This window comes from Streptomyces sp. NBRC 110035 (assembly GCF_000829695.1).
Classification (GTDB): domain Bacteria; phylum Actinomycetota; class Actinomycetes; order Streptomycetales; family Streptomycetaceae; genus Streptomyces.
In genome coordinates this window covers 168,109-216,370 of record NZ_BBNN01000024.1, presented here as the reverse complement: position 1 = coordinate 216,370, position 48,262 = coordinate 168,109, and the positions used below count along the sequence as shown (strand labels likewise).

Here is a 48,262-nt window from a genome sequence, read left to right as displayed (position 1 = left end):
CGTACGGCGTCCAGCAGCTGGCACCACGAGGTGCGCCCGGTCTCCAGCGCGGCGACGAAGGAGTACGGCCAGCCCGGCACGAACTGATCCGAAGCGCGTCCGTTCCGGCCGTAGACATGACAGAACAGACGGTCCGCGCTGGTCGGGGCATCCGAGCGCAGCCAGTTGCTCACATCGACAGCCAGGACCAGGCGGTTGTCGGCGGCCTTGGGCTGCGGCAGCACCGCCAGCGCCCGACGTAGCCGGCTCTCCTCGATCCGGCCGCAGTTCAGCGCGTCGTACAACGCGCCGTGCCCCCGCCTGTGCTCGGCCACCAGCGTCAGATCGACCGGCGAGGTCACCGGCCCGTTCTCGCACAGCATCGCGTCCGTGAGCTCGAACAGGGTGTCACCGCGCCGGGTCAGGCACGCGTAGAAGTCCTCCCGGAAGTGTGACGTGAAGTCGAACGCGTCCCACCGGGCATCGTCGTGCAGCACACTCACCCCTGCGGCCTTCGTATGAGTCTGATTCCTTGGCGGAACGCAGGATCATGCGAGGGCCGTCCGCCTGTCTGGCGAATCCCCAGGTGAGTGACGGTGTCCTACTCGACGTTCGAGGACCGAGGTTAAAGAACAAGCTCAGATTCCTGGCTGTCGGGTGCTGTCTCGGTTGATCTGGTCCGTCCCCGACGCCCCGACTCCCGACGCGTGCAGACCCGAGGCCAAGTCGGCTTGGGGAAAGTCGCCGTAGCTGGTGACGTCAGGCTTGGCGGGCAGAGGTCGTGAGCCGGTCGGCGAGCGCGATGACAAGGTCCCGGAGTTCCTCCGGCCGCTCGATGACGAAGGGCCGGTCCAGCGAAGCCAGCACAGGGGGCAACCAGTCGAGCCGCTCCGCTCGCAGTTCGATGCGCAGCCAGCGCTCGGTGTGGGGATCCGCGCCTTCCGCGGGCACGGGTTCCAGCACGTTGGCGACGCTGGCGGGAAGTCGGGCGCGGATCTGCTCGACCGTCCCGTGGATACGAAGGCTCACTTCGTGCCGGTACACGGCCTTGGCGAGCCCGGACAGAAAGCGCTGCGCCGGATCGAGTCCAGCGGGCGGCTCGAAGGAGCCTGGCAGGGTCCTGGCGTCCGCGATGCGATCGAGCCGGAACGTCCGGTCCTGGCCGATCTGGGGATCGGCACCCGTGACGTACCAGCGGCCCGCATGGGCCACAATCCCGTACGGGTGCAATGTGCGTTCGCTGCGTTGGCCCTCTCGGGCGGTGTACCTGATCGAGATCGGGCGGCGATGGCGCACCGCATCGGCGACGGCGAGCAGGACACCGGTCTCCGGGGTGGCCGCCTCCCGGGGCGGAGCGGTGAAGGCGAGGGCGTCCAGGACGGCGTCGAGCCGACGGGCGAGACGCTCGGGCAGTACTCGGCGGATCTTGGCCGTTGCGGTCTCGCTCGCGGCGCCGGTGGCCGTCAGTAACCCCTGCCTGTGGCCGGCGACCAGGCCGAGCAGTACGGCAAGCGCCTCGTCGTCGTTGAGCATCAGCGGAGGCAGGCGGTACCCGGGGGCGAGCCGGTACCCGCCGTAACGGCCACGGACCGACTCGACAGGGATGTCGAGGTCGCCCAAGTGGTCCACGTACCGCCGCACCGTACGGCCGTCGACGCCGAGCCGGTCGGCGAGTTCGGCCACCGTTCTGATACCACCCGACTGCAGGAGTTCCAGGAGGGTGAGCACGCGGCTGGTAGGTCGAGCCATGCCCACAACCCTAGCGCTGATACCGGACCGATTCTGTCCACTATTTGCTCTAGCGTTCGAAGCGCGCCTGCTGCACCGACCAAGGAGAGCACCATGGACTTCGTTTCGATCCGGATCATCACAGACAACGTCGCGCGCATGGTCGACTTTTATGAGCGAGCGACCGAAGTGCGGGCGGTCTGGTCCACCGAGGACTTCGCCGAACTACAGACCACCAGCGGGACCCTCGCGATCGGTAGCACCCGGACCGTGACACTGTTCGCGCCCGGCTCTGCCCGTCCGGCCGACAACAACACCGTCATCCTCGAATTCCTGGTAGCCGACGTGGACGGCGTCTACCGGAACCTGGCCGAATTCGTCGACGAGTTCGTCACCGAGCCCACCACATTGCCCTGGGGCAACCGGTCACTTCTGCTCCGCGACCCCGACGGCAACCTCATAAACTTCTTCACCCCCGTCACGCCGGCGGCCATCGAGAAGTTCGCTGATCGACGCGTTGTTGTCGCCGCCGATGGTGACTGACCCCTCACCCGGACCCGCGCCCGGCTCGTAGGGCTCGGGGACTGTCGGGTCACAGCCCGGGTCAGAGGGCGGGCCGGTCGCGCTCATCGCGCATTCCGGATCGGGGAATGGTCACCGGTGGTGATCGGCGCGTTGTTGTTCCCAGGGATGGTGACCGACCTGGTACCGGCCGCGTTTGCCTGCGCGGCGGGCGGCGGCCGCCGCGCAGTCGGCGCGCAGGTCGAAGGCCCGGGCCGGCTCGCGCAGGATCGGGGCTCTGTCCTGGACCACCTCCAGGTCCCGCATCCACTGGCTCGGGGGCGAATTTCGCCGCGGCCCGCGAGGTCGGGTGGCGCTCCAGGAAGTCCAGGACGATGTCGCTGTAGAGGTCGGCGAACAGCGCCTTCCGCCACGGCCAGAGCCTGACTCTCAGGCGCCCGCGCCGCCGTCGACCGGCACGATCGCACCGGTCACCATCGACGCCCGGTCGCTGAGTAGCCACGCGGCCGCCTCGGCGACCTCGTGGGGCTCGGCCATCCGTCCGAGCGGGATCGATGCCTTGATGTGCTCGACGATGCCGGGGGTCGCCGCCTCCCATGCGTCGATCATCTCCGTGGCGGTGCCGCCGGGGGTGATGCCGTTGACCCGGATGCCGTCACGGGCCCAGCTCACCGCGGCGGTCTCTGTGATGCTGTTGAGTGCGCGCTTCATCGCGCCGTATGCGGGCAGGGCGGGGTTCGCGCGGCGGCTGCCGATGCTCGAGGTGTTGACGATCGCCCCACCCCCGTTCCTTCGCATGAGTGCGGCCTCGGCGTTCATGGCGGTCCAGTGCGAGCGGAAGTTCACGTTGAACTGCTCGTCGATGTCCTCGTCGGTCGTGGCGTCGAGCGGGCCGGGCTGCTGCTGTCCGGCCGCACCGTTGTTGAAAGCGCCGTCGAGCCGTCCGTGCAGTTCCTCGACACGGTCGACGGCGGCGCGGACGCTGGCACGGTCGGCGAGGTCCAGGGCGACGGCGTCGGCGATGCCCCCGTCAGCGCGGACCTCGGTGACGATGCGGTCGAGGGCGTCGGTGCTGCGGGCGGCGAGCACGACGGCGGCGCCCTCCCGTGCGAAGAGCCGGGCCGCGGCCGCGCCGATGCCGCGGCTGGCGCCGGTGATGAAGACGACCTTGCCGGTGAGCAGGCCGATGGGTGCGGTGTCGATGGTGTTCGTCATGCCGCCAGTCTCATCCGGTCTCCGGAACGCATTCAGGCACAGGCGGTACCAGGATCCGTCGCCGCGCGGCGTGCACACTTGGGGTATGGACAAGCATGAGCTCGGGGCGTTCCTCCGCACCCGCCGCGAGCGGCTCCGGCCGGAGGACACCGGCCTCCCCTCGGGCCCGCGACGCCGGACACCGGGTCTTCGCCGCGAGGAGGTGGCGGTCCTCGCGCACATCTCCACGGAGTACTACGTCCGGCTCGAGCAGGGCCGGGCACCGCGGCCGTCGGGCGAGGTCCTGGCCAGCATCGCGGGCGCGCTGCGGCTCACGGACGCCGAGTCGGACCACCTCCACGTCCTCGCGGGCACCGCGCCGAGCCGGACCGGACTGCACCGGCGCGACGTCCGCCCGAGCATCCTCGCGCTGCTGGAGCGGCTGCCGCAGACGGCCGCCTTCGTGACCTCCGCCGTGTTCGAGGTGCTCGCGTGGAACGACCTCGCGGCGGCGCTCATGGAGGACTTCGGCGAGCTCGCCTCGGAGAACCGCAATCTCGCACGCCGGGCATTCCTCCGGCCGGCCCGCGACGATGCGCCGCTGTACGGGGTCTCCGACGCCGCGGAGTTCCGGCACCACGTCGTCATGGGGCTCCGGTCCACCCTCGCCCGATACCCTTCCGACCCCGCGGTGACCGCACTCGTCGACGAACTCCGGGACTCCAGCCCCGAATTCGCCCGACTCTGGGAGCGGCACGACGTACAGGCCGCGCCGATGCTCACCAAGACCTTCCGGCACCCGGTCGTCGGGGAGATCACCGTCGACTGCGACTCACTCACGCTTACGGACCGCGACCAGCACCTCGTGCTCTACAGCACGCCGCAGGGATCCCGAAGCGCCGAGGCCCTGGCTCTGCTGAACGTCCTCGGAGCCGAGGCCAGCGACTATCTGCGATAACGCAACGGTCCCGAAGAAGGGACGGGCTGGGATGAGGGCGACGGGTAGGGCGATCCGGATGATCCAGGGTTCCCTGGCCCTGCCGACGCCGCCGGCAGGGCCAGCTGCTGCATCGTTATCTTGGGCGGCTCTGCCCTGACCGGCTCAGTACTCATCGTCCTCGGCCAGCCCGGCAGCAGTGGGGGCCGCTGGTCACAGCATCCGACCACGACCGCTGTACTCCCCGGTGAGCGGCGGGGAGGGTGAATCGCCGAGATCACCCGCCCGGGGCAGCCGCGCTGAATACACAGGACAGGTCACCTGTGGGCGGCCCCGCGGCTGCCCCGGCGGCGCCCTTCCCCCGAGGGCGCCGCCGGGGCAGCATCGTCTGCACCGCGTCGTGGACCACCTGTCAACCCGCCGGCAGCGGGTCCGCGTCCAACCGGTCCAGACTGATCCGCCCGTCCACGATGTCGACGGCCGCGTTGTCGGGCAGCGACTCGGCGACGTGCTCGTACATCTCGTCCAGCAGCACCTGATGTTCGGTGAGGTGTTCCTCAGCGGTGCCGGACAGGTTCTGGCACAGATCTTGGGGAGCGGTCGCGGAGCGTCACTGAAGCAGGATCATCTTGCGGAGCAGGTCGAATCCGGCATGCCCGTACAGCTGTCTCTTGATCTTCTTGCGGTTCACAGCACCTTCGGCACCGCCGGAACTCCAGAAGGGCGTCCGCCGGAGCGGACGCCCTTCTGGCTGCGCGGCGGCAGCGAGGCTGACTCAGGATGAGCTGACCGGCACCTCACCCGTTTTGTCCGCGACGCCAATTCCCAGGAGTGCGCTCTTGGTTGTTCCAAGGTAGACGAGACTCGACGAGTCGAAGACCCAGGCGTAGCCCTTTGAGGAGCCCTGGAACGTAAGGCCGACGCCCTCCCGCCCTGCGGCGTCCTTGACATGACTCACGACGCGCACGTCGGGGAGCTTGGCCATGGCACGGTAGATCGCGGCGCCGAGGTCGGGCAGCAGAGTGGCGTCGTCGATGATGGCCCCGAGGTTCTCGACGACCACTTCCGTGAGGCGGCTCGCTTCCACATTCTTCGCATCGCCGGAGAGCTTCTTCAGCAGCGCGTCGGGATCGGTGGGCAGAGCCTGAAGCTGCCGGAAGGTCAGGTATCCGACGCCGCTCATGTCCATGACCATCTTCTTGGACGGGTCGTTGAGCGCGACGCCCTTCCTCAAACCGTTCCGCTTGCCGTCTACCGAATCCCATTGCTCCCGTCGGACGGACCCCTTGTACTCCTCCACCTTGAAGGTCCCCTTGCGCTTCGCGAGCTCTTCGAAATCGCGGAAGTCAACGCCCAACTCACCTGCCGACCCTTGGGACTTGGTGTAGATGTACTGGCTGCCGCGTACCGTGACCGCCGGGCGGTCGGCCGCCGCCAGGGCGATCCGGTCCAGCAACTGCGTGGCTTTCCGGTGCTCGTCCGCGGTGACACCTGCGGCAGCTGCGTCGCGCCGGCCGTCCTGTGCGCCGTCGACCGCCACTACGCCCAGGCTCACGACGGCGGCCAGTGCCAGCGGGGCCGCGACGAGAACGAGGCGCCGCCCGGGGCGTCGGCGTGCGGGGGGCACAGGTGATGCGCTCGGTGATGGGTTCGTCGCACCCGAGTGCTCGTGGGTGGTCTCGTGAGTGATCTGCTCCATCAGGTGTTCCCTCAGTACGCGGTGGCGGTCCTGCGCGAGCACCGGACGGCCCGGCGCGGGCAGCAACTCGGCCAGATCCTGGTAGTCGACCGGCTGATCCCGTCGTCGCGGGTTGGTGTTCATCGCTTCTTCTCCTGCGTGGACCGAGCCGCCTGATGGCGGCTAACCGGTAACTGTCCGACCGCGGCCGGGCGTTGCATTCGGTTCTGCCCGGTGGCGTCTTCCGCGCCGTTATTGCCGCCTGTGCCTCCGTCGAGTTCGAGCTCAGTGAGCTTGCGCAGGCGTTTCCTCGCGCGCGAGAGCCGGGCCCGTACGGTGCCGACGGCCACGCCCAGAGCCGCAGCCGCTGTGGCGGCGTCCAGGCCCTCCCACACGCAGAGCGTGAACACCTCGCGCTCCCCGCGGCGCATCTTGCTCAATGCCTTCTGCGCGGCGGCCAGTTCATCGGTGTCGGCCAGGCTCTGTGTCACCTCGTCGGCGAAGTCCGGCACAGGATCGGGGGGCGGGACCCTGATGAGCGCGGCCTGGTGTCTTCGCGCCGCCCACGCGGTGTTGCGTGTGACGTTCGTCGCGATCCCCAGCAGCCACGGGCGCAGGCTGTCGTCACCCGGAAGCACCCGCTCACGCAGCCGCCACGCCTCCAGGAACGTCAGCGACACGATGTCGTCGGCCACGACCCAGTTGCCGGTCATCCGCACGGCGTGCCGGTGGACCACCGAAGCGTGCTCGTCGAAGAGTTGCCTGAACGCATCCGGATCCCCGGCCCGCACGCGGGCCCGCAGTGAAATCTCCACACTCCTTCCTGTCCTCTGCGAGGACCACGCTGCGGTGATCCGCATCACACCATGGCCGGACCAACTCCGCAGTGCACATCACCGGACCGCTGCAACCATTCCGGCTTCTCGGACCATTCGCCAGTGATGAGCCTGGAGCCCTTGCCGGGCAGACTCCGCCACGTTACTGAGGGCACGGCCGCCCTCGCCCCGGGCTGTCGACGGATGGAGGCCACGGCTGGGGGCTTGCGGTCAGAATATGGACATGCCCTGTGGGATGAGGCTGCGATGGCGCCACATCTTGGGGAGCGGTCGCGGAAGGTCACTGAAGCAGGATCATCTTGCGGAGCAGGTCGAATCCGGCACGACCGTACAGCTGTCTCTTGATCTTCTTGATGCGGTTCACCGCACCTTCGGTGCCCACGGAGCTCCAGTGCACGGTCAGCCCGGCGATCACGCTTCGAAGTCGGCGATCAGTCCGCGGGCGAAGCCGGTGATCCCGGGCAGTTGCGCGTCGCGGGCGGAGCTGATCCAGTCCGGCAGGTGAGCACCCGTGCGCTGGGCGAGTATCCGCGCGAAGTCGCGGACGAGTTCGTGAGTTTGCCCCAGTTCTGGGCAGGCGTTGAGCACCGCCTTGAGCTGCTTGCCTTCGTCCTGGGTGAGCGTGTCGGGGTGACGGGTGATCCAGCCGGCGACGGCGCCGCGGCAGCGGGCGTGGGTGCATCAGACCACTGAAGGCGGCTGGCGTCCTGCCGCGCCGGTGGGTGGTGAACGGTCCTGGTCGTGGATCATGCGGGCGCGGCGTCACTGCCGGGACCACGAACGGCTTCCCGAGATGAGCGAATCATTGACCAACTGGGCGGCGATTACGCTGATGAGCCGCCGACTCACCCGCCGCAAGGCCCAGCCCGCCGCCCGCCGCGACGTCGTCAGCCCGTACTACCTGGCACAGGCAGCCTGACAAGCCCGAGGATCTCCTGATCCGGGGTGAACAACTCCGCTGCCGCACGGCGGTCGTTCTCGCAGGTGTCGCATTCCTCTTCCTGGCCATGGCGAGCATGAGCAGGTGCAGGAACTATCCGTGACCTCAGCGTTCGCCGACCGCGCTGCGGACACAGCACCCAGTCTCGTCCGTCCAACTCGCCATCATGGCCGAGCTGACCGAAGGGGACGGCGTCGTCGCCCGGTTCGTAACGACCCGCGAAGCACGAGGAAGTATATCTGCTACGTCATATCGCCATATATAACTAGCTGTTTCTCAACCGTCGGGTGTTCGATGGCGTCCCGTACGGTGTCCTGGATCAGGTGACGGAGTCCGGGAGTGGGCATGAGGACGGGGCCCTGTTCATAGCGTGTCGGTTGTCTAAGCCAGCCACGCGAGGAACAAAGCCCCGTCATGCAGAACGCTACCGTCGTCCTGTCCGATCGTCCGTTGCCCGACCTGCGGTTCGCCGCGGAGTGTGACTGCCTCGCTCACTTGTACGGCAATGCCGGGGACCGGCCGCTGCGGGCCCGCGTCTACGCGACCGATCTGACGGACGAGGAATGGCAGATCGTCCGGCGGGTGATGCCTGTGCCGGGCTGGCTATGTGGCCGCGGGGGCAACCCGGAGGGTTTCTGCCACCGCGAAATGATCGATGCGGTGCGGTACTTCGTCGACAACGGCATCAAGTGGAGGGCGATGCCGGCCGACTTCCCGCCCTGGTCGGCCGTCTACGCATTCCAGCATCGCTGGCACACGGACGAGCTCCTGGACGTACTGCACGAGAGGCTGCGGGAGCAGGTACGCATCGTGGAAGGGCGGGACGATCCCGAGCCGAGTGCGGCGATCGTCGATTCCCAGTCCCTGCGCGGCGCCTCCACCCTGACCGGGGAGCGGCGCGGGTACGACGGGGCGAAGAAGGTGTCGGGTTCCAAGCGTCACATCGCCGTGGACTGTCTGGGTCTGCTGCTGGTGGTGATGGTCACCGCCGCGGACCTGCAGGACCGCGACGCGGGTGTGGCCCTCCTGGAACGGGTGCGTTCCCTTTTCACGCGGGTGCGTCTGGTGTGGGCCGACAGCGGCTATGCGGGCGCCCTGGTGGATTGGGCCCTGCACGCCCTCGGCATGAAGGTCGAGGTGTCCCGCCGCGACGACAGAGCTGGCTTCGTGGTGATCCCGAGACGTTGGGTGGTCGAGCGCACGTTCGCCTGGCTGGTGAACTGCCGTCGCCTGGTGCGTGATTACGAGCGCACCGCCGCCGCCGCCCACGAGAGCTACGTGAAGTGGGCCATGGTCACCCTCATGACCCGCCGCCTGGCCGCCGCGGACCACGAGGCGGCCGCCGGACGGGCCCGGCCGGTGTGAGCGCCCGTCATCCTGCCGCGGTGAACTCCCGGCCGTCGGCGCTGGTCAGCCAGTCCCGCTGGACGAGCCGCTTGAGCTGACAGGGCACACCCTCCTGCCGACTGCGGCCGGCCCCCTCACCTAACAATGCCTGGGCCACCTCCCGAGCCCGCACCGGTTCCCGCGCTTCCCTCACGAACTCGACGATCTTCGAGTAGAGGCCGGGCAGCCTGCTGGGATCGGAGTCCTCCTGCCGTTGCGGCACATACCGCGACTCACCTCCGGCTCCGGTTCCGGCGTCGGCACCTGCGCCGGCAGGGCTCTCCACCTCCGCGTCGGCCGGCGCCTCCCTGTTGTCGGACGGGCTGCGGGAAACAGCAGCCTCACCGGCATCACCGCGCAGTTCCTGTTCGACCTCGTCCCAGATCTCGCTGCCGATACGCCAGCGGGCGATCTCCCTGTCCACCTGGGCCGCTTCCTCCTCCAGAGCGGTGATCCGCTGCCGGAGCCCGACGGCACGGGCTTCGAAGGCGCGCAGTCGGCGCGTCATGACAGCGGCGGGCGTGGGCACAGCAGAACCTCCGGGCTCGGCAACGAAGACACCACCACCCTGCACACCCGCCCACGAAGATCACAAACCGCAAACATGCAGCTCAGACACCTGATCGGTTGAGAAACAGCTAGTAAGTGCGCGCCCCGTCTCGACGATCGACCGGCTGTGAGTTCGGGTCTGACTCAAGCATCAAGGAAGGCTGAGATCTGGCATCGGACCGCGTCCGGAGGTCGAGTCTGGCGCACGTACTCTGCGGCCTCCACTAGACTTCCGAATACGTTCCGAATGCTATGGATCCATGACCATCGCAGCAGACCTCCCCGTGGCGACTCGGCGCTCCTCGGACCTGAGCAAGCACTCCGCCGAGGTCTTCGCCGAGGCCGAGGACCACCCCGTGACGGTGACCCGGCGCGACGGCGAGGCTCTGGTCCTGATGTCGCAGCGCGAGGCCGAGGGCCGTGCCCGCTTGCTGAACTTTGCCGCGCAGCTCATCACCGTCACCCTCGACGACCGCGGCTCGCTCGCCGAGCGGATGTCCAAGGCCTTCCCCTGGATGCTCGCGCTGTCGCCGGCCGACCGGGAGTCCTGCGCGCAGGACCTCGTCGATGCGGCGCGCGCGTCGTTCGCCACCGACCAGCCGCACCTCGCGATCGCAGAGCTGACCTCCTGGAAGGAAACGGCCACCGCCATTGCGGCCGGGCTCAGCAGCGGCAGCGCCGGTCTGGAGTGGTTCGACGACGATGAGACCGTGGAGCGTCCGTAGCCGTGGCGGCCGCCAGGAAGGGCGAGCTGGTTCCTCGCTCTCCGAAGAAGATCGAGTACGAGATCCGCTTCGCCACAGCCGACGCGCAGAAGGGATGGCGCGACCGCGTCGCGACGATCCGCAACTCCATGACGGAGACCTGGGACTTCCTCGCGCGGACGCCACTGTCCACGACGCCGACGAATGATCGGCTCAAAGGTGAGCTCGGTGTCATCGGGCGTGGCGGCGCGACCCATGAGAGGTGGCAACACAAACCGACTGCGAAGGGCGCCGCGCGCGTCTGGTTCTACGTCCACGAGCGCACGGTCTTCCTGGAGCAGGTGCACACGAGCTACCCGAACGAGACGAAGTAGGCCAGCTTCGTAGCGTTGCGCATCGTCGGTGAGCGCGCATCTGAGTGGGATGATCGCTGTGTGACTGCCGCGACCGGGCACTTTGAATTCACCCGAGGGTGGCGCGGCCTTGGGAAGGGGCGACTCGACCTCCCGATCACTCCGCGGATGGGAAGCCTCTGCGTGAAGCGGCTTCGCCAGCTTGAGATCTTGAGATACGGAGCGGGCGAGAACAGCGCCAGCCTGTGCCGTTCGGAAAGCCGTCGTCGCAGGTGGCATCGGTGACGGGTCATCGGCTGGCAGCATGTCCGGGTGATCATGTCCTTGCTGTACAAGGTGACCCGAAAGTTGCTCTGCTTCCCCTCGATGCTGCTCCGCGGGGATGCGGCGAGATGGGCGCTTGGGGGCGACGACCGGTTGGCCGCGACTCCCAGCGTGTCTCGGAGCCCTGTGTCAACATCCGCTTGGTTGGTGGTGCCCGGCCCGTACGATGGCGGTATCTCGGGATGAGCAGGGAGGTGCGATGACCGCGATGTATCCGGAGTATGCGCAGTGGCTGCGCCAGGTGCGCAGCTCGATGAAGCTGCCCAAGGCGGTCAAGCTGCTGTTCGACCAGGGGCGCCTGTACATGTCGCCGGTGACGGAGGCGCACAGCGAGGCGGATGATTCGATCCGGTTGCAGCTGGCGGAGCAGTTGGGAGGGGAGTCCGGTCTGCACGTCACGCGGGACAAGGGCGTACTGCCGGAGAGGGACGGTTACACGCCCGAGCCCGATGTGCTGGTGGTCGACGCAGGTGCGCTTGGTCCGGGTGATGCCTTCGTCGACCAGAAGCATGTTCACTTCGTGGCCGAGAGCGTGTCCCGCTCGACGGTCGGGCGGGACTATGGGCGCAAGCTCAACCAGTATGCGGCGCGCGGGATTCCCACGTACCTGATCGTCGATGTGTTGACCGGGGAGTGTGTGCTCTACCAGGCGCCGAAGGGCGACGAGTACACCTCGGCGGTGCCCTACCGGTTCGGTGAGGAGATCGATTTTTCCCTCGCGGGAGTTGCGGTGACAGTGCGCACCGACTTCAAGAAGATCCGCTGAAGCCGCTTCTTCCCGGCCTTGATCCGGTGCGGTGAGGTTCCCCCCGCTGGCCGGACAGCTTGATACTGGGACGGATGGTCCCGGAGGAAGCAGTCACAGGTAGTGAGTAGCAAGAGCAACATGAGTAAGCGGTACACGGCCGAGTTCAAGCGGGACGCGGTCGCCTTGGCGTTGTCCTCGGAGAAGACGGTCACCGAGGGTTGAGGTTCCCCCGCCGACCGCCCAAAGGACGTACCTGGGGCCGGCGCGGCCGCACCCCGGTCGTGACCGTCAGCGGACGACTCTCAGGACGCCTGTCGCTGGCCGGACTGATCGCGATGCGGCCGGGCTCCCGCACGGCGGCTGTGCCACCGCCTGCGTACCCACCCCGCCGGCAAAGGCGCACGCCGCAGCATGGGCGAGCGCGACTTCGTCGCGCTGGTCGATGGCACCCACCACCTCGTCCAGGCGCCGATCGTGCTGGTCTGGGACCGCCTGAACACCCACGTCTCCCACGCCATGCGTGAGGTGATCGCCCAGCGCGAATGGCTGACGGTGTTCCTGCTCCCCGCCTACTCACCCGATCTCAACCCCGTGGAATGGGTATGGGCACACGTCAAACGCAGCCTGGCCAACCTCGCAGTGGTCGCCCTCGACCGGCTCGAAACGCTGGTCCGCAACCGGCTCAAGCGCCTCCAGTACCGGTCCCACACCCTCGACGGCTTCATAGCCGGTACCGACCTGACCCTCGTCGATCCAGCGTCACCTTGACGAGCCGAAGTCAGTATGCCCTGGCCTCCGAGAGATCACCCGATCAGGAACCGTGCTCGACTGGTCAAGTCTGCCGAGCGGTAAGCGGATGGCTTCTCAGGGGCTGCCGGTCAGGGGTTGGCGCAGATCGCGTACACACTGATGCCGACGGTGGAGTAGCCGTCCTGGCGGCCGAGTGCGATCCAGCCGCGACCGTCGTCCGTGGGGAAACTGCCGACCAGGATTGCGCCGTTGCCCTGGGCTTCGGCGCCGCCGCCGATGACCTGCTTACCCGCCGGGCAGTAGACGGTCCGGCGCTGGAAGTTGGGCACGTCGGCGTTGGGGAGCCGGACGATCTGATAGCCGTCCACGGCCGCGGCCCGTGCCGGTGCCTTGGCCGCTGTGGCCTGGCCGGTGGCGGACTCACTGGGGGTGGCCTGGGCCGCCCACCCGGCTCCGGATACCAGGGCCAGCGTCAGAATGCCCGCACCGATCGCCTGCTTGCCTCGCATGCGTATGTCCTTTCGTCCATGGAGGACCCCAGGAAACGGGGTTCTCTCGTCGGACATCATCAGGGCACCAATCAGCAGATAGGTGGAGGAATCAACGTAAATAACTCGATGAGGTGAATAGAGGGCGCATATGGTCGGCGGGTTCTTGCAGGCGGACCGCCTCTACGGTGTGTCTCTCGTGGCTGCGGGCCGGACGTCGAGCAGACCTGTGGAGTCCAGCCCGGCCACAGCGGGCTGGACCGTCGTGGTGCCGGCCGACGTGCCTCTGCCGTCGCGGGTACGTGAACCGGTCGCGCAGACCGTTCACCGCCGGTCCGGTCCGGCTGGTCCGGGTAGCGATGACCGGGACGGTGCGGTCGCAGTGAGACTCCGCCAAGTTCGTTTTCGCAGTTCAGTGGGGTTGGCCTCGATTCTTCCGAGGACTGACGGCGGTGGTGTGAGCGGCTGTGAACCGCCCCGGGTTCGGTGGAGATCTCAGGTTATGGTGATGACCTGGGGTTTCGTGCGTTCGGTGTAGTGGTTGGCTTCGTATTCGACGAGTGGGATGTGGCCTACCTCACCGTGGAGTCGTCGGTGGTTGTATCAGTCGACCCACTCGGCGGTGGCGAGCTCGACATCGGGCAGCGTCTTCCATGGCCGTCGGGGCTTGATCAGCTCGGTCTTGAACAGGCCGATCGTGCTCTCCATCGGGGCGTTGACGCTCCTATAGTTGTCAACTCGCTGTGGGGACGGTCCGTGGTGCGGGTCGGATCAGGTGGTAGACCTCGCGGATGACGTAGCGTTTGAGGCATCGGATGATCTCGCGTTTCGTCTTGCCCTCGGCGGTGCGGCGGGTGACGTAGTCGATCGTCGGTTGGTGGAATCGCGTGCGGACGATGACGGTCCGGTAGATCGCGGCGTTGAGCTGGCGGTGGCCGCCGTGGTTGATGCGGTGCCTGCCGCTGGTCATGCCGGAGCCGGTGGGCACGGGAGCGATGCCCGCGAGCTTGGCGAGGGCGGCTTCGGACTTGATGCGTTCAGGGTTGTCGCCGGTCACGACGAGGATCTCCGCGGCGGTGTCCACACCGATGTCGAATGGTTCGAGTAGTTGCGGGGCGGCACGGTGGACCAGCTCAGCGATCATTTTCGTCAGTTCCTTGGCCTCGGCGTCGAGGTACTGCCACCGTTTGGCCAGTGTTCGAAGGACGTGACGCAGTGCGTCCTCGGGGCCCTCCAGCTGTCGAGGACGCAGGCCCGCCAGGTGCCGGGCCCAGTATCCCGCCTCCCCGGTGGGAGATGAGTGGGAGACAAGTGGGAGATGATCATGGCGTGGTGCTGCAATCAGGCGCTAGGAAATGCTCGATAGCGCTACTTGTGCGGCCCTGGTTCAGCCGCCGGATTCAGCCGCATGAGGACTCAGCGCACCCATGCTGACCAGCACAATGATGACGATGCCGAGCGCGATGCGGTACCAGACGAACGGCATGAAGCTCTTGGTGGTGATGAACTTCATGAACCACGCGATCACCGCGTAGCCGACCGCGAAGGCGACGACCGTCGCGAAGATCGTCGGGCCCCAGGTGACGTGACCGCCCTCGGTGGCGTCCTTCAGCTCGAAGAGACCGGAGGCGAGCACGGCGGGAATCGCGAGCAGGAACGAGTAGCGGGCCGCTGCCTCGCGCTTGTAGCCCATGAACAGACCGCCGCTGATGGTCGCACCGGAGCGGGAGACGCCCGGGATGAGCGCCAGGGCCTGGCAGAACCCGTAGACCAGGCCGTCCTTGACGGTCAGGTTGTCGAGCGACTTGAGCTGCTTGGGCGTGCGGTGCCGGCCACCCTGCTCGTCCCGCGCCGCAAGCCGGTCGGCGACACCGAGGACGATGCCCATGCCGATCAGCATCGCCGCGGTGAGCCGCAGGTCGCGGAACGGCCCCTCGATCTGGTCCTTCAGCGTCAGGCCGAGAATTCCGATCGGGAGCGAGCCGACGATGACGAGCCAGCCCATCCGCGCGTCGGGGTCCCGGCGCAGCTCCTTGTTGGTGAGCGAGCGGGTCCAGGCCGACAGGATCCGCGCGATGTCCTTGCGGAAGTAGATCAGCACGGCGGCTTCGGTACCGATCTGGGTGATCGCGGTGAACGCCGCGCCGGGGTCCTCCCAGCCGGAGAAGGCCGCGGTCAGCCGCAGGTGCGCGCTGGAGGAGACGGGGAGGAACTCGGTCAGCCCTTGGACGAGTCCGAGGATGAGAGATTCAAACCAAGACATGAGGCAGTGGTGTCCAAGTGCCGATCGCGGAAGAGGAGGAAGGGCACGCCGAAGTGCCGTGGGCAGTGATCGACGATCACGCGTACCGAGTGCGAACAGTAGCGCCCCAAGATGACGGCTTTGACGCCAGGGGCCGGGCACAGGGCCGGACCGGTGCCCGGCGCCGTCTCACCGTGCCCGCAGCCGGTGCCGCTTGCGCCACGCCACCACCGCGCCCAGCAGGCCCGGCACGGTGATGCAGGCCAGCGAGATCAGGAAGGCCGGGGACGTCGGTGTCGAGGCGCGGGCACCGGCGACGACGTAGGCGGCGGTGTTCGGGACCGAGCCGAGCCCCGTCGCCAGCAGGAACGGCAGCAGACCCATCCGGGAGACGGCGGCGCAGTAGTTCGACGCGGCGAACGGCACCCCCGGGAACAGCCGCGCCGCCAGCATCGAGCGGAAGCCGTGCCGGCTCAGCTGGTTGTCCGCCGCCTTCAGCCAGCGTCCTCGCAGCAGTGGACGCAGCGCGTCCTGGCCGAGGGCCCGCCCGAGGCAGAACGCGAGTCCGGCACCGAGCACCGTGCCGCCCAGCGCGGCGCCGAGCCCCCACTGGCTGCCGAACAGCGCGCCCGCCGCGAGGTTCAGGATCGGGCGCGGTACGAACGCCACCGTGCACACCCCGTAGGCCACCGCGTACGCCACGACCGCCGCGGCGCCGCCGAGCTGCGGCGGCAGGCCGTCGGTCAGCAGGTTCTGCGGTTCCAGCAGCAGCATGGTCGAGGCCGCGGAGGCGAGCAGCACGACCAGCAGGGACAGGCGCGACCAGGGGGACAGCAGGAATCTGGCGCAGCGGGCGGTGAGGCCCGCCGAGGACACCGCCGCGGGGACGACGGCGGTGAGCTGTGCGGCGGAGGCCCGGGGAGGGGCAGTAGCGGTGCCCCCAGAGCGGTTGGTGGCATCGAGCATCCGGCGACACTAACCGACGAATGCGACCGGACGCCGTAGCGTGCGTCTCATACGTGCCACCGCGGCCGGAACACCCGGCGCGCGACCACCGTGTGGGACGTCCCGCCCGCGTACCGCGGAAAACCGTTCGACGTCCGGCGCCGTGGTCGCCGGAACCGACGACATGTTCCGGCACGCCTTCCTCCTCGCAGCATCCGCGACCGCGGATGCCCCGAAGGCCGCCGTCCGCGTTCCCGCAGTTCCCGCAGCGCCCGCACCCGCACCGGCACGGGGCGGGCGCCCGGCCGCGCGACGGCACAATGGGACGATGAACGAGCCGATACCCGTCACCCGCGCCGTCGGTCACGGCACCGCGAAGCTGATGCCCGACGTCGACCGGGAACGGGCGTGGCTGCTGACGGTCGACGGGGCACCGCAGTCCTACGTCGACCTGGACGAGCCGGCCCATCTGGAGTTCGAGTACACCCGGCGGCTCGGGCACGTGCTGGACACCCTCGCCGAGCCGGGGCACCCGTTGGACGCACTGCACCTCGGCGGCGGCGCGCTCACCCTGCCCCGCTACCTGGCCGCGACCCGCCCCGGCTCCCGGCAGGACGTCGTCGAGTTCGACGGGGAACTGCTGGACTTGGTCGCCGGGCAGCTGCCGCTGCCCGAGGGCGCGGACATCACGCTGCACGCCGCGGAAGCCCGTGCCTGGCTGGAGAGCGCTCCCGACGCCTTTGCGGACGTCCTCGTCGCCGACGTCTTCGGCGGCTCACGCGTCCCGGCGCACCTGACCTCCGTCGCGTACGCCCGTGAGGCCGCCCGCGTCCTGCGGGCCGACGGCGTCTACCTCGGCAACCTCGCCGACGCGGCCCCCTTCGCCTTCCTGCGCTCCCAACTGGCCACACTGGCAACGGTGTTCGAGGAGCTGGTGCTGATCGCCGAGCCGGGAGTGCTGCGCGGGCGCCGTTTCGGCAACGCCGTCCTCGCCGCAGCGCACCGTCCCCTCGACCTCGTCGCCCTGGCCCGCCGTACCGCGGCCGACGCCTTCCCGGCCCGCGTCGAGCACGGCGCGGCCCTGCGGGACTTCACCGGCGGGGCGCGGCCGGTGCGGGACGAGGACGCCGTACCGTCACCCGAGCCCCCCGACGGGGCGTTCGGCATCGGCTGACCCCTTGCCGGCGACCGGGGCCGACCCGGTGACAGGCACCGTCCGGCGCCGCAGGCGGCGTACGTCCGGCACGCACAGCACCGCCGCCGTGACCACGACGACCAGCGCGGCACAGCCCCACAGCGCCTCCGTGCGGCCGAACGCGGTCTCGGCGGGGCCCGCCAGCGCCATCGTGGCCGGCACCAGGGCGACGGACCCGAACCAGTCGTAGGCCGACACCCGGGACAGTTTCTCCTCCGGGATCTCCTGGTGAAGCGCCGTCATCCAGGAGACCCCGAACACCTCGACGGTCACACCGGTCACGCACATCACCGCGCACAGCACCGCCACCGGTACCGGCACGGCCAGCGCGGCGGACGGCAGGGCCAGCGGGAACACACACAGGGTGCCGACGAACAGCAGGCGGCGCGGTTTCCAGCGGGTCATCAGCAGCGCGCCCAGCACCGTGCCGGCCCCGAAGAAGGCCAGGGCCACACCCCAGGGCGCCGCGCCGCCCAGATGGTCCCGGGCGACGAGCGGACCGTAGACCGCGTCGGCGGCGCCGACCACGGCGTTGGCGACGGAGAACTGGACGACGATGCCCCACAGCCAGGGCCGGCCGGAGAACTCCCGCCAGCCGTCCCGGAGGTCGGCGAGCAGACCGCCGCCCGGGGCGCGCGGGGGTATGTGCTTCACGTCGAGGAAGGCCCGCAGGGCCGCCGCGGCGGCGAAGGCCGCCGCGTCCGCCGCGAGCACCCAGCCCGGCCCCATCGCCGCGATCATCAGACCGCCGAGGGCGGCGCCGCCGAGTGTCGCGCCCTGCATCGCCATCCGGAACACCGCGAACGCCCGGCCGGCCTGCTCGCCCTCGACGGAGGAGAGCAGCATGCCCTCGGCGGCCGGCCCGAAGAACGCCTGGCCGACTCCGCCGAGTGCGCTGAGCAGCATCATCTGCCACATCCGGGCCTCGCCTGCCAGGACCAGTGCCGCGAACGCGGCCTGCGAGACACAGTTGAGGACATTGGCCGCGACCATCACACGGTGGCGCGGCAGCCGGTCCGCGACGGCGCCGCCGATCAGCAGGAACAGCACCAGCGGCAGGGTGCGGGCGGCGGCCACCAGGCCCACGTCGCCGCCGTCCCCGCCCGCGCCCAGCACCGCGAACGCGGAGGCGATCAGCGCACCGTGACTGCCCAGGCTCGTCACCACGGCGGACGCGGTCAGCAGCGTGTAGTTGCGGCCCGCCCGGACAGGACGCCGGGAGGAGGAGGCGGTGGTCGGCACCCCGTGACTATCGCCGGAGCGGGGCCGACTTGCCAAATGTGCCGCCCCACGCGCCGAGGGTTCCTCCGGCCGTTTCCCGCCCTCGGGGCGGCGGGAAACGGCCGGAGGAACCCTCGGCCTCCCCTGCCCGCTACGACTCGGTCGGTGCTTCCTCGGTGAGGCGTACCGTGCTGAGGATCTTCTGCACGGTCTCCTCCGGGATCTCGTCCTCGACGCCCTTGGCGCCGTACAGGTTCCAGGTGACGAAGTCCCCGGCACCGTTCTTGAACCCGAAGGTGATCGCCTTGCCCTCGCTGTCGCACGTGCCGTTCTGGGGCGTGTTCTCCGAGTGCGCCGTGACGACACTGCCCTTGATGCCCGAGGCGGTCGTGTACGCCTTCGGCTTCCCGGACTTCACGCTCTTCTTGTCGGGCTGCGTGTAGCCGCCGTAGATCCACCACGGCACACGGGTCTCCGCGGCCTGGTCCGAGGTCTTGGCGCCGTTCTCGCCACGGGTGCCGGCGGTCACGAGGGCGGTGTCGTCCTCGCGGCCGTCCTTGTCGTCGTCGCTCGTGCACCACTTGGACTTCAGATAGGCGGGGGCGGTGACGGTGGTGCGGTCCAGCTCACCGTCCTCCTCCTCCCATTCGAAGCCCACGCTGGTGCCGGGATCCTCGATCTCCCAGTCGGCGGGGACGTCGAACTTAGTGCCGAAGCGCGTGTTCGTGACGACCTGCCAGCCCGGAACCGTCGCCTTCTCGGCGTCCCCGCCCCGCGGGCTGTCGTCGGAGCCGGAGGAGCTCGGCTCCGTGGAGGGCTTCTCGGACGCGCTCACGGACGGCTGCGCGTCCCTCTTGTCGGCGGTGTCGTCCTTGTCACCGCCCAGCACCAGGAAGCCGGTGACACCGGCGGCCACGACCACGGCCGCCGCGGCCACGACGGCCACGATCTTCGTCTGTTTCCCGCCGCCCCCGCCCTGCGGCTGCTGGGGCATGCCCACGGTGTCCGGCGTCCCCCACTGCTGCGGCTGCGCGTAAGGGTTCGGCTGCTGGGCGCCGGGCTGCTGGTACGGATTCGGCTGTTGGTACCCCGGCTGCTGGTACGGATTGCCCGACTGCGGGTTCTGCTCGCCCCCGGGCGGCTGGTTTCCTGGCCACATGGTGAGCCACCCTAGCCCGGGCAGTGACACGATTCGGTCACTGCCCGTTGACAGGGACGTAGCAACCAGGAGCCGGAAGTGATCCGGAGGCAACCCCGAGCGGCCGCACGTCGTCGGGGCACCGGTGCGCTCGCGCATCCCCCGCGGTCCTTGCTGCTCCGGGTCCGGCCGCGCGGGCCGGGAAACCGCGCGGGGGAGGCCGCCGCACGGCCGGCCGTCGGCCCCGAGGCCTGGCCAGCCGCACCTGCCCGTGAGTAACGTGTGGTCATGAGCGACGACCGGACGACCGTCGGCGAGATGCTCGCCGCCACGGTGCCCATGGCCCGCACTCTCGACCTCCGGTTCCTGGAGACCACTTCGGAACGGGCCGTGGTGTCCCTGCCGGACCAGAGCGACTACCACAACCACGTGGGCGGCCCGCACGCCGGCGCGATGTTCACCCTGGGGGAGTCGGCGAGCGGGGCCATCGTGCTCGCCGCGTTCGGGGAGCAGCTGGCGCGGGCGGTGCCCCTCGCGGTCCGCGCCGAGATCGCCTACCGGAAGCTGGCGATGGGCCCCGTCACCGCCACCGCGACCCTGGGCCGGCCGCCCGCCGAGGTGGTGGCCGAGCTGGACGAGGGCCGGCGCCCCGAGTTCCCGGTGTCGATCGAGATCCGGCGCGAGGACGGTGCGGTGACCGGTGAGATGACGGTCGTCTGGACCCTGCGCCCGGGCGGCTGACACCTGCCGGCGGTGGCCTGCCGCACCGCCGCGGGCCCCGGTGTCCGGTTCAGACGCCGCTGCCCGCCCCGTAAGGGCCGTACAGGTCCAGCAGCCGGACCCGGGCGGAGTGCAGCCGGTGGGCGACCACATGGCCCACCCACAGGGCGAGGGTCCGCCCGAAGGCGGGCTCGTCCTCTCCCATCGCGCGGACGGCCGCGGCGTCGAACTCGTAGGCCCGTACCGGGGTGGCCGCCTCTGCGCCCAGATGCCAGACGTGCGGGCTGTACAGCCAGGACCAGCCGACGAGTTCGTTGTGCCCGAGACGCTCGATGACGGCGGCCCGGCGGCCGGGGACATGCATGTCGAGCTCGACGGTACCGGTACGGACGACCCAGAACCGGTCCGCGCGGCCACCCTCCTCGAACAGCCGGGTCCCTTGCGGGAAGGACACCTCGCGGGCGGTCTCCAGGAGCTTCGCCCGATGCTCGGCGGGCAGGGCGCGCGGCATGCCGGGGGACGGGGGAGCGAACATCGCGGCCTCCCTTACGGGACAGAGGGATACGGGGTGGGGCGGGCTGTCGGTGCGGCGTGCGGGTGATTCCGATGCGGTTCAGCCTCCTGCGGAACCGCCGCCGGTGCCATGGGCCGTACGGCCCCGATCGAAGGCATCCGGCCCCATCGAGCCGGTGTCCCCGGACCGGGGCGGGACCCTCGCCGGGTACCGGGAGGCGGCGCCGGTACTCCGGGGCGGGACCTTCGGCCCCCGTGGGGACCTGTGGCCCCTGTCGGCCGGTCGGCCGGCCCACTGATACTGGAGGTGATCCCGACGGCAGCGATACCGGTCCGTTCCGGCCGGCAGGTCCGACAACAGCCGGCAGGTCCGACAACAGGAGGTACACGTCATGCCCCGCACCATCACCATCGGTTTCGACGGTTCCGCGGAGAGCCGGGCCGCCGCCGAGTGGGCGGCCCGCGAGGCGAAGGTGCGGGGTCTGCCGCTCCGGCTGGTCGAGGTCCGGGAGTCCCTCCCGGAGCCTGTCGCCCGGGCGCCGTTCCCCGGCGCGCAGACCGGCCGGCAGGAGAAGGGGGGCGGCGAGGCGGAGTCGCTCCCGGCCGACGGCTGGGGGACCACGCCGGGTGAGGCCGCGACCGGGCTGCGGCTGCGGCACCCCGGGGTCGAGGTCACCACGGAACAGGTCGCCGGCCGGCCCCACGAGGTGCTGGTCAAGGCCGCGGAGGACGCCGAGCTGCTCGTGCTGGGCTCCCGCGGGATGAGCGGCTTCGCCGGATTCCTGGTCGGCTCCGTGGGTCTCGCCGTCGTGGCCCGTACCGAGCGGCCCGTCGTCCTGGTCCGTGCCGGGGAGCAGGCTGCCGACGAGCACGAGCCGGATCCCACGGGCATCCCGTCCGCCGCGACCCGCTACCGGCCGGTCCTGCTCGGCGTGGACGCCGACCGGCCCGACGACGCGGTGATCCGCTTCGCGTTCGCCGAGGCCGCCCGGCGGGGCACCGGACTGCGCGTCCTGCACGGCTGGAACCTGCCGCCGTACTACGTCCACGGACTGCCGGCCGACCCGGACGTGTACCGGGTGATCGCCGAGGAACGGACCGCGACGCTCGCGAAGGTGCTCCGCCCCTGGAGGGCGGAGTTCGAGGACGTCGACGTCGTGGAGGAGTCCTTCGGCGGCAGCCCGTCCATCCGGCTCATCGACGCGTCACGGGAGGCCTCGCTCGTCGTGGTCGGGCGGCGCGTCCGCCGCAATCCCTTCGGTATCCGCATCGGGTCGATCACCCACGCCGTCCTGCACCACGCCGCGGCACCGGTCGCGGTCGTCGCGCACGACTGAACCGGTCCTCCGGAGGAAGAGCACGGGACGGAGCCGGGAGCGCCCCCGCTCGGATTGCGCCACATGCCCGTGTCCGGCCGCCCGGGGCACGAGGCGGGCGGGAAACTGGTACTCCCCGTCCCGACCCCTCCCCTGATGCCCCGATCACCGCGTCGATCACCCACGGAGCCAGCCATGCCCGAGGACCAGGACACCCGGACTGCACCGACCGACGAGGAGCTGCGCACGCTGGACGCCCACTGGCGCGCCGCCAACTACCTGGCGGCGGGCCAGATCTACCTGCTGGCGAACCCGCTGCTCACCGAGCCCCTCAGGGCCGAGCACATCAAGCCGAGGCTGCTCGGGCACTGGGGCACCTCACCCGGACTGAACCTGGTGTACACCCACCTGAACCGGGTCATCGGCGCACGCGGGCTGGACGCGCTGTGCGTCTGGGGGCCGGGCCACGGCGGACCCTCGGTGCTGGCCAACTCCTGGCTGGAGGGCAGTTACAGCGAGAAGTACCCGGACGTCGGCCGTGACGCCCCGGGCATGGCGAGGCTCTTCCGGCAGTTCTCCTTCCCCGGCGGCGTCCCCAGCCACGTCGCCCCGGAGGTCCCCGGCTCGATCCACGAGGGCGGCGAACTCGGCTACTGCCTCGCCCACGCCTACGGCGCCGCATTCGACAACCCGGGCCTGCTGGTCGCCTGCGTGATCGGCGACGGCGAGGCGGAGACCGGGCCGCTGGCCGCGTCCTGGCACTCCAACAAGTTCCTCGACCCGGTCCACGACGGCGCCGTCCTGCCGATCCTGCACCTCAACGGCTACAAGATCGCCAATCCGACCGTGCTGTCCCGCATCCCCGAGGCCGAACTCGACGCGCTGCTGCGCGGCTACGGCCACGAGCCGATCCACGTCACCGGCGACGACCCCGCCCTCGTCCACCGGGCGATGGCCCAGGCCCTGGACACCGCCCTGGACCGCATCGCGGCGGCGCAGCGCGCCGCCCGCGAGGACGGTGCGACCGAGCGGGTGTCCTGGCCGGTGATCGTGCTGCGCACGCCGAAGGGGTGGACCGGTCCTGCCGAGGTGGACGGTGTCCCCGTGGAGAACACCTGGCGCTCCCACCAGGTGCCGCTGTCGGCGGTCCGGGAAAATCCGGAGCATCTGCACCAGTTGGAGGCCTGGCTGCGGTCGTACCGGCCCGAGGAACTGTTCGACGCCGAGGGCCGGCCCGTCGCGGACGTCCTCGCCTGCGTCCCCGAGGGTGCCCGCCGGCTCGGGGCCACCCCGCACGCCAACGGCGGGCTGCTCGTCCGCGACCTGCCGATGCCGGACCTCGACGACTTCGCCGTGCCCGTGGACAAGCCCGGCACCACCCTCCACGAACCCACCCGCGTCCTCGGCGACCTCCTGAGGCAGGTCATGAAGGACACCGCCGGCCGGCGGGACTTCCGGCTCGTCGGCCCCGACGAGACGGCGTCCAACCGACTGCAGGCCGTCTACGAGGCCAGTGGCAAGGCCTGGCAGGCCGGCACCCTCGACGTCGACGAACACCTCGACCCGCACGGCCGCGTGATGGAGATCCTCTCCGAACACCTCTGCCAGGGCTGGCTCGAGGGCTACCTGCTCACCGGACGGCACGGACTGTTCTCCAGCTACGAGGCGTTCGTGCACATCGTCGACTCGATGGTCAACCAGCACATCAAGTGGCTGAGGACCTCCCGCGAACTGCCCTGGCGCGCCCCCGTCGCCTCCCTCAACTACCTGCTCACCTCGCACGTGTGGCGCCAGGACCACAACGGCTTCTCCCACCAGGACCCCGGCTTCGTCGACCACGTGCTCAACAAGAGCCCCGAGGTCGTCCGGGTCTACCTGCCGCCGGACGCCAACACCCTGCTGTCGGTCGCGGACCACGCGCTGCGCAGTCGTGACTACGTCAACGTCGTCGTGGCCGGCAAGCAGCCGTGCTTCGACTGGCTGTCCATGGACGCGGCCCGCGTCCACTGCGCACGCGGCGCCGGAGTCTGGGACTGGGCCGGCACCGAGAACGGCGGCACGCCCGACGTGGTGCTGGGCTGTGCCGGGGACGTACCCACCCAGGAGGTGCTGGCCGCGGCACAGCTGCTGCGCCGTCACCTGCCGGACCTGGCGGTCCGCGTCGTCAACGTCGTCGACCTCACCCGGCTGCTGCCCCACGGGGAACACCCGCACGGCATGACCGACTTCGAGTACGACGGCCTGTTCACCACCGACAAGCCGGTCATCTTCGCCTACCACGGCTACCCGTGGCTGATCCATCGCCTCGCCTACCGGCGCACCGGACACGAGCACCTGCACGTCCGCGGCTACAAGGAGTCCGGGACGACCACCACGCCGTTCGACATGGTGGTCCGCAACGACCTCGACCGCTACCGGCTGGTCATGGACGTCATCGACCGCGTCCCGGGTCTCGCGGTCCGCGCCGCCGCCGTACGCCAGCGGATGGCCGACGCCCGCACCCGGCACCACGACTGGATCCGGGCACACGGCACCGACCTGCCCGAGGTCGCCGAGTGGAGCTGGAACGCCTGAGCGCCGTTATCCACGGCCGGTCCGGACAGGCCCTACGGCGCACCGTGCACGTCGCGGTGCGCCTTCGCCAGCTCCGTGTACATCGTCCCGTTGAGCGTCAGTCCCGCGCGCTCCTCCTGCGTCAGCTCCCGTCGGACCTTCGCCGGGACCCCCGCGACCAGCGAGCCCGGCGGCACCTCCATGCCCTGCGGCACCAGCGCCTGCGCGGCCACCAGGGAACCGGCGCCGATCACCGCGCCGTTGAGCACCGTGGCCCCCATGCCGATCAGGCAGTCGTCCCCCACCGTCGCCCCGTGCACCACGGCGTTGTGCCCGACGGAGACGCGTTCGCCGACCGTGACGGGGAAGCCGGGGTCGGCGTGCAGCGTGCAGTTGTCCTGGACGTTGCTGCTCGCGCCGACCGTGATCGCCTCCACGTCGCCGCGCAGGACCGCGCCGTACCAGACGCTCGCCCCCGCCCCCAGCGTCACGTCCCCCACCACCGTGGCCGTGGGTGCCACGAAGGCGGTCGGGTCCACCTGGGGTTCCCTGCCGCCGATGCCGGTGATCAGCGCCTTGTGCGTCATCGTCGCCTCGCCTCCTGGTCGGGTGATGACAGGCACCGTACGCCAGAGGTGTGGGGTGAAGATCACAGGGCGTGCAGCGGATGGGGGTCACGCCCGGCGACTACGGTGAGCGGGTGCCGAAAAGCAGGAACACGTTCTCGTCCTGGCCACGTCGCCTCGCGCAGCGCGCGGTCCACGCGGGCTGGGCCTGGGTGCAGCGCACGGGCTCGGTGACCGCCGAACACCCCGGCCGCCTCCGCTTCGGCGCGATGGGAACAGGTACCAGGCTCGCCTTCCCGCTCGGCACCGTCTTCGGCGAACCCTGGATCCAGCTCGGCGCGCACTGCGTCATCGGCGAACAGGTCACACTGACCGCCGGGCTGATGCCCGGCCTGGAGCTGGGGCCCGACCCGATCCTGCGTCTCGGCGACGGTGTCGTCCTCGGCCGCGGCAGCCATGTCATCGCCGACACCGCCGTCACCATCGGCAGCGACTGCTACGTCGGACCGTACGTCTACATCACGTCCACCAACCACTCCTACGACGATCCGCACGAGCCCATCGGCAAGCAGTGGCCGCGGATGGACCCGGTGGAGATCGGCCCCGGCTGCTGGATCGGCACCGGGGCGGTGATCCTCCCCGGCGCGCGGATCGGGCGGAACGTGGTGGTGGCCGCGGGCGCGGTGGTGCGCGGCACGGTTCCCGACCACGCCGTGGTCGCGGGCGCCCCGGCCCGGGTGGTACGCCGTTGGACTCCCGGCGAGGGCTGGCAGCCGCCGCTGCGCACGCCGGCGCCGGTGCCGATCCCGGAGGGCGTCACGCCGGAGCAGCTGCGGGCGCTGTCGGCGCTGGACGAGGAGGACGTGGCCCGGCTCGCCGAGCTGGAACCCGGGAGCTGACTGAGGTCCTCACCCCCGAGGACGCGGGACGGACAGCGCCGGGGCGGGCGGGTGCGGGCCCCGCCCGCCCCGGCGCTGCCGGCGGCCGCCGGGACACCACGCCGACGGCCGCCGCACGGCTGTTACGGTGCCGTCATGCGCGCGCCCATCGGCACCTTCGACCACGCCACCCCCGCCCCCGAATGCCTCGACCGGCTCACCGCGCCGGTCGCCGCGGCCGTCCGCGCCTGGAGCGGCAGCGTCCCCGCCGAGCAGATCCTCTACGTCGACACGGACCCCCGCTGGGCCGACACCGCGGTCTTCGTCGAGCACTACGGCCAAGACCTGCTCGAGCGCTCCGCGAACTGCGTGGTCGTGGTGGGCAAGCGGGGCGGCGGGAGCACCCTCGCCGCCTGCGTCGTCCCCTCCACGGCCCGGGCCGACGTCAACGGCGTCGTGCGCCGCCGGCTCGGCGCCCGCAAGGCCTCGTTCGCCCCGATGGACACGGCGACGGGGGAGAGCGGCATGGAGTACGGCGGCATCACCCCGATCGGACTCCCCGCCGGCTGGCCGGTGCTCGTGGACGCGGCCGTCGTCGACCTGCCGTACGTGCTCGTCGGCAGCGGGCGCCGGCAGGGCAAACTCCTGGTGCCGGGCAAGGCCTTCGCCGAGCTGCCCGGCGCGGTCGTACTGGAAGGGCTGGGCGTGGCCTGAGCCCCGGCCGCTCACGGGGACCGGGGCCGGGCCGGCCCGGCGCCCGCACCGGTCGGGTCACGCCGGCCGCCCCGGTCAGGCCGCCGCGTGGTGGGCCAGGGGCAGGTGCGGGTCCTGCTCACCCGGGGCGGGCTCCGGATCGGCGTGGACCAGGGCCGCGGTCAGCCGGGGTACCGCGTGCAGCAGGGCGTGCTCGGCGTCGACCGCGACGCGGTGGGCCTCCCGCACGGTCGCCCCGCCGTCCACCACGACCGCCACCTCGGCCCGCAGCCGGTGACCGATCCAGCGCAGCCGCAGCTCGCCCACCGCGCGCACACCGGGGATCTCGCTCAGCGCCTGCTCGGCCCGGTCCACGAGCGTCGGGTCGACGGCGTCCATCATCCGCCCGAACACCTCCCTCGCCGCGTCCCGCAGTACCAGGACGATCGCCGCCGTGATCGCCAGCCCCACGACCGGGTCCGCGAGCTGCCACCCCAGGGCCGCCCCGCCGGCGCCCAGCAGGACGGCGAGCGAGGTGAACCCGTCCGTCCGGGCGTGCAGTCCGTCGGCGACCAGCGCGGCCGAGCCGATGGCCCGGCCGACCCGGATGCGGTAGCGGGCCACCCACTCGTTGCCCGCGAAGCCGACGAGAGCGGCGACGGCGACCGCCGGGACGTGGTTCATCGGCCGCGGGTCGAGGAGGCGGTCCACCGCCGTCCAGCCCGCGAAGGCCGCGGAGGCCGCGATCGTCAGCACGATCACGACGCCCGCCAGGTCCTCGGCCCGGCCGTATCCGTAGGTGAAGCGACGGGTGGCGGCCCGCCGGCCCAGCACGAAGGCGATCCCGAGCGGTACGGCGGTCAGGGCGTCAGCGGCGTTGTGCACCGTGTCGCCGAGCAGCGCGACCGAGCCCGAGACGGCCACCACGACCGCCTGCGCCAGTGCCGTCGCACCGAGCACCGCCAGGGAGACCCACAGCGCCCGCAGGCCGCGGGCCGAGGACTCGAGGGCGGAGTCGACCTTGTCCGCGGTCTCATGGGAGTGCGGGGTGAGCAGATGGCGGAGGCGGCCGTGGTGGCGGGACAACGCGTCGGGGTGCCCGTGGCCGTGACGGTCGCGCTCGTGGCGGTGCCCACGCGGCTGCTCATGGCTGGGGCTGGGGCCGTGCCGGTGCCGGGGCTCGTGGTCCTGGCCGGGCTCTTGCCGGTCGCTCACGTGGGTCCCCTTCCGGTGCGCGAGGTGGACGGGCTGTCGCCCACGGGGCCATTATGTGCGTATGAGCGCACGCATGCACCTGTCATCTGCGCACGGTGCGCACCCGCGCACACCCGGCGACGAGCAGTTCGCGCTCGCCGCGGAACTCCTGGCCCTGCTCGGTGACCGCACCCGGCTGACCCTGCTGCACGCGCTGACCGGGGGAGAGGCCGACGTGGGCACGCTCACGGAGGTGTGCGGGGCGGCGCGGCCCGCGGTCAGCCAGCATCTGGCGCGGCTACGCCTCGCGGGACTCGTGGACACGCGCAAGGAGGGCCGCAGGGTGATCTACTCACTGCGCGACGGACACCTGCGGCGGCTGGTGGACGAGGCGCTGAACGTCGCCGACCACCGGCTGAACGACCGGCCCCCGCACGACTGAGGCAGCCGGAGAGGCGCTCGGCGCTCGCCCGGTCAGTACGAGGGGCCGTGCCCAGATACTGCTCGGCGAAGGCGGTGGCCGCGGCGCGGGACGTGAACAGACGTCGCAGCCGGGCCGGCGTGGTGCCCGCGCGGAACGGTTCGCCCGCCGCGGTGCCGTGGTAGAGCTCGGAGAGCCACTGCGAGAACTCCTGGTGGTCCCACACGCGCCGCAGGCACGCCTGCGAGTAGCCGGCCAGTCCGCTGTCGTCGCCGCTCGTGAGGTGAGCGGCCAGCGCGTCACCGAGCAGGAAGGCGTCGTGCAGGGCGAGGTTCATGCCCTTGGCGGCGATCGGCGCGACCAGATGCGCCGCGTCCCCGGCCAGGAAGAGGCGCCCGAACGCCATCGGCTCGGTGACGTAGTCGTGCATGGCCAGCACGCGCTTCTCGACCAGCCGCCCCTCGGCCGGAGGGGTGCGCCGGCCGCGCCGAGCCGTCGCCGGAGCTCCGCCCAGACCCGCTCGTGCGGCCAGTCGGCGGGGTCGGAGCCGGGCGGGCACTGGAGGTGGTAGCGGGTCACCCCGGGGCTGCGCGGCATCTGGCCGGCGAACCCGTCCGGGTGGCAGCCGAAGACCACGCTGTCACCGGCCGACGGCGCCTCGGCGAGCAGCGCCGGCCAGCCGATGCCGTAGTCGTGCCGCGCCACACGCGCCCGCTCCGGCGGCAGCGCGCCCGCGTCGCCCCGCGGGCCCCGTCGCAGCCCGCCACGAAGGAGCACTCCACGACCTGCCGCCCGCCGGTCTCCGGGCAGGTGTACGGCACCGACGGCCGGTCGCCGTCCATGTCGTGCAGCCGCACGTCCCGCACGCCGAACCGGATCTGCCCGCCCCGCACGTCCGCGTACGCGCGCACCAGGTCCGTGACCAGCAACGGCTGCGGACGGATCCAGTGGTGACTGCCCGTCAGCTTCCGGTAGGGGGAGCGGTACCGCTCCCCGTGGAAGCGGAACTCGCACGCGGAGTGCAGTTCGGCCCGCTCCAGCAGGTCCCGTGCGAGACCCCGCCGCTCCAGCCCGCGCACCGCCCCTTCCTCGGTCACCCCGGCCCGGGGCCGCCGCTCGATGAACTCCCGCGACCCGGCCTCCAGGGCCAGGCACTCCACACCGGCCGCCCGCAGGATGCTGCCGACCGTGAGCCCGGCCGGACCGGCACTCACGATGACGACCGAAAACCTTTGGGCGGCAAGGGAGTTGGAGTGAAGAGGAGAGGGAAAGGACCGCGTCATCCGGTCATTATGACGGCACGGCACTCGGCTGCGGCCGAGGCGTCGCGCCCTTGTCCACGGCCTGGGACGGCGTGGACCTCAGGCCTGGCCCAGCCGCGGTATCTCGATCGCGGGGCAGCGGTCCATCACCATCTCCAGGCCCGCCGCACGGGCCCGTTCGTAGGCCGCCTCGTCGACGACGTCCAGCTGGAACCAGACCGCCTCGGCACCCTTGGCGACCGCCTCGTCCGCGACGGCCCCGGCCAGTTCGCTGTTCACGAACACGTCCACGACGTCCACCTCGAAGGGGATGTCCGCCAGGGAGGCGTACCCCTGCTCGCCGTGCACCGTCTCGGCCTTCGGATGCACCGGCACCACACGCTTGCCGAAGCGCTGCAGCACCTGGGCGACGCCGTACGCCGCGCGCTGCCGGTTCGAGGACAGGCCCACCACGGCCCAGGTGTCGCCGAGCCCGGTGAGAATCCTGCGGACCGTTGCCTCGTCGCCGTACACCGTGGGCCTCCTGGGGGCGTATCCGTAGTCGTGCCGTAGCAGTCGTCAGGGAGCTGTCCTCCGGACAACGAACCGGAGCGCGGGGTGATTCCCGGGGACACGGGGAACGTCCCGGAGCCACGGCGTCCCCCGAAAGCGTGCGAGATGACTGCGCGGACCCGCTTGTGCGCCTACGCTCGCCTCGTGCTGCGCATCACCGACGCCCGGACCGGCGAACTCGTGGACGCCACCCCCGCCCGGCGGGGCCTCACCCGCGTCGAGGCCCACACGCGCGGGTTCGATCCGACGAACCTGCGCGTGCTGCTCGTCGCCGACCTGCTCGTGCGCGCCCTGGAACTCGGCGGCACCCCGGTGTGGGCGCTGCTCGACGGCGAACGGAACCTGCCCGAACTGCGTGCCGCGGGTGCCGCCCTCGGCGTACGGCCCTTCGAGGACGACCGGGACGCCGGCACGGGGCTGGGGGAGGCCCAGGTCCTGCACGTGGTGAGCGAGGGCGGCGCGACACCCGACGGAGTGCGTGTCGTCGTCGCGCCCGTCCACCAGGAGGGGCCGGGTGACGCGTCGGACGGCGCCGACCGCGCCGATTCCATTGGTGCCGCCGGCCCCGCCGGTCTCACCGCCCCGGACGACCTCGCCGAGCCGGCCGTCCTGCGGCTCGCCCTGCTCACGCACCCCCGAAGCCGTCCGCTGCGGCTCGACCCCGCCGCCCTGGACGAGGCCGAGGGCACCCTCGGGCGCTGGCGCGGTGCGGTCGCCGCCTGGGCGCACCGGTCCTCGCGGCCCATCCCCGACACGGTGCGCGTGGCCCTGCGCACCGCCTGGGAGGACGACCTGGACGCGGTCGGCGTGCTCCGCGTACTCCGCGCGGTGGAGCAGGACGCGGAGGTGCCGGACGGCGCCCGCTTCGAGACGTACGCCTACGCCGACCGGCTGCTCGGCCTCGATCTCACCCGGGACCTGGGGGCCCCGGCATGACCGGGACCTCCGGCGGGGCCGTGCCGACGGAACGCACCGGCTCCACGGAACGCACCGGGGACACCGGGACGGGGCCGTCGCGCCGGCTGGTCGTGCTGCGGCACGCCAAGTCCGCCTGGCTCGAGGGCGTACCCGACCACGACCGTCCGCTCGCCGCGCGCGGCGAGCGCGACGCGCCCGCCGCCGGGCGCGTGATCGCCGGGACCGTCGGCACGCCCGGCCTCGCCCTGTGTTCCACCGCCGTACGCGCGCGCCGGACCTGGGAGCCGGTGGCGGCCCAGTGGGACACACCCCCGCCGGTCCGGCACGAGCCGCGGCTCTACGCCGCCGGTGTTCCCGACCTGCTGGCGGCGGTGCGCGAGGTGCCCGCCGAAGTCGGCACCCTGCTGCTGATCGGCCACAACCCGGGCCTGGCCGACCTCGTCCTGACGCTGGCCGGCGACGGCGTGGGCGACACGCTCGACCGGGTCCGCGCCAAGTTCCCGACCTCCGCGGTCGCGGTGCTCTCCTGGCGCGGCGCCGCCTGGGCGGACCTCGCCCCCGGCACCGCCCTGCTGACCGCGATGACCGTGCCCCGGGGCACCGCGCGGTAGGCCTCCCGGCCCGTCCCCGGCCCTCCCGCGCCCGCCGCCCGTGACCTGCCGCCCGGACGGCTGCGCATAGGGTGGCCGGATGCAGGACGAGTACCGCACCGTCACCCGCGCGGGTGTGCACGAGACCGAGACCAACCGCTCCCGCTTCCTGTGCGCGCTCGCCCCGGCGGCCACCGAGCGGGAGGCACAGGAGTTCGTCGCCGCCGTCCGCAAGGAACACGCCGACGCCACCCACAACTGCTGGGCGTACGTCATCGGCGCGGACGCCTCCGTCCAGAAGGCGAGCGACGACGGCGAACCCGGCGGCACCGCGGGCGTCCCCATGCTCCAGATGCTGCTGCGCCGCGACATGCGGTACGTCGTCGCCGTCGTCACCCGCTACTACGGCGGGGTCAAGCTCGGCGCGGGCGGGCTCATCCGGGCGTACGGCGGGGCCGTCGGCGAGGCGCTGGACAGCGTCGGCACGCTCACCCGGCGCCGGTTCCGGCTGGCCGCGGTGACCGTCGACCACCAGCGGGCCGGCAAGGTCCAGAACGACCTGCGCTCCACGGGACGCGAGGTGCGGGACGTGCGCTACGGCGAGGAGGTCACGATCGAGATCGCCCTCCCGGACGCCGATGTGGACGCCTTCCGGTCCTGGCTCGCGGACGCGACCGCCGGGACCGCCCGCTTCGAGCCGGGCGGTGAGACGTACGGCGACGTGTGACGACCGCAACCGTGCGCCCCGTCGGTTTGGTAAAGGTGCAGTTCAGGCGGGTGTCGCTTCCTCAATGAGGGGCTCGTCGGTGGTGCCGGTGCTGGTTCGGCGCTGACCTGTGGGCACCCCTCGTCATCCCTGGTGACCTGTCCCGTGCTGGTTCCGTGCTGGGGGAAGGCATTGAGTTGCAGGCGGCGGGGCGAGGTCTGGCAGGCGCCGACGAACCGGTCGGCGGCCCGAACCGGTCGGCGGCCTTCTGGTGGACGAAGACGTTCACCGGTCCCAGGCTCTGCGCGGCCATCGTCGAGACCGGCACCGACTCCTGCCGCCTCGCCCGGACCAAAGCCCAGGCCGAACGGTCCATCGGATGACCACGGCCACTCGAACCGTGCAATATCCCCCGGGTTCGTCGGGATGGCTGTCCCTCGAATTGCCTCCGTTTCCCCAGGTCGGCATGGCGTCACGGCGCAGATGGCCCACATGGATCATGGCGGTTCTCCGGGATTCCCGGAGAACCGCCATGATCCATGTGATGTGGCGCGGGGATGGATGGTCGCCGGGAAGCCGGCGCCCACCGGGCGGGCCCCGCCGCGGAGCGAAGCCGCCCGCCGTCCCGGTCACCGTCCTCGCGGTTGGCACCACGGTGCGGAGAGCACCTGGTCCGCAGCCCAAGGCCGCTCAGGATCTCCGGGCGGCCGGGTGGGGCCCACCGAGCTGCGGATGGCCCGCCTGCCGGAGGCGGCGACCGGGTTCCGGTCCGGTCTTGCGCTGTGTCCGGGCCCGGACGAGCCGAAGCCTGAGTACGACACGGTCACGACCACTCTGACCGAGCGCCGGCTCGTCAAGGTGGCTGAGGCGCCGACCGTTCGGCGTCGGCCCCGCGAGGGCAGAATCAGACGTCACTCCGTGCTGCTGCAGACAGCTCCTCAGACCGGCCAGGCAGGAGACGGGCGTAGCCAGTTGCGCGTTCGCCGGAGGGATACCAAATCCGTTGATAATTTGGTGCCATGGACTTTCGCCATCTGGGACGCAGCGGGTTAATCGTCAGTCGGATTGCATACGGCAACTGGCTGACCCGGAGTTCATCGAGAAGCGAAGGGACGGAACTGGCCTGCGTGCGCGCGGCACTTGACGCCGGAATCACCACCTTCGACACCGCGGACGTCTATGCGGACGCCCACGCCGAGGAATCCCTCGGCCGGGCGCTGAAGGGAGAGCGCCGGGAGGGCCTGGAGATTCTCACCAAAGTCTTCGCCCCGGCCGGGCCGGGCCGCAACGACATGGGGCTCTCGCGCAAGCACATCCAGGAGTCGATCGGCAACTCCCTGCGCCGCCTCGGTACAGACCACGTGGATGTCTACCAGGCTCACCGGTTCGACCTCTCCACTCCGCTGGAGGAGACCATGGAGGCCCTCGCCGACGTGGTGCACTCCGGCAAGGCGCACTACATCGGCGTATCCGAGTGGACCGCGGACCAGATCAGGTACGGGTACGCCCTCGCCCGTGAGCTCAAGATCCCCCTGATCTCCAACCAGCCGCAGTATTCAGCCCTGTGGAGGGTGCCCGAGGCCGAGGTCATTCCGGTCTGCGAGGAGCTCGGCCTCGGGCAAATCGTCTGGTCGCCCCTGGCCCAAGGCGTGTTGACCGGCAAGTATCTGCCGGGCGGCAAGTGGCCGGAGGGCTCCCGGGCCACGGACTCGAACGACGGCTCAACGGTCCTGGCCGCCTGGCTGACGGACGACGTCCTCGGCCGGGTGCAGCAGTTGCGGCCGATCGCCGCCGACGGCGGCCTGACGGTCGCGCAACTCTCGCTCGCGTGGGTGCTCCAGAACCCCAGTGTCTCCGCGGCCGTGCTTGGTGCATCCCGGCCCGAGCAGATCACCGAAAACGTCAAGGCGGCCGGCACCAGGCTGGACGACGACGTCATGGCCCGGATCGAAACCGTCCTCGGCCCGGTGGCCAACCGTGACCCGGCGGCCACGGTCGGGAGCAGCCCGTCGTCCCCCGACTGGCGGCTCGCCTGACGGTGCGAGCGTGGGCCTCCTCGCGGACGTATGACACGTCCGCGGGTCCCCTCAGTCAAGTGCCGTGACTTCACCGGTGGTTCACCAGACGATTGGCAACCGCAGCAAGCTCCGTACCTGCATGCCGTCCTTCCATTCCAGTGAATTCATGGGAACGGCACACCGCATGCCGGGCAGCCGCGCGAACAACGCATCGAGTGCCACCTGCATTTCGAGGCGGGCGAGCGGCGCACCCAGGCAACGGTGGATTCCGTACCCGAATCCCAGATGGGGATTGTGCTCGCGGGTCAGGTCGAAAAGGTCCGCGTTCTCGAACACTGATTCATCACGGTTGGCCGAGGGAATGGCAGGAAGTACGGATTCGCCCGCACGGACAAGCGTTCCGCTCAGCTCGACGTCCTCGGTGGCGTAGCGCGCGAAGGTGACATGGGAGATGAGGGGCACATAGCGCAGCAGTTCCTCGATCGCCCTCGGCGTCGACTCGCGCTTGCCCTGAAGCAGTTCCAGCTGCTCGGGGTGGGTGAACAGGACGTACAGAGAGTCGATGAGCTGCGACGAGACCGTCTCGTGCCCCGCGATCAGCAGGACACTCGCCAGCTCCACCAGCTCCTTCTCGGAGAGCTTCTCCTCCTCGTCGCTGGCCTTGACCATGGCGCTGATCAGGTCGTCCTGCGGCTGCTGACGGCGGGCGGCCATCAGCCGCGCGATGTATCCGTGCAACCGCTCGGTGTCCGCCTCGATCTCCTCCTCCGTCATCACGGTCGTGGCGGAAAAGGCGTCGAGCCAGCCGCGGAACCGCTCGCGGTCCTCGAACGGGACACCGAGCAGATCGCAGACGACCGTACCGGCGAAGGGAACCGCGAACCCCTCCATGAGATCGCCTGGTGGCCCCTGAGTGACGAGGCCGTCGATCAGCCGGTGCGCCTCGCCTTCGACCCGGGGACGCAGCAGCTCGACGCGGCGCGTGGTGAAGACCTTTGCCAGAAGCCTGCGCAGCCGGGTGTGGTCGGGCGGGTCCATACCCAGGATGCTGGTGTGGATGGGCAACGGGGTCAGACGGGACTCGTCGTGCTCCGCTGCCATCGCACGGCTGAACCGGTGATCCCCCAGGATCTTCTTCATGTCCGCGTGCTTGGTGACCAGCCAGGCGTCCTCGCCGAAAGGGCAGCGAACCCGGAGGACGGGTTCCTCCTGGCGCAGCTCTCTGTACAGCGGATCGAGGTCCAGAGCGATCGCTTCACTGAAGGGGTAGCTGCGGGGTGACTGCTGGTCGCTCATGCGGACTGCACCTCCGAGAACCGGTCGTAGTGCTCGACGAGGCTCTTGGGCCGCATGTCGGTCCAGTTCTCCTCGACGTACGCGAGGCATTCCTGGTGGGAGGCAGGGCCGTGGACCGTGGTCCACCCCGCGGGCACGGCGGTGAAGGACGGCCACAAGGAGTGCTGTCCCTCGTCGTTGACCAGCACCGAGAAAGTGCCCTCGGTGTCATCCCAGGGGTTGCTCATGATGCGTGACCTTTCCGTGGACGAATGGATGGGGTGATGGCGTGGCTCTCCCGGGTCGGCCACGGTGATGGTGTGGTGCTCAGCGGGCGGGCGGTGGGAAGAAGCCTGATGCTACGAAGTGATCGGCGTAGGTCCGGATGAGCGCGCCGTCCAGGGCCGGGAACGCCGGTCCCGAGTCTGCAAGGCCGGTCAGGGTGTTGGTCCGGTCGAGACGGATCTGCCCCAGGCGGGACAGTGCGGGCAGGGTGTCGGCGAGCAGCACGGCCGCGTCAAGGAGCCCCGCGCCTTTCTCCCGCTCCGCCTCGGCGTCCGCCTGCCGGCGCAGGGCTCGCATCCAGTCGTCGAGGCTCATGGTGGCCAAGTGATAGCCGTACGACCGCAGATGGTCGAGGAACGTGTCGAAGGGGACGGGTTCGGGGCACGTGAGATGGTGCGCCAGACCGATGCTGCCGGGGCGGCGGGAGAGGTGAACGAGGGCGGCCGCGGCGTGGTCCACGGGGATCAGGTCGACCACGGGGGGCGGGGCGTCCCGACCGGCAGGGTGCGGGGCGGCCCCGATGACGAGCATCGCCCGCACGAGCTGCCAGAGCACGTCCTTGCTGGAACCGGCCCCGCTGACGGTGTGCCCGCTCACCCGGCCGAACCGGTACACACTCACCGGGAGCCCACGCTCGGCCGCCTCCCACACGAGCTGCTCCGCCGCCCACTTGCTGGCCGTGTAGCCGCCTGGCATGAGGGAGTCAGGGCGTACCCGGTGGGACTCGGGCACGGGGCCGAGGTTCCCGTAGTCCTCGTCGGTACTCACGGAGACCGCAGCCGTCGAGACGTAGTGGACCAGCACCGGGGCCGAGCGGGTCGCCAGGCGAAGCACCTCCTGGGTGCCGGACACGTTGGACGCACTCAGCCGGGCGTACGGTTCGACCGCGTTGACCCGCGCGCCATTGTGATAAACGACGTCAGTCAGGGCCGCCAGGGCGTCGAACCGCTCCGGGGAGAGGCCGAGCAGGGGCTTTTCCAGATCACCGGGCACGGGCACGATCCGGCTGCGGGTGGACTCGTTCCACAGCCCGTACTCCGCCAGGCTCTGCCGGACGCGCCTGGACGCCTGCTCGGTGTCGTCCGCGCGGACCAGACAGTGGATGTCGGCACTCGTACGGTCGAGGAGTTCGCGCAGGAGGAAGGCGCCGAGGAAGCCCGTCGCGCCCGTCAACAGGATGTTCTCGTGGTCCGTCGCGTCGCCGGACTGCCCCTCTCGCTGGGGCCCGACGGTGATCCGCGGGTCGAGCACGGCCTCTGCCACGAGGTCGGCCGGGGCCGGCCCGGATGCGGAAGCGTCCGCCGGCGGGCTCACCTGGTCGACTGCCTCAAGGAGCGCGGCGACCGACTGCCGTTCGAAGAGGGTACGGACGGGCAGGTCCACCCCGAGGCGGCGGCGGATCCCGCTGATCACCCGGGTTACGAGCAGAGAGTGCCCGCCCAGGGCGAAGAAACAGTCGTCGATGGTGACCTGCGGGACGTCCAGAACCTCGGCGTACAGTTCGCACAGGATGCGTTCGCGCGGATTGCGCGGCGCCCGGCCTGCCGACAGCGTCGCGAGGTCCGGCGCCGGGAGCGCGGCGCGGTCCACCTTGCCCGTTGCCGCGACCGGCAGCGCGTCAAGGACCGTCACCGAGGCCGGGACCATGTAGTCGGGCAGCAGACCGGCCAGATGAGAGCGCAGCTCAAGGCCGTTCAGGCCCACCGAGTGGCCGGCGGGCACGACGTATCCGGCGAGGCAGGTGGCGCCGCGGCTGTCCTTGCGGGGGACGACCACGGCTTGCGCGACGTCCGGATGGGCGCTCAGGGCGGCCTCGACCTCGCCCGGCTCGATCCGGAACCCCCGAATCTTGACCTGCCCGTCGGCACGGCCCATGTATTCCAGTTCCCCGTCGCTGTTCCAGCGAACGATGTCGCCGGTGCGATACATCCGGGAGCCGGGGGCGCCGAACGGGTCGGCCACGAACCGGTCGGCCGTGAGTCCCGGCCGGCGCAGGTAGCCGCGGGCAAGTCCGGCCCCGGAGACGTGCAGCTCTCCGGGCATCCCGGGCGGCACGAGACACAGGTCGCGGTCGAGGACGTAGGTGCTCGCGCCCACGGTGGGTGTGCCGATCGGAGGCGTACCGCTGCCGGAGAGCGGGGAGCTGAGCGTGGCGCACACGGTGGTCTCGGTCGGGCCGTAGCCGTTAATGAAGCGGCGTCCGGCCGACCAGCGCCGAACCGTCTTCCCCGACAATGCTTCACCCGAGACGATCAGCGAGGACACGGAAGCCAGCTGAGCGGGCTCCAGCACGGTCAGCGCGGTCGGCGGCAGCGTCGCGTGGGTGACGCCGAGCCGCTCGACCAGGGCGGCCAAGCCGGGCCCGGGTGCGGTGAGTTCTGCCGGTGCCATCACCAGTGTGGCCCCGGTCAGCAGCCCTCCGCACAGTTCCCACACCGCCCCGTCGAAGCTGTGCGATGCGAACTGAAGGATCCGGCTCGACGCCGTCACCCCGAACCGCCGCAGCTGCACCTCGACGACACCGGAGAAGCCGGAGTGGGTCACCACCACGCCCTTGGGGCGGCCGGTGGACCCGGAGGTGTAGATGGCGTATGCCGGACTCGTGTCCGCCAGCGGGCGCACCCGCTCACCGTCGGCGACGTCCGTCTCCCGACACAGGCCGACGGCGTGCCGGGTCTCGGCCTGGTCCAGGACGACTCGGCGCATGCCAGGGACGCCGGGAACGTCCGGAAGGGTAAACGACGTGTCGAAGTCGGTGAGGAGCAGCGCCGGACGGACGTCCTCAAGCATGAACCGGAGCCGGACGGCAGGGTAGTTGGCATCCAGCGGCAGATACGCGCCTCCCGCCTTCAGCACGGCGAGGGCGGCGATGACCGAGTCGACCGTGCGGGGCAGTGCGATGGCCACGTACTGCTCGGGGCCGATGCCGCAGCCGACGAGGTACCTGGCGAGCTGGTTCGCCCGTGCGTTGAGCTGACGGTAAGTCATTTTCCGTGCTGACCCCACACCGTTGTCGAAGAGCAGCGCTGTTGCCTCGGGCGTCCGCTTGACCTGCGTCTCGAACAGATCGGGCAGGGGAAGTCGCGGTACATCCCGCAGCGTGTTGCGGCTCTGTTTCAGCAGCGTCTCCCGCTCGCCGGGGAGGACTGCATCCAGCGTGCCGATCCGCTGCCCGGGGTCGGTGGTGACCGCGTTGAGGAAGCGAAGGAACCGGTGGATGAGACGCTCGACGCTGCCCCGGTCGAACAGGTCGGTGCTGTACTCCGCCACGCCGTCCATCCCCTGCGGGCGCTGGTCGGCGCCCTGGCGCTCCCGCAGGCTCAGTGAAAGGTCGAACCTGCAGGCACCAGTGCTCACCGCACGCTCCCTGACGGTCAGGCCCGGCAGCTCCGGCGCGCCCTGCGGAGCGTTCTGCAGGGCCAGCATCACCTGGAACAGAGGGTGGTGGGGCGTCCCGCGCGCCGGGGCGAGGGCGTCCACAAGCCGCTCGAACGATAGGTCCTGATGGGCGTACGCGGCCAGATCGGTCTCCCGCACCCGGGCGAGCAGATCCCGGAAGGCGGGGTTCCCCGAGGTGTCGGTACGCAGCACCAAGGTGTTGACGAAGAACCCCACCAGATCATCCAGGGCTTGATCCGTGCGGCCCGCCACCGGGGTGCCGATCGCGATGTCGTGGCCCGCGCCCAGCTTGCTCAGCAAGGTGGCGAGCGTGGCGTGCACCACCATGAACGGGCTCGCCCCGCACCGCCCCGCCAGGTCCACGATCCGCCGGTGCAGCTCGGCGTCCACCGCGAAGTGCAGAGTATCGCCGTGGTGGGACGCGGACTGCGGGCGGGGCCGGTCGAGGGGGAGTTCGGCGTACTCGGGCAGTCCTTTCAGAGCGCCGGTCCAGTACGCGAGCTGACGGGCGGCCGGACTGTCGGGGTCGTCCTCCTCGCCCAGGAGTCGACGCTGCCACAGGGTGTAGTCCGTGTACTGGACCGGCAGCGGTTCCGCGCCGGGAACCTCACCGCGGCGGCGCGCCGCGTAGGCTGTGGCGAGGTCCCGCCACAGCGGTGCGAGGGACCATCCGTCGCAGGCGATGTGATGGACGGTCAGTGCCAGGACGTGGCGGTCCGGGGCCGTGCTGAACAGGTGCGCCCTGACCGGAATGTGGCCCGCCAGGTTGAACGGGTGGCGTACCGTCGCGGCCACCGCCGCGTCGAGTTCCGCGGGCGCCACCGTACTGACATCGAGCGGCGGCCGTGCGGCCGCGCCGTCAAAGACCGACTGCCTGGGCACACCTGCCGTTTCAGGAAAGACCGTCCGCAGGCTCTCGTGGCGCTCGACGACATCGGCGAGCGCGGCTTCGAGCGCCGCCCGGTCCAACTCCCCTTCCAGCTCAAGGACGAGCGGGACGTTGTACGTCGCGGCCGGACCCTGGAGCCGGTCGAGAAACCACAGACGGTGCTGCGCGAAGGACAGCGGTACCTCATCGGGGCGCTCCATGGGCTGGAGCGGGGGACGGCCCCCGGCCGACGCCTGCCGCACGGCTTCGGCCAGACCGGCGACGGTCGGTGCTTCGAAGACGCTGCGCACCGGCAGCTCCAGGCCGAGCACTGACCGCAGCCGGGAGCTGAGGCGGGTGGCGGAAAGGGAGTGGCCGCCGAGGGCGAAGAAGCTGTCGTCGATGGTGACTCTCGACACGCCCAGGATATCGGCGAACAGCCCGCACAGCAGCTCTTCGAGAGGGGTGCGCGGTGACCGTCCGTCCTCGGCGGAGCCGATGTCGGGCTCCGGCAGCCGTCGGCGGTCCACCTTGCCGTGTGGCGTCAGTGGCATGGCCTCGAGCACCACCGTGGCGGCCGGGACCAGGTACTCGGGTAGCCGCCTCTTCAGGAAGTCGCGGACCGAGGAGACCAGGGCGCCGGTGTCCCGCGCAGTGGAGGGGGCGTTGACGAGTGAGTCCAGCGCCGTACCGGCCGGTGCCGGGGCTCCACCGCCGGGTGCGCCGGGCGGGCGGCGGGTCAGCACGATGTCCAAGGCGTCATCAGCGGTGGCGGACCAGGTGACGGAGGCTCGAAGGCCAAACCGCGCGGCAAGCTCGTGCACTTGCTCGATCAAGAGGGTCTCGGCGTCGTCCTGCACGCCCAACGAGTGGATCCGGCCCGTGTCTCCCTCACCGTCCAGTGCCCGCAGTGCCGCGGCGACGGGTGCGATCCGGCTGTCGGGCATCCCCGTCACCCGGATGTCGACGGGCCGTCCGGCACCGAGGCGGCCGGCCAGCGATTCCAGGTCCGAGACGTCCTGGCCCCACCGCAGGTCTTCCACGGGGAGAACGAGACCGGCTCCGCGTACGGCCTTGCGCAGCACGGCGTCGTAGCGGTAGCGGGTCAGCTCATTGACGTACCGTCCCCGCTTCACCCGCACCTCGCTGCCGCCGATGCCGGGGACGGTGTCCGTCAGTTCGGTGAAGAACGCCGGGTCCACCAGCAGCTCCTTCTCCCGGACCATGCCGTGTCCGACGGCCGCGCGCAGGGCGGCGGGGCTCGACGGCAATTCGGGGCGGCGCAGCTGGACATCGGTGTGGAAGGCGCGAAGGAGGCACAGGTTGCGTACGTCTCCGACGAAGACCGACCCGCCGGGAACGAGCAGCTCGACTGCCTTGGCCAGGACGTTCGTGAGGTAGTGCGCGTCCGGGAAGTACTGGGTGACGGAGTTGATGACGACGGTGTCGAAGAAGTCGGCGGGCAGGCCGCTGATGTCGTCGGCCGCGCGGGCGCTCAGTTCGACCCGGTCCGCGAGCAAGGCATCCTGACGCACCAGTTCGGTCAGTGCCTCGATGGCCCGGCCTGACAGGTCCGTTCCCCAGTAGGCGTCGCATCGCGGAGCCAGCCGTGACATCAGCAGCCCGGTGCCCACGCCTATCTCCAGGACGCGACGTGGGTTCAGTTCACGGATTCGTTCCACGGTTGCGTCGCGCCACTCCCGCATCTGCTCCGGCAGGATGGGCCGGCCGTCGTAGCTGCTGTGCCAGCCGGAGAAGTCCTCGCCGAAGGGCACTTGAGCGATCTCGCTGTAGAGCGAGTTGTAGATCCCCTGCCACTCGCTCACCGCGTCCGCGCTGCCCTGCTCGGTCCCGGCCCCATCGGTGGGGACGACATAGCCGATGAGCCGTCTGTGTCCGGGCCGGTCCTCCCTGGTCACGACCACGGCCTGGGCGACACCCGGGTGCTCCGAGAGGGCGGCCTCCACCTCGCCGGGCTCGACGCGGAAACCACGGATCTTCACCTGATCATCGCTGCGGCCCACGAACTCCAGGAGACCGTCCAACCTGCCGCGCACCAGGTCACCGGTTCGGAAGAGCCGGGCGCCGGGCTCTCCCAGAGGGTCGGCGACAAACCGTTCGGCGGTCAGGGCCGGGCGATTCCAGTAACCACGGGCCAGGCCCGAGCCGCCGACGTACAGTTCCCCGACCGCACCCGGTGGGACCGGGCGCAACTGCCGGTCGAGGACCTCGATGCGCATGCCCGACATGGCGGCGCCGATGGGAACCACGGTGCCCGGGCCACCGGTGTCGGCGACCCGGTGGTAGGTGGCGAACGTCGTCGTCTCCGTCGGCCCGTAGCCGTTGACGACCGCCGTGCCGGGACAGGCCCGCAGGACCCGCCGGACGGCCGCGGGCGAGACTGCGTCCCCGCCGGTCCACACTTCGCGCGCGCCGCGGAAGCACTGCGGATCCTCCTCCGCGAGGACGGAGAACAGCCCGGCGGTCACCCACAATCCGGTGATCCCCGCGTCCGAGACCGCCGAGGCAATGCCTCGGGCGTCCAGTTCGCCCGGGGGCGCGACCACGACCGTCCCGCCGCACAGCAGCGGCACCCACAATTCGTAGGTGGACGCGTCGAAAGCGTGCGGCGAGTGCAGCAGGACCCGCTCGTGGGCACCGCTGCGCCAGGTGTGGTCCCGGGCAAGACCCACGACGTTCTCGTGAGTCACCGCTACGCCCTTGGGCGTACCGGTGGAGCCGGAGGTGAACATCACGTAGGCGAGCTGCCGCGGTTCGGCAGGGATACCGGGGGAGGCCGGGCCCTCGTGCCCGTCCGAGGCGCCGGAGTGCACCGACAGGACCCGTGGCCCGGCGCCGAACTCGTCCTGGGGACGTGGCCCGTCCGTCAGGATCAACCGGGATCGGGTCTGCTCGACCATCCACTGCAGTCGCGATGCGGGTTGCCGTGCGTCCAACGGCACATAACAGGCACCGGACTTGACGATGGCGAGCAGAGACACCACGAGATCGGTCGAGCGTTCCATCAGGACCGCCACGGTGGAACCCGGACCCGCCCCCTCCGAGGCAAGACGCCGGGCCAGGCGGTCGGAACGAGCGTCGACTTCCCGGTACGTCATGGCCGTGTCCTCCTCGGCGCCACAGATCAGTGCGGTCGCATCGGGAGTCAGCCGAGCCTGTCGCACGAAGGCTTCCGGGAGCGTCGCGGCGGCGGCGTCGGACGGGCCGGAACGTCCGAGGGGGACCGCGGAGCGCGGAGCATCGGCCGGGAGCCGGGGTGGGAGGGAGTGGTGCTGTGCGGACACGCGTCAACTCCTCTGCGCGGGCTCCTCGGAGCACGGTGCGGCCGGCCTGCCGGACGGCCGCACTGGGGAAGGCGCACTCAGTCGTCTGGTGAATACGTAAGCGGACGATGCGTAGCGATAATGTCGCAGTGCGTTGCGATGCGGAAACGGGGCAGTGGCCGATTCGGCCGTTCTTGTAACTGATCGGTCGTGTGGGGTTCTGCGGCCAATCCGCAGGTGCGGTCACTCCCGGAGGCGGTTCCGCTGGGGCGCGAGCCCTGGCTGCACCACCGGCAGCAGGGCGCAGTCGTGAGGTCATCCGTCAGATGTGCGGCCCGGAGATTGGCCGGAATGAAGTGCCGAAGGGCGGTTCGTGGTAAATGTCGGGCAAAGCTCCGGTGTGCTCCGCGCTGCGCTGGGAGGATCGCGCTCTGGCGAACCTGGCGGCCGAGGCAGAAGGTCTTGACGGGCAGGTGAGGTTCCAGCACGGCGACGCGGCCGACCTTTGCTCCGAACCCGAGTCCTTCGGCGCGGTGTGGCTGTTCGAGTCGCTGTTGCACATGTCCGATCCGCGGCGCGTAGTGAGGCGACTCGCCACAGCCCTGCGACCCGGTGGCCGCCTCATCATCGCCAACCTGGTGCAGTGAGCCCCGCTCGCCGAGGCCGAGGAGGCCGGCCTCGCGGCGTACCTCGAGATGACCGGCATCGCCTCGATCACCCCGCTGGACGTCTATCCCGGCCTGACCACCCACAGCGGGCTCGTACTGGACCAGCTCCTCGACGTCTCCGGCCACAGCGTCCGCAAGACCCTCGAGTGCGTCCTCGCCGGGCTCTCCGGGGCAGTGGTCCCCGAGGTCGCGGAGATCGGCGCGGCGAGCGAGGCGCCCAGGCGGGCAGAGGACGGCGTGGAGCAGTTCGACGGGACACCGGGCATCGGGTGCACGCCGGCCGTTGTCGGCCCGACAATTCTCTTTGCGGACCTCCGGTCGCGGTTGCCCGCTCGAGCTCACCCGGCCTGTCGCTGCCTGCCTGTGGCCGTCCGGCTTCCTGGACTCTCATTCCGCTCGTCCGTCGGCTTCGCCGTGTACCGGCCGCTGTGCACCGGGTGGTGCAGGTGAGGCACGAGAGCGAGAGCCGCACCAAGGGCATCGACGGTAAGTCGGCTGTGGCGAGCGTTCATGTCCCGGGTTCACCAGAGCGGGTGCTGCGGCGCGGTCACGCTTCAACAGCTCCCCGTAGGCGTCCCTGCTCGCTGGGGGAGATGCGCGAACATGCACGGCTCCGGCCGACGTGTTGCGGTCGTGTAGCAGAACACCGCCACGCAAATTTCGCAGGTGAGATCTTCAGGCCGTTCTCGGCCCGACCTCGCAGAGACCGGTACGACCACGGGTAAGCGCAGGTACGACCCTGTGTGCACAGTCAGCGACGTAGTGCGGTCGACCGCCATCCGCGTCGCTCGTACTGCACAGGGGTGTGTCGAATTAAACCTGAACTTGGCTGAAACATATGTACTTTATATCTCATAGCATAATGAATCTCGCCGGACATCAGGTGCAGGCGGTCACCGGGTGAGACGATCCGATCGTTTGCGCCCGCTACTTGTGCCCAGTTGTGCAGGGAGAGTCAATGGAAGATGCTGCTCTCACACCGGACACGGGAGTCGCCGCCGAGATGGTGGGACGGCCCGTGCGCTTCGAGTCTCAGAGGTACAAACCGACCGACAGCTACGCCGACATCGCCTGCGACAAGATCCGGCGCGGGAGCGAGGTGCTCGGTGCGAGCGAAAGCGAACGGCGGTCGAGGCTCGCCCTGGTCCGCGAGCTGTTCGGGGCCTGGGGTGAACTCCCCGCGGGGAAGCCGCCCGAGCGCGTGTGCTGGGTCGCCATCGACGGCATGCCTTTCGAAGTGTCGTTCGCCTGGGCCGACGGCCAGAGCGAACTGCGCCTTTCGCTCGAAACCCCGAGTCACCCGGGGACGTCTCTTGCCCGTCAGGAAGACGGCAGGGCTTTCACCCGCAGCCTGGCCGACCGTCCGGGAGTCTCGATCGAGCGCTACCTCGCCGTCGAGGCCCTCTTCACGGACGGGGACCCGCGCGGATACTTCTCGCTCTCCCACGGGGTTGCCTGGCGGCGGGGCGGACACCCGCTCTACAAGATCTATCTCAACCCCGCCGTCGCCGGCCGCGAGCACGCTGTTGCTCGCACAGAGGAGGCCATGATCCGGCTGGGCATGGAACGCCCCTGGCACGCCCTCGCCGATCACCTGGGTGGCATCCACGGCATCGCGCACGAACCTGTCGGACTGGCCCTGGACCTGTCCGCCACCCGAGAAGCCCGCTGCAAGGTCTACCTCGCGCACACAGGTGTGACCGTCGACGACATAGATGCCCAGTCGGCCGTCGCCCGCGATCACGTACCCGGTTCCTTCGCCCGTGCTCTCGAACGTGTCACCGGATGCCGCGAGTCCGGATGGCAGAAGCCCCCCGTCACCTGCTGGAGCTTCAGCTCTGCTCAGGACGCGCCGGGCGCCACGCTCTATGTGCCGCTCATCCCCGGTCACAGCGACGACGCGACCGCGCACGACCGCGTGGCGGCCTTCATGCGCGAGGAGAACGTGCACCCGGCGCCCTACACGGCCGCTCTCCACGCTCTGTCGGACGGTCCGCTGACGGAGTCGGCGACCCAGAACTTCCTCTCCTACCGCGGTGGGCCGGCCCCGCGCTTCGCCGTTTACCTCGCCCCGGGCACCTACCGCCCGGCCTGACGGCAGTGACCGGCAGGGCACCACCCCGGTCGGCCCCCGGGCGTGAGCGTCGCGGTGACGGTGTGGAGCGCGTCGACAGGTTCGTTCCTTTGGGCAGGTACTGCCGGAGCAGTTTGTTGGTGTTCTCGTTGGTTCCACGTTGCCAGGGGTTACGCGGTGCTGCGAAGAACACGTCGACACCGGTGTCAGCGCTGAGATGCTCGTGGGCTGCCAGTTCCGTGCCTCGATCCCAGATCAGCGTGCTGCTGCGTAGTCGGGGGTTCATGCGCTCATGGGTCTCGGCCAGAGCGGGAACGAGCACCGCGAGATGAAACAGACCCTGTAGTACTGCAACGGTGCTTGCTGTGACTGCTGGCCAGGTCGGTCATTTGGTGTGGTTATGGGTGGGGACCTTGCTGATGTCAGGTTGTGGGCGGGTGGGCTGGCACACAGCGCCAGCCCATGGCGGACTGTTCGGCTTCCGTGCCGGTCGCCCATCGCAGAACCGCTATCTTCGTTCCGAACATCAGACATTCGGAGCGGTACGCCCAAGACATAAGAACAGACCGAGGAGCTCCCCGGAGCCGCAACTGCCGCCGCGGCCACCAATGACGCTCCGGTCCCAGGCTGGCTGCGGTGGTGGCCGTTGCTGCTCCTGGGAGCGGCGGTGCTTCCCGGGACGGCGCTCTTCGCCGTCGGCCGGTGGGGGAATGAGCCAGCCGTGCAGGCATGGCGGACTGTCTTTCTCTCTATCGCGGTGCAGGCATTGCCCTTTCTCATACTCGGTACGGTCCTGTCCGGTGCGATCAACGCATTGAGCCCTTTCCGAGCTCGCGGTCACACCGTCAGCTCGGAAAGGGCTCACTCCACCATCCAGATCACGGCCGACACCTATGGCCGTCTGACCCCGGATGCTGGTGGCAGACTGAGGTCCGTAATGGATCAGGTGCTGACGGGCGCTAGCGTGGTCGGTGCCGACCACGGGGACCATGCTGGTTCGGTGCTGACTACAGGGGCGGAGTAAGGGGAAACATGCAGGTCGGAGTGGCGTCTTGAGAGTTCTGCACACTTCCGACTGGCACCTCGGCCGGTCGTTCCACCGGGTCGGCATGCTCGGTGCCCAGGCCGAGTTCATCGGTCACCTGGTGACGACCGTGCGCGAGCACGCCGTCGACGCGGTGGTCGTGTCGGGAGACGTGTACGACCGGGCCGTGCCGCCGCTCGCCGCGGTGGAGCTGTTCGACGACGCCCTGCACCGCCTCGCCGACCTGGGCGTGCCGACGGTGATGATCTCCGGCAACCACGACTCGGCCCGCCGCCTCGGCGTCGGTGCCGGACTCATCGGGCGCGCGGGCATCCATCTGCGGACCGACCCCTCGGCGAGCGGTACCCCCGTGATGCTGTCCGACACCCACGGGGAGGTCGCTTTCTACGGAGTGCCCTATCTGGAACCGGCGCTCGTCAAGGACGAGTTCGGGCTGGAGCAGGCGGGGCACGAGACGGTGCTCGCCGCCGCCATGGACCGGATCCGCGCCGACCTCGCCGCCCGCCCGCCCGGCACCCGCTCGGTCGTCCTCGCGCACGCCTTCGTCACCGGCGGCGCACCGAGCGACAGCGAGCGGGACATCACCGTGGGCGGGGTCGCCGCCGTA

Annotated in this window: 44 protein-coding genes and 6 pseudogenes (1 of these 50 cut by a window edge); 26 read left to right on the top strand and 24 right to left on the bottom strand. The window is 70.4% G+C overall.

Annotation, left to right across the window (positions count from 1 at the left end; translation table 11 throughout):
• Positions 1–476: transposase (locus TU30_RS15005; protein ID WP_370626656.1), on the bottom strand; the 476-nt coding region annotated here is incomplete at its 3' end.
• 262 nt (positions 477–738) lie between these two features.
• Positions 739–1,728 (bottom strand): YafY family protein, encoded by a 990-nt coding sequence (locus TU30_RS15000; protein ID WP_042169787.1) that lies wholly within the window; start codon positions 1,726–1,728, stop codon positions 739–741.
• Between the two features lie 93 nt (positions 1,729–1,821).
• Here TU30_RS15000 and TU30_RS14995 point away from each other — a divergent pair, with 93 nt between their 5' ends.
• Positions 1,822–2,250, top strand: coding sequence for a glyoxalase/bleomycin resistance/extradiol dioxygenase family protein (locus TU30_RS14995; protein ID WP_042169784.1), 429 nt, complete (start codon positions 1,822–1,824; stop codon positions 2,248–2,250).
• Positions 2,251–2,361: 111 nt separating this feature from the next.
• Here TU30_RS14995 and TU30_RS36015 read toward each other — a convergent pair whose 3' ends face one another.
• A complete protein-coding gene (locus TU30_RS36015; protein WP_199816856.1) occupies positions 2,362–2,520 on the bottom strand; it encodes a hypothetical protein in 159 nt (52 codons plus the stop codon).
• Positions 2,521–2,658: 138 nt separating this feature from the next.
• Positions 2,659–3,444 carry an SDR family NAD(P)-dependent oxidoreductase gene (locus TU30_RS14990; protein ID WP_042169779.1) on the bottom strand — a complete coding sequence of 262 codons (786 nt, stop codon included), beginning with the start codon at positions 3,442–3,444 and terminating at the stop codon, positions 2,659–2,661.
• Between the two features lie 85 nt (positions 3,445–3,529).
• Here TU30_RS14990 and TU30_RS14985 point away from each other — a divergent pair, with 85 nt between their 5' ends.
• On the top strand, positions 3,530–4,381 hold the full coding sequence (locus TU30_RS14985; protein ID WP_042169777.1) for a helix-turn-helix transcriptional regulator: 852 nt from the start codon (positions 3,530–3,532) through the stop codon (positions 4,379–4,381).
• A gap of 391 nt (positions 4,382–4,772) precedes the next feature.
• Here the strand turns inward: TU30_RS14985 and TU30_RS38010 are convergent, their stop codons facing one another.
• Positions 4,773–4,895, bottom strand: coding sequence for a hypothetical protein (locus TU30_RS38010; RefSeq protein ID WP_267889340.1), 123 nt, complete (start codon positions 4,893–4,895; stop codon positions 4,773–4,775).
• Between the two features lie 3 nt (positions 4,896–4,898).
• On the opposite strand from TU30_RS38010, the gene TU30_RS36010 reads away from it, so the two are divergent.
• Positions 4,899–5,144: a hypothetical protein gene (locus tag TU30_RS36010; protein ID WP_158719319.1), complete on the top strand. Its 246-nt coding sequence runs from the start codon at positions 4,899–4,901 to the stop codon at positions 5,142–5,144.
• Here the strand turns inward: TU30_RS36010 and TU30_RS14980 are convergent.
• The 3 genes from TU30_RS14980 to TU30_RS36005 form a co-directional block, all read right to left on the bottom strand.
• Positions 5,136–6,182, bottom strand: a complete 1,047-nt coding sequence (locus TU30_RS14980) for a CU044_5270 family protein (RefSeq protein WP_042169775.1) — start codon at positions 6,180–6,182, stop codon at positions 5,136–5,138. The genes TU30_RS36010 and TU30_RS14980 overlap by 9 nt on opposite strands.
• Positions 6,179–6,853, bottom strand: coding sequence for an RNA polymerase sigma factor (locus TU30_RS14975; protein WP_042169773.1), 675 nt, complete (start codon positions 6,851–6,853; stop codon positions 6,179–6,181). The genes TU30_RS14980 and TU30_RS14975 overlap by 4 nt, the downstream gene beginning before the upstream one ends.
• A gap of 432 nt (positions 6,854–7,285) precedes the next feature.
• Positions 7,286–7,462, bottom strand: a complete 177-nt coding sequence (locus TU30_RS36005) for a hypothetical protein (RefSeq protein ID WP_158719318.1) — start codon at positions 7,460–7,462, stop codon at positions 7,286–7,288.
• A gap of 95 nt (positions 7,463–7,557) precedes the next feature.
• Between TU30_RS36005 and TU30_RS37240 the strand changes: the two are divergent.
• Positions 7,558–7,727, top strand: a pseudogene (locus TU30_RS37240) (IS5/IS1182 family transposase); the annotation flags it as partial.
• A gap of 501 nt (positions 7,728–8,228) precedes the next feature.
• A complete protein-coding gene (locus TU30_RS14965; protein WP_042169769.1) occupies positions 8,229–9,179 on the top strand; it encodes an IS5 family transposase in 951 nt (316 codons plus the stop codon).
• 7 nt (positions 9,180–9,186) lie between these two features.
• On the opposite strand, the gene TU30_RS14960 is transcribed toward TU30_RS14965, so the two are convergent.
• The gene (locus TU30_RS14960; protein ID WP_042169767.1) at positions 9,187–9,729 is read right to left on the bottom strand and encodes a hypothetical protein; all 543 of its coding nucleotides are present in this window, start codon (positions 9,727–9,729) and stop codon (positions 9,187–9,189) included.
• 280 nt (positions 9,730–10,009) lie between these two features.
• Between TU30_RS14960 and TU30_RS14955 the strand changes: the two genes are divergently transcribed.
• The 4 genes and pseudogenes from TU30_RS14955 (at position 10,010) to TU30_RS14940 (ending at position 12,646) form a co-directional block, all read left to right on the top strand.
• Positions 10,010–10,474 carry a prevent-host-death protein gene (locus TU30_RS14955; RefSeq protein WP_042169764.1) on the top strand — a complete coding sequence of 155 codons (465 nt, stop codon included), beginning with the start codon at positions 10,010–10,012 and terminating at the stop codon, positions 10,472–10,474.
• Positions 10,475–10,476: 2 nt separating this feature from the next.
• Positions 10,477–10,827: a hypothetical protein gene (locus TU30_RS14950; protein WP_042169762.1), complete on the top strand. Its 351-nt coding sequence runs from the start codon at positions 10,477–10,479 to the stop codon at positions 10,825–10,827.
• Positions 10,828–11,329: 502 nt separating this feature from the next.
• Positions 11,330–11,896: a Uma2 family endonuclease gene (locus TU30_RS14945; protein ID WP_234307865.1), complete on the top strand. Its 567-nt coding sequence runs from the start codon at positions 11,330–11,332 to the stop codon at positions 11,894–11,896.
• Between the two features lie 263 nt (positions 11,897–12,159).
• Positions 12,160–12,646 (top strand): annotated as a pseudogene (locus TU30_RS14940) (transposase).
• 110 nt (positions 12,647–12,756) lie between these two features.
• On the opposite strand, the gene TU30_RS14935 reads toward TU30_RS14940, so the two are convergent.
• The 4 genes from TU30_RS14935 to TU30_RS14915 all read right to left on the bottom strand — a co-directional run bounded on the left by TU30_RS14935 (position 12,757) and on the right by TU30_RS14915 (position 16,324).
• The gene (locus TU30_RS14935) at positions 12,757–13,137 is read right to left on the bottom strand and encodes a hypothetical protein (protein ID WP_042169753.1); all 381 of its coding nucleotides are present in this window, start codon (positions 13,135–13,137) and stop codon (positions 12,757–12,759) included.
• A 712-nt stretch (positions 13,138–13,849) separates the two neighbouring features.
• A complete protein-coding gene (locus TU30_RS14925) occupies positions 13,850–14,260 on the bottom strand; it encodes a transposase (RefSeq protein WP_234307864.1) in 411 nt (136 codons plus the stop codon).
• A gap of 243 nt (positions 14,261–14,503) precedes the next feature.
• A complete protein-coding gene (locus tag TU30_RS14920; RefSeq protein WP_042169751.1) occupies positions 14,504–15,379 on the bottom strand; it encodes an undecaprenyl-diphosphate phosphatase in 876 nt (291 codons plus the stop codon).
• A 168-nt stretch (positions 15,380–15,547) separates the two neighbouring features.
• Positions 15,548–16,324 carry a TVP38/TMEM64 family protein gene (locus tag TU30_RS14915; protein ID WP_042169748.1) on the bottom strand — a complete coding sequence of 259 codons (777 nt, stop codon included), beginning with the start codon at positions 16,322–16,324 and terminating at the stop codon, positions 15,548–15,550.
• 307 nt (positions 16,325–16,631) lie between these two features.
• Between TU30_RS14915 and TU30_RS14910 the strand changes: the two genes are divergently transcribed.
• Positions 16,632–17,477, top strand: coding sequence for a spermidine synthase (locus TU30_RS14910; protein WP_042169745.1), 846 nt, complete (start codon positions 16,632–16,634; stop codon positions 17,475–17,477).
• Here the strand turns inward: TU30_RS14910 and TU30_RS14905 are convergent.
• Positions 17,439–18,740, bottom strand: coding sequence for an MFS transporter (locus tag TU30_RS14905; protein WP_042169742.1), 1,302 nt, complete (start codon positions 18,738–18,740; stop codon positions 17,439–17,441). The genes TU30_RS14910 and TU30_RS14905 overlap by 39 nt on opposite strands.
• 130 nt (positions 18,741–18,870) lie before the next feature.
• Positions 18,871–19,878, bottom strand: coding sequence for a membrane protein (locus tag TU30_RS14900; RefSeq protein ID WP_042169739.1), 1,008 nt, complete (start codon positions 19,876–19,878; stop codon positions 18,871–18,873).
• A 267-nt stretch (positions 19,879–20,145) separates the two neighbouring features.
• Between TU30_RS14900 and TU30_RS14895 the strand changes: the two genes are divergently transcribed.
• On the top strand, positions 20,146–20,598 hold the full coding sequence (locus TU30_RS14895; protein ID WP_042169736.1) for a DUF4442 domain-containing protein: 453 nt from the start codon (positions 20,146–20,148) through the stop codon (positions 20,596–20,598).
• Between the two features lie 49 nt (positions 20,599–20,647).
• Here TU30_RS14895 and TU30_RS14890 read toward each other — a convergent pair whose 3' ends face one another.
• Positions 20,648–21,112, bottom strand: a complete 465-nt coding sequence (locus TU30_RS14890) for a Crp/Fnr family transcriptional regulator (protein WP_042169732.1) — start codon at positions 21,110–21,112, stop codon at positions 20,648–20,650.
• 370 nt (positions 21,113–21,482) lie between these two features.
• Here TU30_RS14890 and TU30_RS14885 point away from each other — a divergent pair, with 370 nt between their 5' ends.
• Together TU30_RS14885 and TU30_RS14880 are read left to right on the top strand one after the other, a co-directional pair.
• Positions 21,483–22,427, top strand: a complete 945-nt coding sequence (locus TU30_RS14885; RefSeq protein WP_042169730.1) for a universal stress protein — start codon at positions 21,483–21,485, stop codon at positions 22,425–22,427.
• A gap of 174 nt (positions 22,428–22,601) precedes the next feature.
• Entirely contained in the window at positions 22,602–24,980 is a 2,379-nt protein-coding gene (locus TU30_RS14880) for a phosphoketolase (RefSeq protein WP_042169728.1), read from the top strand.
• Positions 24,981–25,012: 32 nt separating this feature from the next.
• Here TU30_RS14880 and TU30_RS14875 read toward each other — a convergent pair whose 3' ends face one another.
• Positions 25,013–25,546, bottom strand: a complete 534-nt coding sequence (locus tag TU30_RS14875) for a gamma carbonic anhydrase family protein (RefSeq protein ID WP_042169726.1) — start codon at positions 25,544–25,546, stop codon at positions 25,013–25,015.
• Between the two features lie 113 nt (positions 25,547–25,659).
• Here TU30_RS14875 and TU30_RS14870 point away from each other — a divergent pair, with 113 nt between their 5' ends.
• Complete coding sequence (locus TU30_RS14870) at positions 25,660–26,424, top strand: acyltransferase (RefSeq protein WP_042169872.1); 765 nt, start codon at positions 25,660–25,662, stop codon at positions 26,422–26,424.
• Positions 26,425–26,559: 135 nt separating this feature from the next.
• A complete protein-coding gene (locus TU30_RS14865) occupies positions 26,560–27,117 on the top strand; it encodes a YbaK/EbsC family protein (RefSeq protein WP_042169724.1) in 558 nt (185 codons plus the stop codon).
• Positions 27,118–27,192: 75 nt separating this feature from the next.
• Here TU30_RS14865 and TU30_RS14860 read toward each other — a convergent pair whose 3' ends face one another.
• A complete protein-coding gene (locus tag TU30_RS14860) occupies positions 27,193–28,311 on the bottom strand; it encodes a cation diffusion facilitator family transporter (protein ID WP_078878291.1) in 1,119 nt (372 codons plus the stop codon).
• Positions 28,312–28,372: 61 nt separating this feature from the next.
• On the opposite strand from TU30_RS14860, the gene TU30_RS14855 reads away from it, so the two are divergent.
• Positions 28,373–28,732 (top strand): metalloregulator ArsR/SmtB family transcription factor, encoded by a 360-nt coding sequence (locus TU30_RS14855; RefSeq protein WP_042169722.1) that lies wholly within the window; start codon positions 28,373–28,375, stop codon positions 28,730–28,732.
• Between the two features lie 43 nt (positions 28,733–28,775).
• On the opposite strand, the pseudogene TU30_RS14850 reads toward TU30_RS14855, so the two are convergent.
• A pseudogene (locus tag TU30_RS14850) lies at positions 28,776–29,994 on the bottom strand (4-hydroxybenzoate 3-monooxygenase); the annotation flags it as partial.
• 78 nt (positions 29,995–30,072) lie between these two features.
• Positions 30,073–30,486 carry a CoA-binding protein gene (locus TU30_RS14845; protein WP_042169719.1) on the bottom strand — a complete coding sequence of 138 codons (414 nt, stop codon included), beginning with the start codon at positions 30,484–30,486 and terminating at the stop codon, positions 30,073–30,075.
• A gap of 144 nt (positions 30,487–30,630) precedes the next feature.
• Here TU30_RS14845 and TU30_RS14840 point away from each other — a divergent pair, with 144 nt between their 5' ends.
• From TU30_RS14840 to TU30_RS14820, 5 genes and pseudogenes are all read left to right on the top strand, one after another.
• Entirely contained in the window at positions 30,631–31,461 is an 831-nt protein-coding gene (locus tag TU30_RS14840; protein ID WP_042169718.1) for a hypothetical protein, read from the top strand.
• Positions 31,458–32,054, top strand: coding sequence for a histidine phosphatase family protein (locus tag TU30_RS14835; protein WP_078878290.1), 597 nt, complete (start codon positions 31,458–31,460; stop codon positions 32,052–32,054). Before TU30_RS14840 ends, TU30_RS14835 begins: the two co-directional genes overlap by 4 nt.
• A gap of 79 nt (positions 32,055–32,133) precedes the next feature.
• Entirely contained in the window at positions 32,134–32,760 is a 627-nt protein-coding gene (locus TU30_RS14830) for a YigZ family protein (RefSeq protein ID WP_042169715.1), read from the top strand.
• A gap of 251 nt (positions 32,761–33,011) precedes the next feature.
• A pseudogene (locus tag TU30_RS35380) lies at positions 33,012–33,122 on the top strand (AAA family ATPase); the annotation flags it as partial.
• Between the two features lie 636 nt (positions 33,123–33,758).
• Positions 33,759–34,775 carry an aldo/keto reductase family protein gene (locus TU30_RS14820; RefSeq protein WP_042169710.1) on the top strand — a complete coding sequence of 339 codons (1,017 nt, stop codon included), beginning with the start codon at positions 33,759–33,761 and terminating at the stop codon, positions 34,773–34,775.
• An 81-nt stretch (positions 34,776–34,856) separates the two neighbouring features.
• Here the strand turns inward: TU30_RS14820 and TU30_RS14815 are convergent, their stop codons facing one another.
• The 3 genes from TU30_RS14815 to TU30_RS14805 all read right to left on the bottom strand — a co-directional run bounded on the left by TU30_RS14815 (position 34,857) and on the right by TU30_RS14805 (position 43,769).
• Positions 34,857–36,053, bottom strand: coding sequence for a cytochrome P450 (locus TU30_RS14815; RefSeq protein WP_042169706.1), 1,197 nt, complete (start codon positions 36,051–36,053; stop codon positions 34,857–34,859).
• Entirely contained in the window at positions 36,050–36,280 is a 231-nt protein-coding gene (locus TU30_RS14810; protein WP_042169703.1) for an MbtH family protein, read from the bottom strand. The genes TU30_RS14815 and TU30_RS14810 overlap by 4 nt, the downstream gene beginning before the upstream one ends.
• 79 nt (positions 36,281–36,359) lie before the next feature.
• A complete protein-coding gene (locus tag TU30_RS14805) occupies positions 36,360–43,769 on the bottom strand; it encodes a non-ribosomal peptide synthetase (protein WP_234307869.1) in 7,410 nt (2,469 codons plus the stop codon).
• A gap of 479 nt (positions 43,770–44,248) precedes the next feature.
• On the opposite strand from TU30_RS14805, the gene TU30_RS14800 reads away from it, so the two are divergent.
• From TU30_RS14800 to TU30_RS14790, 3 genes are all read left to right on the top strand, one after another.
• On the top strand, positions 44,249–44,515 hold the full coding sequence (locus tag TU30_RS14800) for a bifunctional 2-polyprenyl-6-hydroxyphenol methylase/3-demethylubiquinol 3-O-methyltransferase UbiG (protein WP_042169702.1): 267 nt from the start codon (positions 44,249–44,251) through the stop codon (positions 44,513–44,515).
• A gap of 48 nt (positions 44,516–44,563) precedes the next feature.
• Positions 44,564–44,986 (top strand): hypothetical protein, encoded by a 423-nt coding sequence (locus TU30_RS14795; RefSeq protein WP_042169699.1) that lies wholly within the window; start codon positions 44,564–44,566, stop codon positions 44,984–44,986.
• A 508-nt stretch (positions 44,987–45,494) separates the two neighbouring features.
• Entirely contained in the window at positions 45,495–46,631 is a 1,137-nt protein-coding gene (locus TU30_RS14790) for a tryptophan dimethylallyltransferase family protein (protein ID WP_052479801.1), read from the top strand.
• A 73-nt stretch (positions 46,632–46,704) separates the two neighbouring features.
• On the opposite strand, the pseudogene TU30_RS37235 reads toward TU30_RS14790, so the two are convergent.
• Positions 46,705–46,920 (bottom strand): annotated as a pseudogene (locus TU30_RS37235) (IS30 family transposase); the annotation flags it as partial.
• Between the two features lie 306 nt (positions 46,921–47,226).
• Between TU30_RS37235 and TU30_RS37230 the strand changes: the two are divergent.
• Positions 47,227–47,439: pseudogene (locus TU30_RS37230) on the top strand (hypothetical protein); the annotation flags it as partial.
• A 223-nt stretch (positions 47,440–47,662) separates the two neighbouring features.
• Positions 47,663–48,262: the 5' portion of an exonuclease SbcCD subunit D gene (locus tag TU30_RS14780; RefSeq protein WP_042169692.1), read on the top strand. 564 nt of this gene lie beyond the right edge of the window; the window shows 600 of its 1,164 coding nt (coding positions 1–600); its start codon is at positions 47,663–47,665; its stop codon lies beyond the right edge, outside the window.

What these genes read in the sequence shown, in the direction of transcription:
- TU30_RS14790 (WP_052479801.1), top strand. Translation starts at nt 45,495, where the DNA reads ATGGAAGATGCTGCTCTCACACCGGACACGGGAGTCGCCGCCGAGATG.
- TU30_RS14890 (WP_042169732.1), bottom strand. Translation starts at nt 21,112, where the DNA reads ATGTTCGCTCCCCCGTCCCCCGGCATGCCGCGCGCCCTGCCCGCCGAG.
- TU30_RS14895 (WP_042169736.1), top strand. Translation starts at nt 20,146, where the DNA reads ATGAGCGACGACCGGACGACCGTCGGCGAGATGCTCGCCGCCACGGTG.
- TU30_RS14965 (WP_042169769.1), top strand. Translation starts at nt 8,229, where the DNA reads ATGCAGAACGCTACCGTCGTCCTGTCCGATCGTCCGTTGCCCGACCTG.
- TU30_RS14990 (WP_042169779.1), bottom strand. Translation starts at nt 3,444, where the DNA reads ATGACGAACACCATCGACACCGCACCCATCGGCCTGCTCACCGGCAAG.
- TU30_RS14985 (WP_042169777.1), top strand. Translation starts at nt 3,530, where the DNA reads ATGGACAAGCATGAGCTCGGGGCGTTCCTCCGCACCCGCCGCGAGCGG.
- TU30_RS15000 (WP_042169787.1), bottom strand. Translation starts at nt 1,728, where the DNA reads ATGGCTCGACCTACCAGCCGCGTGCTCACCCTCCTGGAACTCCTGCAG.
- TU30_RS14820 (WP_042169710.1), top strand. Translation starts at nt 33,759, where the DNA reads ATGGACTTTCGCCATCTGGGACGCAGCGGGTTAATCGTCAGTCGGATT.
- TU30_RS14815 (WP_042169706.1), bottom strand. Translation starts at nt 36,053, where the DNA reads ATGAGCGACCAGCAGTCACCCCGCAGCTACCCCTTCAGTGAAGCGATC.
- TU30_RS36010 (WP_158719319.1), top strand. Translation starts at nt 4,899, where the DNA reads ATGTTCGGTGAGGTGTTCCTCAGCGGTGCCGGACAGGTTCTGGCACAG.
- TU30_RS14945 (WP_234307865.1), top strand. Translation starts at nt 11,330, where the DNA reads ATGACCGCGATGTATCCGGAGTATGCGCAGTGGCTGCGCCAGGTGCGC.
- TU30_RS14855 (WP_042169722.1), top strand. Translation starts at nt 28,373, where the DNA reads ATGAGCGCACGCATGCACCTGTCATCTGCGCACGGTGCGCACCCGCGC.
- TU30_RS14920 (WP_042169751.1), bottom strand. Translation starts at nt 15,379, where the DNA reads ATGTCTTGGTTTGAATCTCTCATCCTCGGACTCGTCCAAGGGCTGACC.
- TU30_RS14935 (WP_042169753.1), bottom strand. Translation starts at nt 13,137, where the DNA reads ATGCGAGGCAAGCAGGCGATCGGTGCGGGCATTCTGACGCTGGCCCTG.
- TU30_RS14995 (WP_042169784.1), top strand. Translation starts at nt 1,822, where the DNA reads ATGGACTTCGTTTCGATCCGGATCATCACAGACAACGTCGCGCGCATG.
- TU30_RS14925 (WP_234307864.1), bottom strand. Translation starts at nt 14,260, where the DNA reads ATGATCGCTGAGCTGGTCCACCGTGCCGCCCCGCAACTACTCGAACCA.
- TU30_RS14840 (WP_042169718.1), top strand. Translation starts at nt 30,631, where the DNA reads ATGACTGCGCGGACCCGCTTGTGCGCCTACGCTCGCCTCGTGCTGCGC.
- TU30_RS14900 (WP_042169739.1), bottom strand. Translation starts at nt 19,878, where the DNA reads ATGTGGCCAGGAAACCAGCCGCCCGGGGGCGAGCAGAACCCGCAGTCG.
- TU30_RS14800 (WP_042169702.1), top strand. Translation starts at nt 44,249, where the DNA reads ATGTCGGGCAAAGCTCCGGTGTGCTCCGCGCTGCGCTGGGAGGATCGC.
- TU30_RS14880 (WP_042169728.1), top strand. Translation starts at nt 22,602, where the DNA reads ATGCCCGAGGACCAGGACACCCGGACTGCACCGACCGACGAGGAGCTG.
- TU30_RS14915 (WP_042169748.1), bottom strand. Translation starts at nt 16,324, where the DNA reads ATGCTCGATGCCACCAACCGCTCTGGGGGCACCGCTACTGCCCCTCCC.
- TU30_RS14810 (WP_042169703.1), bottom strand. Translation starts at nt 36,280, where the DNA reads ATGAGCAACCCCTGGGATGACACCGAGGGCACTTTCTCGGTGCTGGTC.
- TU30_RS14910 (WP_042169745.1), top strand. Translation starts at nt 16,632, where the DNA reads ATGAACGAGCCGATACCCGTCACCCGCGCCGTCGGTCACGGCACCGCG.
- TU30_RS14865 (WP_042169724.1), top strand. Translation starts at nt 26,560, where the DNA reads ATGCGCGCGCCCATCGGCACCTTCGACCACGCCACCCCCGCCCCCGAA.
- TU30_RS14955 (WP_042169764.1), top strand. Translation starts at nt 10,010, where the DNA reads ATGACCATCGCAGCAGACCTCCCCGTGGCGACTCGGCGCTCCTCGGAC.
- TU30_RS14875 (WP_042169726.1), bottom strand. Translation starts at nt 25,546, where the DNA reads ATGACGCACAAGGCGCTGATCACCGGCATCGGCGGCAGGGAACCCCAG.
- TU30_RS14795 (WP_042169699.1), top strand. Translation starts at nt 44,564, where the DNA reads ATGACCGGCATCGCCTCGATCACCCCGCTGGACGTCTATCCCGGCCTG.
- TU30_RS14830 (WP_042169715.1), top strand. Translation starts at nt 32,134, where the DNA reads ATGCAGGACGAGTACCGCACCGTCACCCGCGCGGGTGTGCACGAGACC.
- TU30_RS14980 (WP_042169775.1), bottom strand. Translation starts at nt 6,182, where the DNA reads ATGAACACCAACCCGCGACGACGGGATCAGCCGGTCGACTACCAGGAT.
- TU30_RS14885 (WP_042169730.1), top strand. Translation starts at nt 21,483, where the DNA reads ATGCCCCGCACCATCACCATCGGTTTCGACGGTTCCGCGGAGAGCCGG.
- TU30_RS14835 (WP_078878290.1), top strand. Translation starts at nt 31,458, where the DNA reads ATGACCGGGACCTCCGGCGGGGCCGTGCCGACGGAACGCACCGGCTCC.